This window comes from Thermostichus sp. MS-CIW-37, assembly GCF_054060065.1.
This window is the reverse complement of sequence record NZ_JBSSCV010000026.1, coordinates 1-44,775: the sequence shown is the minus strand read 5'-3', so window position 1 is coordinate 44,775 and position 44,775 is coordinate 1. Positions and strand designations below refer to the sequence as shown.

The window sequence follows — 44,775 nt, the reverse complement described above, 5'->3', positions numbered from 1 at the left end:
AAGATTGGCGGTTATCAAATCGCTTTGCTGCGGGGGCAAACGCCCACCAGCGCTACTCTGTCCAAGACCAAGCAAGGGGACTACTACATCAACATTGCTGTTGAGCTGGACACTCCCCCAACTGGCAAAACTCCAAAGGTAATCGGAGTTGACTTGGGCAGGCGGGATATCGCCACCGCTAGCAACGGACGCTCTTGGAGTGGAGAGCACATCCAGGCCGTCCGTGACCGGTTCAGCCGTGTACGCGCCAAGGTTCAATCCAAACGCACTCGCAGCTCTAGGAGGCTGCTGAGAAGGCTCTCTGGGAGAGAACGGCGCTACCAGACATGGTTGAACCATAACATCAGCAAAACCTTGGTCAGAGATGCCCAGGCTATTGGTGCGGCACTGGCTTTTGAAGACTTGACAGGCATTCGAGAGTGCTTGAATCAGAAGCCTCGGAGCAAAGCCAAGCGGCGCAGGACTAACAACTGGGCGTTCTACCAGCTCGGGATGTTTGTGGCCTACAAGGCTGCCATTGCTGGAGTGCCTGTGGTGCTGGTGCCGCCTGCCTACACCAGTCAGACCTGCCACAAATGCCTGCACATCCACCCTGAGCGGGGTAAGTCCTACCGCAATGGTAAGTCGTTCAAGTGTGGACACTGCGGGTGGGAAGGGGATGCTGACCATAACGCTGCTCAAGTAATCTCTCTCCTTGGGGCGACTGTAAACTCGCCTGAAATTCCGAAACTTAGCTGTCCTCTGGGGCCGCTAGGGATTGGGATAAAGCTCGCACCCTGCGCATAGCGCGGGTGTCGGGTAGTTTACGTTACCAAGGCTGGGATTGGGGTTTCGCTATGACCTGTTTAAGGTTAGGTCAAGCCTAGGTTAAACTTCCCCTGGATCCCAGCCAAATTGTTGCAAGTCCACCTGGCCCTCGGCGTCGAAGTGGATCCCTTCGGCTTGCAGCAGCGCTTTCTGCAGGTCGTCGTAGCCCAGGCGAAAAGGGGAGTAGGAAATGCAGCCCTGGGCGTTGATCACCCGGTGCCAAGGGATGTCGGTGTTTTGGCCTTGCAGGCGAAACAAAGCATAGCCCACCTGGCGAGCATAGCCGGGGTAACCGGCAACCCGCGCCACCTGCCCATAGGTGGCCACTCGGCCCGGCGGGATCCGCCGCACCACTTCGTAAAAGCGCTGGTAGAGGCTAGTAGATGGAGCGCTAGTGGAGCCAGACTGGGTCACAGGGATCCTCGCTCAAACTTGGCAGACAATGAAGTACGGAACTGATTGGCTCTCCGCATCCATGAGCTATTTGATCGCGGTACTGCCGGATCGTATGGCCGCTGAGGCGGCCTACAGCGCCCTGGAGCGAGCGGGCTTCCCGCTAGAGCGATTGCACCTACTGGGGCGAGGCTACAAAACCGCCGATGAGTTTGGGCTGATCGATCCGGCCCGAGCCGCCCGCCGTCAGATGCAGCGTTTGGCCATTTGGTTGGTGCCCTTTGGCTTTTTGGCTGGGGTGGGGTTCAGCGTTTTGAGTGGTTTGGATACCTTTGCCTGGGCGGGACCTATAGGCAACCACCTGATCGGCGGCCTATTGGGCGCGATGGGCGGGGCCATGGGCAGCTTTTTCGTCGGCGGCGGAGTGGGCTTGTCCAGTGGCTCCGGCGATGCTTTGGCTTACCGCAACCGCCTAGACGCAGGCAAGTATGTGCTCATTGTGGAAGAAGAGAGCGAGCCCCGCATCCGCGAAGCCACTCGGATTCTGCGCCAATTTGAGCCGGAGAATCTGCAAGGGTACAGAGAGCGCCCCTAGACTGGGAGATCTGGGCAGCTATTGAGAGAACTCAGGGAGGTCCAAAAGCATGTCTTGGCTGTGGCAGCAAGTCCCATCGCCGCTTGGGCGGTGGCGGAAGGAAGGGATCCCCAGCTTTGCCGCTGCTGGGGGTGCACTGGCAGTTACGGGGTTTTTTTCGCCGGCTTTTGCCCACCACGCCCTGGGAGGGAAACTGCCTGCAACGGCCTGGGAGGGATTTCTCTCTGGGCTAGCTCACCCTGTCATTGGCTTGGATCACCTGGCCTTCGTCGTGGCCATCGGTTTTGTTGCGGCGGGGCAGCCCTGGCGCTACGGGATCCCGCTGGGCTTTGTGCTAGCGGGTCTGGTGGGCACTGGGATCCACCTGGCCGGCTGGGATCCCCTGGGACTGACGGAGCTGGCCATTGCCTCTTCCGTGGTTCTCTTCGGCTTGCTGCTGGTGCAACCGCGGCAGATCCCAAGTTGGCTCTTGCTAATAGGGGGATCCCTGGCGGGGCTATTCCATGGCTATGCCTACGCCGAAACCATTATCGGCGCCCAACCCATGCCTTGGGTGGGATATCTACTGGGGTTGAGCACCGTCCAGTATGGGGTAGCTCTCCTGGCCCTTTGGGCAGCAGAAGGCTGGGGGTTGCGGATCCCTGGCTTAACTCGCTGGGCCGGCTGGGCGATTACAGTGGTGGGGGCTGCCTTCCTGACCTTGGCAGTGGTGGGCGCGTAAAAAGCGCTAATTTTGCTCCCTTGCGCTCGGGATCCCCGATCCGGTACAAGGATAGCGGTGAAGATCTGTAAAACGAGGGGAGATCCCATGGAGCGCACCTTTATTGCCATCAAGCCAGACGGCGTGCAGCGGGGGCTGGTGGGCACCATCATCCAGCGCCTGGAGAGCCGGGGCTACCAATTGGTGGGCCTGAAGCTGGTGCAAGTGAGCCAAGAGCTGGCGGAAGCCCATTACGCCGAACACAAGGAGCGCCCCTTCTTCCACAGTTTGGTGAAGTTCATTACCTCGGGGCCGGTGGTGGCTATGGTCTGGCAGGGCAAAGGGGTGATTGCTGCCGCCCGTAAGCTCATCGGCAAGACCAACCCCCTGGAGGCAGAACCGGGCACCATTCGCGGCGATTTTGGCATCGACATTGGCCGCAACCTCATTCACGGCTCCGATGGAGTTGAAACCGCGCAGCGGGAGATCGCCCTTTGGTTCGATGAGTCGGAATTGGTGAGCTGGACACCGGTTGCCCAAAGCTGGATTTATGAGTAGGTACTTGCTGCAGGCAAGGGGTAGTCGTGTTCGCAGGTTCCAGACCGGAAGTAGTGCAGAGCGCTAGGGCCGTGTTTCGAACTGGCTTCGGCTGGCCGCAAGCGACTCTGTTGGAAGTGCCTTGAACCACCCCTTCTCTGCCAAAACTCGAGCGGCAAGCAGGATCTGTTTGCTACTGAATTGTTGTTTTCTATCTCCCCAGGCGTAGAAGCTTTCCACCAACTCTGCCGTCGTAGAAGGGTGCCCACGAGTCACGATCCAGTGGACAGTAGCCAGCAATTCTAGACCATAGGGCGACTCAAAGCCCTCCACGAGGTCGCTGATCTCCTCGGCAAGGGACTTCAGCCCAGCTTCTATATCCTCGATCCGCGACTTCCCCCGCCAGTGGCGTTTTGTGGGGAAATTGATGATGTAGCGCGGATTGGTCAGGTTTCCGGTCTCGAAAACGAACATTTTGCCCGGTTGGACTTCCCCCCGCCGGCAGGCTGCGGCATAGGCCTTGAAGTTCCCAGGCCATGATTTCTTAAACTGCAGCGCGATGCCCTGGCCCATGATGCCGACACAGTTGACAGAACTTACCAGACATGCTTGGGATGGAATGGAACGGTACCTTGGGGCACAAGGGAACCGCCCCGCGCGTAGCGCTTGGGGGAACGACTGGGGAGATAAGCACCGCTGCTTTTGAGGGGCAACCGGATGAAGTAAGTGCTGTCGCAGAACCAGTAACAAGAATCCCCTGCCTAAAAGCGGGGGGGTATGTCAAAATCCCTTGCAAGTTGTCTACATGGGTAATGTGGTAGATTTTGGGACTTTCTGGAATTGGCGCCATACCTCCGCTCTACGATGCAACTTTGAGAAAGGCAGAGCCAGATGCGCTTCAGTCGGAACGAGAGTCAAGACCAACAGGCTCTCGAGGAGTGGAGCTCTCGCTTGGCTCCGGCAGATAGAGACGTTCTTCCGAGGCGTCGTACTCAAACAGCTCCGCATAGCGTCCCCAGTCAATGGCGGTGGCAAACTGCCGTTCGGCTTCAGCGTGGGGGAAGTGTTCGTCCCAAAGATCCAAGAAGAAGTCCGCTCGCATGGAGCGGCTGCCTTTTTCTTCCAAAGTCTGCAAGATGCTGCGGAACACGGGAACCCGTGCCAATAGCTGTTGTCGGAAGAGATCCTTGCTGCGCAGGATGGTGGTGTTGGCAAAGTCCTGGCCAATTTCGGTCAGTTGCACCACCCCGCTGGCCACCTCGGCAAAGCCCAACAGCACCGCCGCATCCAAAATCGGCAGCAGATCGTCCACGGCCAGTTGCAGCCGCTCGGCCAAATCGGCAATCTCCGCCCGCCCTTGCGGCCACTCCACGATCAACTCCAGCAGACCGCTGATCCCGCCCACCCGCGCATGGGGCAGAGGCAGGGCATAGGGGGAAGTGGCCTTATCACCAGCCAGCGCAGGCAGAGCCACCTCTCCGGTAACAGCAATTTCGGGGTTGGTCATGATCTCGTAGATGTAGTCCACCAAGGACTTAAAGCGGGGATCCGTGCGCTCGTGAGGCCGCGGCAGATCTATTCTCACCTCCCCCCGGATCCGCCCCGGGTTGGATCCCAGAATCACCACCCGATCTGCCAAAAACACCGCCTCTTCGATGTTGTGGGTAACGATAAGGATGCTTTGGGAAGGGAAGGCTTGCGCATTCCACAGCTCATCAATTTCCCCCCGCAGGTTTTCCGCCGTCAGCACGTCCAAAGCGCTAAAAGGCTCATCCATAAACAGCACCTTGGGCTCTAGGACAAAGGCGCGGGCAAAGCCCACCCGCTGCTTCATCCCCCCCGAAAGCTCTTTGGGGTAAGCGCTCTCAAACCCATCCAAGCCCACCAGGTCAATGGCCTTCAGGGCCCTTTGCCGGCGGATCTCGCGGGGGATCCCTCGGGCTTGCAGCCCCAGCTCCACATTTTCTTGCACGGTCAGCCAGGGTAGGAGAGCAAAGCTCTGAAACACCATCGCCACATCGGGGTTAGGCCCACGTAGAGGCTGGCCGTTGCTCAGCACCCGCCCTTGACTGGGGGGGATCAGGCCCGCCATGATGCGCAAAAGGGTGCTTTTGCCGCTGCCGCTACGGCCCAGCAGAGCCAAGACTTCCCCAGCCCGCACCTGCAGGTCAATCTGGCTTAAAACGGTAAACTCCCCCTTGCCCTCTGGCAAAGGAAAGCGCTTGTAGACTTTCTCAACCTCAATTAAAACGGGGGAAGCTGCAGAGCTCATAGAGAGATTGCCTCAGAAACTGAAAAGACTAAAGGTGATATTTTTCTTCTGCCAACCGATACAGCCGTCGCCAGAAGAGGCGGTTAAGGCCCACCACAAACAAGCTCATCATGCCAATGCCCAAGGTAATGCGGGGCCAGTCCCCCACCGAGGTTGCCTCGGCAATGTAGGTGCCCAATCCTGTAGCCTTGAGGGTGGTGGATCCCCAGGCCACAATCTCCGAGACAATGCTGGCGTTCCAAGCGCCGCCGCTGGCCGTGACTCCCCCGGTGACCCAGGCGGAAAAGATCCCTGGAATGATCAGCTTTCGCCAGCGCTGCCATCCTCGTAAGCCCACATCCACAGCCATTTCTCGCAAGTCCGTGGGGATGCTCTGGGCGCCGGCAATGGAGTTGAAAAGGATGTACCACTGTGCCCCCAACGACATGAGCAAAATGCTGCCCCACTCAATGCTGATCTGGGCGCGGATAAAAAACAACGTGGCAAAGGGAAAAAGGAAATTGGCCGGGAAAGCTGCCAGGAATTGCACCACCGGCTGCAGCAGTTTCGCCAGTTTTGGATTAAAGCCAATGGCCACCCCAATGGGAGTCCAGATCACCGTGGCGAACACCAGCAACACGCTAACCCGCAGCAGGGTGAGGATCCCTAGCCCGAAGGTCAGCATCACCTCTCCAAAGCCCACAGTGGTGGCCACAAAATCAACAATCCAAATCCCAATGCCGCCAATAGCTATCCAGGAAAGCTGAGTCAGCAGCCGCTCGCGGCGTCGCTCGACCTCAGGACTAAGGGGATCCACCCAGTGCGGGCGAGTCAGATAGGACAACAGCCGATCCACCAACTCTGCCAAGGGGGACAGCCAACTGCCGATCAGCCGCGGGATCCGCGCCGTGGTCAGCAGATCGTACAGCCAGGATTCGGGGGCAGCAGCCCCGCTGCTCTGTTCCAGGCGAAACTTATCCGACCAAGCCACCAAAGGCCGCCAGAAAAGCTGATCCACCAGCAGGATCACCCCGGCCATGGTCAGGAGCGCCCAGCCCAGCTTGGGCAAATCCTCTGCTTGAATGGCGGCTTCCACATAGGATCCCAGCCCCGGCAGCGTGTATTCCTGGTTGAGCACGCTGATGGCTTCGCTGGCTGCCACAAAGAACCACCCTCCGCCAAAGCTCATCATGGCGTTCCAGATGAGGCCCACCATTGCCGCCGGCACTTCCAACTGGGTAAAGCGCTGCCACCCCGACAGGCGATACAAGGTAGCCGCTTCCACCAACTCTTGAGGCAGCGTGCGCAGGGATTGGTAGAAGGAAAAGGTCATGTTCCAGACTTGGCTGGTGAAGATGGCAAAGATAGAAGCCGCCTCCAGCCCCAGCAAGCTGCCAGGAAACAGAGCAATGAAACCGGTAACCGTAATGGAGAGAAATCCCAACACCGGCACCGATTGCAAGATATCCAACAGGGGGATCAAAATGCGCTCGGCCCAGCGGCTTTTGGCAGCAATGTAGCCATAGACCAAAGTAAAAAGGGTGGAAAAGGCCAAGGCAATGAACATGCGCAAGGTGGAGCGGGCCGCATAGTAGGGCAGGTTGCGCGGATCCAAGTCGATCCGGGGCACCACCGCCGGAGGCTGAAACCGCTCAAAAGCCCCCACTCCCACCTGCGCCACCAAGGCCAGGAGAACCAACGTGCCCAGAATGATGGCCCCATCCGCAGCCCCTGCTGGCAGCCGACGAAGCGCCTCCGGCGAAGGAAAAGTCCTCATCTTCCCTGACCAAGCCCGGCATCCGCGCCCAGTGTACACCGTTTGCGGTTAGCCAGGATCCAGCCGGCTACTCTTCTGGCAACTCAGGGGGAGATTCCTTCCACTGGGGATTGTCCAAGATGGCTTTTTTGGTCTGCTTGAGTTGTTTCCACAGCTCCTTGATTTGCCGGTAGGCTTCTTCCGGGGTAATTTTGCCCCCGGTTTCCAAGCTACAAATCAAGGACACTTTATTGCTAAATTCCTGCAGGTTGGCATCAAAGACCAGGTTCTGCGGCCTCACTTCGCCCCAGTAGGGATAGCGAGGCGAAATGAATTCATCTTTGTTGGGAGGTTTGTTGGGAGGAGTTGGTTCTGCCACGGCCTAACCAGGGTAAAAGAATGGTTCACAACAAGAAGGTCAACATGAAAAGCTCCATTAAAGCAGGATCTACTAGCCCAGTTTATGGGCGTTTTCTCTTAACCGGCTTGGGTACTTTTGTGGGATCTCGCAGAGGATAAAACGGCTCTTGAATAGACGCTTCCCCACGTGTCGAGGGGGTGGAACTCTTCCTGGCTTTGGGTTGGGGGGGGGAACGCTTCAGGCGTGGGCGCGGCGGCGTTTTGAGTACTGGGCCGATGGGAGTGCCCGCCTCCACATAGAGCAGGGATCCGCGGCGGCGCACCTGCAGATCCCAGAAATTGCCTACCCCTTTGCCCGGCAGGGATCCAATCAGGCGCAATTTGAAGGCTTGGGGCTTGGGGGCTGCGGCTCCATCCTTCTGGACTCGCTGAGCGGGGGAGTTGGCGGAAGCTTTTTTGCCCGATTGACGGATCTTGACAATGATGAACCCTTTCTCCTGCGATTGAAAAACGACCTCGCCCCGGATGGAAAACCAATCCGGCACCACTGTTGGACGGGATCCCTCGGGGAGAGTTCGCCCCATTTCTTCTGGGGCCCACACCCCCAGCAACTGCACGTGCAGATCTTCGGTTTTGTCGCGGGTGCGAGGATAAACCACCCACAGATAGTTGCGTTCCGGCCGTAGATGCTTGCGTACCAGGCTCATCACCCGGCCCAGCAATACGGCATTCAGATCCAAGCCATCCGAGGTGCGCAAAATCCCGCGGGTAAAGTGCTCTGGGGAGGGGATGTATCGCCCTTCGATGAGGCCGATGGCTCGGTATTGCATCTTCTCCCCAGGCGGGGGGATGGGTTCCAAACAGACTCGCTCTTTCTTTTCTTCCAAGCTAGCAGTGGTACTGACAACAGGCTGCAAGGACTCCGTCCCGCTGTCGCGAACAGCACCAGGAGCTGCCGCAGGATCCTGAGCTTTCGCTGATGACAGGGATCCCTTGGCCTCACCCGTTGAGCTGGGTCTGGGGGGCCGTACCGGTCGAAAGGGAGGTCTCAGATCGGAGGACATTGTGACGGTTCCGTTGCTGTCAATTCAGAATGCTCGGCGGCAGACATTTACCGTTGCAAAAACAGGCCATAACTTTGCTCTTGACCCAAGACCTGCTCAACACACCATCCACTAGCCTAACAACGCCCAACAGCGTCTTTCCATCCTGCTTCCATTGACAAACTCCCAGCAGGTGCCCTCGTCGGGAACTGGGGAGCCAGCAGTTGTCAACACTGTAGCCGACGTGTAGCCAATACTAGCAACTGTTCCAAGGGAATGGTTCTCAGGCCGCAGAATGTTTATCCCCCAGACAGAACCATTTCATCTTTTTTATGGTCATTTCGATTCGAACTAGGACATTATACTCACACCCAAAACATTGAAGGTGCAGAGCCAGAAGGCTTTTCTCAGTAGCCCAGGCGTCTCACCCTAAGCTGAAACGAATAGAGTACCTGTAGTTTTTTCCGGCAACGCTGACTGGAGGTGTTTCTGCACAGCCGGGATCCGACTGACCGATCCCCAGGGCTCCCGCAAAGGCTGGGGCGCATGATCTTTCCCGAGCCGATGGGATCCATTAGCCATTCCTGGGGTTCACCGTTTAGGCAGGCGTTACCCACACCTGGGGAGTAAAACTGCCGTGTAGGCCATAGGGAATGTGGTGCCGCAATGGGATCCGCGCAACCGGGCCGGCTGTCAGGTCGGCTGCTTCTAGGATCACCACTTGAGAGCGCTGGCTGGCCGCATCAAAAACCACCGTCACGATCCACCCTGCCTCTTCGCCCTGACCTTCTGGATCGGGGATGAACACCGGTTCTCCCACAAAGCCGCGGGGGGCAAAGCTGTACTGCTGCGTGCGGCCTGTGGCGGTATCCAGCTTGAGGATGGCTTGCAGAGGAGCATTGGGGCCAGGAGCATGGGTGGCCCCGATGTAGATGTAGCGGTGGGATCCCCCCATTCGAGCCGGGTGGATGGCCGGAAACTCCACCGAGCGATCCAGCAGCAGTTCCCGCTTCACGCTGCCCCCCTTGGGATCCAGATAGAACCGCCACAGCTTGCCCGCCGGAATCTGGGCAAAGTCAATCTGCAGGTAATCGGCATCCGGCTCCAGGGCAGGGTAGTTCTCATAGAGGACAGCATCCACCACAACCCGATCCCCGACTTCGTAGCCGTTGACAAAATGGAAAACAAACCCCGGCTCCGCTTCCAGTTGCAGCGGCTTATCGCCCTGGGGAAAGAGCCAGATGCGGGTCGGCTCCCCCGGTTTCAAGGTCAGACAGGTGCCCGCCGGTTGCCAGCCCAACACAAACGGCAGGGGGTTGAAAGCCAAGGGATTTTGGAAAAAGATGCGGTAGCGGGGTGTCCAGACAAAATCGTGCAGGAAGGCAAAACCGGGCAGGCGGTAATCCCGCTTTTCCACCAAGCGCCCGCGCGAGTCCAGACGATAAAACAGCAACGTGGAGTTCTGGGCAGCCCGCACCCCAAAGGCGATGAGATCTCCCGTGTGGGGATCCCGCCGGGGATGGGCGGTAAAAGGCTGGTTGGCTGAGATCCCTCCTGCAAACGTTTCGATCCCCTCGGTGGCCAAGGTGGCCGGGTTCAGCCGGTAAGGGGCACTGGCCTCCCACAGGGCCAGCAGCTTATCTCCCTGGTAGATGACGTTGGTGTTGGCGGGATTTTTAAACCGCAAGTCGAGAAAGTTGCTCCACCAGCCGCCCGGCTTTTGGGTGCCAAACACCCCTCGGTAAAGCACCCGACCGGCTTTTTCCTCTGCTTCAAACTCGCGGGTGCGCACAAACCGGTTGCGAAAATGAACTTTCCCCCCCACAAAGGTGATGGCGCAGACCATGCCGTCGCCATCGAACGGGTGTCCGTAGCGCTGGGATCCCGCCTCCAGCTTGCCCGGGCCGTTGCGAAACAGGGTTCCCCGCAACCCTGCCGGGATCCGTCCTTCGATCTCCGTAATCCAATAGTCGTACTCCTGGGATAGGGAGCGATAGCCCAATTGCCAGTCGGTGGTGCTGTAGGGAAGGGAAGCGACGCTGACCATGGAAGATCTGCATGCAACGCCCTCTATTGTTGCTTAAACTTTTGTGAAGTCGCCAGTTTTTCTGGGCCGGGATGGTCTCCTGGGTGGGGATCCCCAAGATGGAGTCCCGCCAACTGGACTATGGTAGAAAATGCCCCCAAAGCGCCTGACAGGATCCACAGTACCCATGTTTGATGCCCTCTCCGAGAAGTTGGAATTGGCCTGGAGAAAGCTGCGCGGCCAGGACAAGATCACCGAAACCAACATTCAAGAAGCTCTGCGGGAGGTGCGGCGAGCCCTGCTGGATGCGGATGTCAACTTGCAGGTGGTGAAGCAGTTTATCGAGGATGTGCGGGAAGCTGCCCTGGGCTCCGAGGTCATCCTGGGGGTGACACCGGATCAGCAGTTCATCAAGATCGTCCACGACGAGCTGGTGAAAGTGATGGGGGAAGCCAACGTGCCCATTGCCCAAGCGGAGCAGCCTCCCACCATTGTCCTCATGGCCGGTTTGCAGGGATCCGGGAAAACCACCACCTGCGCCAAGTTGGCTCTGTATTTGCGCAAGCAGGGCAAGAAGTCCCTGATGGTGGCCGGAGACATCTACCGCCCGGCGGCCATCGACCAGCTCAAGACGCTGGGCCAGCAAATTCAGATCCCCGTTTTCGACCTGGGCAAAGCAGATCCCGTCGAGATTGCCCGGCAGGGGGTGGAGGCGGCCCGGCAGCAGGGCTACGACTACGTGATTTTGGACACTGCCGGTCGTTTGCAGATTGACCTGGAGATGATGGCGGAGCTGGAGCGGATCAAGGCGGCGGTGCAGCCCCACGAGATCCTGCTGGTGGTGGATGCCATGATCGGCCAAGAGGCAGCCAGCCTTACCCGAGCCTTCCACGAGCGCTTGGGCATCACTGGGGCCATTCTCACCAAGCTGGATGGGGACACCCGCGGTGGGGCCGCCCTTTCCATTCGCCAAGTGTCCGGTCAGCCCATCAAGTTCATCGGCGTCGGCGAAAAAGTGGAAGCGCTGGATCCCTTCTACCCGGATCGCATGGCCTCCCGCATTCTGGGTATGGGGGATATCCTCAGCTTGGTGGAAAAAGCTCAAGAGGAAATCGACCTGGGAGATGCCGCCAGCATGGCGGAGAAGATGATGACTGCCCAGTTTGATTTCACCGATTTCCTCAAGCAGATGCGCCTAATTAAACGCATGGGATCCTTGGCAGGGCTGCTGAGACTGATGCCAGGGATGGGCAAAATCAGCGAGGAACAACTGCAAAAGGGACAAGACCAACTGGCCCGCGCCGAAGCCATGATCAACTCCATGACCCCCGAAGAGCGGCGCAACCCGGATCTGTTGGCCCGCAGCGTCAGCCGCAAACGACGGGTGGCCCGCGGATCTGGCCACAAGCTGGAGGATGTCAGCCGACTGGTCAGTGATTTTCAACGCATGCGCGACATGATGCGCAACATGGACATGGGTGGCGGTTTTCCCGGTATGGGTTGGGGGGGTGGGCGTACCTCTCTTCCCGGCGGGGATCCCAGTTGGCGCGGACGTTCAACGGCCTCTCCCTCTCGGCAACAGCCCAGCCGCAAGCCGGGCAAAGGTGGGGGTAAAAAAGGGGGCGGCAACCGCGGATTTGGGGGCAAGTAGGATAGGACTATGCCCTTCCACGTTGTTTTGGTTGCCCCAGAGATCCCGGCCAACACGGGGAATATCGCCCGCACCTGTGCAGCCACCGATACCCCTCTCCATCTGGTGGATCCTCTGGGGTTTCGCCTTTCGGATCGCTACCTAAAGCGGGCGGGGCTGGACTATTGGCAGCACGTCCAACTGTATCGCTACCCCTCTTGGTCTGCTCTGGTGCAGGCCCACCCTGAGGCCCGGTTCTGGTGTTTTAGCGTGCGCGGCAAAGCCCTTTATACGGAAGTAACCTATCAGCCGGGAGACTGGTTGGTGTTCGGTAGCGAAAGCCGGGGGTTGGATCCCATGTTTTTGGAAACCTATCCCAGCGTGCGCATCCCACTGCGGGGGCCGGTGCGCAGCCTGAACCTCAGCAATGCCGTAGCGATTGCCCTTTTTGAGGCGCTACGTCAGCAGGGATCCCTGACCAAAGAATAGGGGGTCGGGTTGACCCTGTTATGATAGGTGTTTCGCCCCGTCAGGAAGATGTGTGCCTTGCAGTATCTGCGCCCCGATTTGCTTCACCTCAAGCCCTACGACGCTGTGCCAGCCCCGGCTGCCGACAAGCTGGATGCCAATGAGTTCCCCCTCGATTGGCCGGTGGGCTTCAAGCAGAAGCTCTCCCTCCTCTGGGAGAAAGGGATCCCTAGCAACCGCTATCCCGATGCCCACCACCGGGGCCTGAAGCAGGCCATCGCCGCCTATGCCGGAGCGGAGCCAGAGCAGATCAGCTTGGGCAATGGGTCGGATGAGCTGATTCGCTCGCTGCTGATTGCCACTTGTTTGGGCGGGCGGGGCGGTATTTTGGTGGCAGAGCCCACCTTCTCCATGTACGCCATCTTGGCCCAGAGCCTGGGGATCCCGGTGGTGCGAGTTCCCCGCGATCCCGAGACGTTTGCTCTGGATCTGGAGCGCTGTCAACAGGCCTTGAGGGAGCATCCCATTCGGGTGGTGTGCCTGGTGGATCCCAACTCGCCGACGGGGAACGGCCTGACGGCTGCAGAGTGGGAGTGGGTGGAAGGGCTGCCCGAAGAGATTCTGGTGATTTTGGATGAGGCCTATTTTGAGTTCAGCCGGCACACAGCCCTGCCCAAGTTGGCAGAGCATCCCAACTGGGTAATCTTGCGCACCTTCTCCAAAGCCTTTCGCCTGGCGGCCCACCGGGTGGGCTATGCTGTGGGTCATCCACAGCTTATGCAAGTGTTGGATGGGATCCGCCTGCCCTACAACCTCACGGCCCTTTCTCAGTGGGCGGTTCAGATGGCTTTGGAGCATGCCGAGGAGCTTTTGGCCGACGTGACGCTAATTTGTCAGGAGCGGGAAGCCCTTTATCAAGCTCTGCAGGAGCTGCCAGGGGTGCGGGTGTGGCCCAGCCAAGCCAACTTCCTCTACTTCCGGGTGGCCGGCTGGGATCCCCAAAAGCTGCAGCGGGCCTGGCAGGAGCTGGGGACTGGTGTGCGCTACACGGGTGGGGGGCTGCGTCTGACGGTGGGCACCCCTGAAGAGAACCGACGGGCCTTGGAGCGCCTGCGCCAAATCCTGCAGTAGATCTCCCGGCTCCGAGTTGCTTTTGGAGCCAGCCTAGGTGGATGGGTCGGCGCGCGAAAAGCGCTGGATCAAGCTGTGCACCTGCTGCAAGTGTCGTTCGTCCAGATGCTCCAGCGCCTGGGCGATTTCCGCTCTGAGTCGGCTCTGGGTGTCGGTTTGGGCCCGCTGCAGCAGCCAACTTTGGACAGGGCTGGGGTGCTCCACAAAGTCAAGCGCCCAGGGATCCCGTTCGTCCAGCTCAGGTTCTGCCTGGGGCAGTTGCTCCCTCCAACGCTCTTGAGCCTGTCGAAACTCCTCCGCCAAACGATCTGTTGGGCGCCCCTCCGCTTGGAGAACCTCTTGATACCTTTGGTGGGTCACCAGCCAGCGCTGCCGAATTTGAGAGCGTTGCTGCCTGGTCAGCCTGCCGGTTCTGCTTTCGGTGAAGCGCTCGTAAAACCTGAGCGTGTCTCGGTAGTGGCCCAATCGCTCACAAGCCAAGCCTACCTCCAGGGGCTGTAGCCACCAGGCCCGCTCCATCTGTGTGCTGGTAACCACTTCCTGCAGAAAATCTCGCAGCCCAGGGGATTTGCGCCTTAAGTCTTCCCAGTTGGTCCGGATATCCCGGGCCATGGCAGCCACCAGCTCGTAGTCATGTCCCCGCTGCCACGCCTGAGGATGGGCCTGCGCCTTTTTCCAGAGCTCCTCCCACTCTCGGCACTGGATCAGAACTCGCAGCATCAGCGGCCAGTCTTTCAAGCGCTCCAGACTGGTGACGACGTCGCCGATGTACTCTGCCCACTCGCCTGTGAGGGGACGTCCTGCCTCTTGCCATCGGTCCAGCACCACCGAGTCTTGGCGGTCTTTGGATAGCCACCTCACCTTGCCGGGAAGGGGTTCCAGGTGGATCTTGGCCCGGTAGTAGGGGGAATGCTCCGTTTGGCCCCCCTGATCCCAAACCTCTACCGCCCGCTCAAATTCCTGCCGATAGAAGTGACAGATACCCCAAATCTTGTAGTACTGATTCGCGAACGGCTGCCGCTGGCCGAGAAAGGCCAGACGTCCCTTCAAAGCCTCAAGGGTCTCTTGCAAAAACCGGCTGCGGGCCTCTTCCTGGGGGCAGAAAGTTCCCAAGTTGTTGAGAACTTGCTCAAGCTCTGCCAAAAATTGCTGTACACACTCTTTCCAGGTGGAATCCGTTCGTGTAAGCGGGACGAAGTCCCTATCTTTGGGGCTGACTTCAACGCTCAGCCAATCTCGCACCCGCACCACCTGTCGGAAGCGCTCCATAGACTTGACAGAGGTTCTTTGGGTCGCCACCATCAAGTCCACCAAGGGGCTGTAGTCTGGGATCCCAGGACATCCAGCAAAGTAGGCGGCGTTACGCTGCAGCTCCAACCAGGCCTTCCCTCTCCAAAAGCACTCCCAGGCTTCTCGTTTAAGATTTTTGTTGGGCAAAGCAGACTGCTCTAGGCTTAGGAACTTTTGCCCTGCGGAAACGTAGTTCTTCTGGAGCTTGAGGATCCAGGCCTGACATTCCTGTTCTAGAGGTGGTTTTTTTGCCTTCCGCGCCAGAGTTTGAACATCCTCCAGAAGTTTAGGGTTGCCCTCCTCGATGCCACGCCTGAGAAGTTCAAGAGCTGCCTCCTGCAGATCTTCCAAGCTTGTATTGGTCCAGTACTGGATATTGATGCCTTTGACAGGGTAACCCAATACCGGTGGGTCGGTCTCCCATTCCGACCGATCCGGTTGCAGAGAAGGATGATCGAGCCAAGAGTTGGATTCTAAGCTTGGATCCCAGAACTCCCGCCAACCGGCAGAGGTGTCCACAATGGCCAGGGCCTCGATGGGGCGGGTAATGCCGACATACAATTGGTTGAGAAAATAATGGAGTTGCAGGGATATCGCCTCCCCAGCTCCTCGGGCGTAATAATTAAGCTGCCGGTTAAAGTTTTGTCGATAGGCGTTTCCAAACTTGTAGAGGATAACTTTTTTGAACTCCATTCCCTTAACAGACGTAGCAGTTTGCAGGAGCGGTGGTTTAAGATTCTGCTTCAATTCCTCGGCAAAGATCTTCTGGAGTTCGGGATCCTGACGCACGTAGTTCAGCTCCTCTCCCACAGGACAGGGTAAGATACAGACTGTTCCTGTGAGATCACTAAGCATTTTTCTAAGCTCATCTTCGATTAAGTTTCTTTCCTGACCATCCAGCACAAACCTTTGAACCGGCATGCCCTGCTCATGGGGACGCCAGGGCTGTTGGGGATAGATTTCTCGACTCTTGCTGAGAACTCGCCGCCACAGGTTGACTACATTGCTAAAACGAGTAACTTGTGGATTGCTGCGATAGTTGTTTCTCAGCTCCTGCGGGCCTGCAATCTCAAAGGGATGGCTCGGCAACAAGTAGGCGCGGATATGCTCGTAGAGATATTTTTTCAGAGCAGCCCAACGAAATCCCGTTGGGTTAATGGTTTGCAAGGGATCCCCGGCAAAGGCATAGGGCAGGCGATCAATAGCCCAATCCAACTTGTATTTTCCCCAAGGAGATAAGCAAAAAATGATATTCAGCTCAAGTTGGGTAAAGTCCTGAACCTCATCGCAAAAAATGACTGGATGAATAGGATTAAGAGTGCCATTCTGCAGCACATCTCTGGCCAAATCTTGGTCATCCCAGTAGCCCTCATGGGTGGTTCGATCCCGGTAACCCGGCCAAATCTCTTCGTAAATCCGCTCGAAGGCTTCTTCATCCACACTGCGGTCGGCCTCAGGCAATTCTCGGTAGCTATCGGGATCCAAATAGTCACTGACCTCATAGCCTTTGATCAGCGTGCGAATGGTGTGCCAAGCCAGCTCTACATCGCGGCGACCACAATACCAGCTCTGAAATCGATAAAAATTGACATACCGATCCGGTTGGTAGCGTTCTTGCCGCTCGGCAGGAAGGCAGTTCAGCAGGTAATCCTGAAAAGTGCTAAAAAAAGTTTGACATTGCTGAATTTCCTCCGTGGAGAAGCTGCACCCCTCCTCCCGATAGCGGTGGCTGATGCGCAAAATTGAACTTACCCTGTTGCGAGCTTGCTGCACCAAGCTTGGGCTGTAGGTCAAAAAGAGAGGGCGGTACTCAAGAGGTCTCTGTTTTGAAGTTTTGAGGTAGTGGCTGCAATAGTCGGCAAAGCGGTAGTACAACATCAGAGATTTGCCACTCCCGGCCCTTCCGTTGATCAGTAGGGGCATGGATGTACTCTGCAGGATTTCTTCCTCCTCCATGGACAAAGCCAAATTTCCCTCTGTGATCTCCTGCATTTCCAACCAAATGGTCTCATCCGCCACCATGTAGTCGGGGTAGGCGCGACGGGCGTACCGCTTCCACACCTCTAAAGGTTGCGGGTGCTGGAGAATGTCTGGCTGCTTGGCTTTCATCCCAAAGAGGCAGGTTTGGCATCCCAGCTCAAACCGTTCCTTTTGCTCTGGGGCGTGGTCGTAAACCCCGATGAGAAATGGAAACAATCTCCCTGGCTGCTCGCACGCTTGTACCAAGCTGACGGCCAGATACAGGGATCCCTCCTGCCAGCATTTGACCTCTGCCTTCAGATAAAACGGCGGGAGCTGCCGGTAGAGCCTGCCTTCAATGTCATCTACCAATACCAAGCGGGATACTGCTTGGTAAGCCTGGCGCCGCTGCTCTGGAGAAAGGGCCCGTACTTGCCGAACCCATTCCCCACTTTCCAACACCAGCCGCTCCTGCGGATTGGGAGCATTCAAGAACTGTGTCCATTCATACAGCTCGTCGGGCAGAGGGGGGAGATGGTTTGGCGGATCCCCTGGTTCGTGCCGCTGCGCCAGCCACGCCTGCAAACGGTCATCGGGCACCCAGCTCCGCACCCGTTCTTGATAATCCGGATCTCGCCGTCGGTCTAAGAACTCCCGGTATTCGTGACTGCCTCTCGGCCAGAGGCCAAACAAAACCAGAACGGGTACCTCGCCTACATAGCGCAGCTCCCCCACCAAGCGAATGTTGTTGCGGAGATTACGCTTCCAGTAAGGGTAACGAACGTCAAACAACTGGCTCAAAAGGGTGCGACCCCCCTCTTCCAGCCGTTCTATCAATGCTTCTAGGTTGCACTGGGTTTTGCTTCCCAGAAATTCCTCCGGGCAATATACATACATGGGATCTCGCTGGGTATACCTGGAAGCCATCCTAGTGCCGGGCTACTGGCGAAAATTGCCGCTGTGCCAAAAGTCTTAATTTTTTTCATAATCCCCACGTAGCCCACAACTACCTATGTAGCCATTTGCAAACTCACAAAACATCTCGATTCAAGCTTTTGTGAAATGCAAGGACTCCGTCCCGCTTACGCGAACGGTAAGCTCAATTCAACTCCGAGCAGGGTTGGTGCTCCCCACCGCTAGCGCGAACAGACTGAGGTGCGCCAATGCCAGATTGGATCCCTTGCCAGACCCGCTCTGGGGTGAGGGGCAGCCGACGCAAGCGAAGGCCGGTGGCTTGAAAGACGGCGTTGGCAATGGCGGGAGCGATGCAGTTGGTGGTGATTTCCCCCACTCCTTTGGCGCCAAAGGGTCCATAGGGATCCGCCTGTTGCACCAAGTGAACTTCGATGGGGGGAACTTCCTTGGCGGTGGGGATGCGGTAGTAGCGGAAGCCAGCGTTGAGGATCTGGCCTTGTTCATCTCGGATCAGTTCTTCGGAGAGGGCGTAGCCGATGCCCATGGCAGTGCCCCCCGCGACTTGCCCATAACAGATGCGCGGGTTGATGGCCGTGCCCAGATCGATGGCTTGCGCGATTTTCAGCAGCTCAATCTGGCCGGTTTCCATATCCACTGCCAATTCCACCCCCGCCACGGCAAAGGAGAGGGAAGATTCGTCGGCGGCATGGTGCAGCTCCACCTCGATGGGATCCGAAGCCCTTTGGGCCAGCTCCGGCAAAGTCAGGGATCCCTGGGGAGCCGAAAAACGTCCCTGCGCAAAACAAACTTGGCCGGGATCCGTCTGCAATCTCAGGGCAGCCGCCTGGATGAGTTTGTCCCGCAGGGCTAGGGCCGCCCGTCGACTGGCCTCGCCGGAAATGTACAAGGTGGCTGAGGCGTAGGATCCGGCGTCGAAGGGGGTTTCTTGGGTATCGGCAGCGATGAGATCGATCTGGTCTATGGGGATCCCCAGCACTTGGGCAACGATCTGGCGCAGGGTGGTATCGGAGCCAGTGCCCACATCCACTGCCCCACTGCGCATGAGAATGCGCCCAGAAGGCAAGAGGCTGAGTTTGACGCCTGCCACGTGGATCTTGGAAAGGCCGCTCCCCTGCATGGAGATGGCAATGCCACGCCCGTAGCGGCGGGATCCCTGGGGTGGGGGAAGGGGGGTGCTGAAGGCCGTTTGAATCTTTTCAAAGCAGTCCTTGAGGCCGTAGCTGCCGATGAGGTTGAAGTGGGCATCCTCTAAATCAGCATTCTGCTGATCTCGGTACCCCAGCGTGAGGGGATCCCCGGGCTGGATGACGTTTTTCAGTCGCAACTGGATAGGATCCAGCCCCAACCTGTGGGCAATTTCGTCCATCTGGCATTCCACAGCGAAGGTTCCCTGGGTGGCCCCGTAGCCGCGGAAGGCTCCCCCTGGCATGGAGTTGGTGTAGACGGCAAAGCCTTCAAACCGCTTGTGGGGGCAGCGGTACAGCCCCAAGGGTATGTAGCCCGCCAGAAATACCACCGCCTGGCTGTGGTTGCCATAGGCGCCGGCATTGGCGTAGGCGGTGATCTCCTGGGCAATCAGGGATCCATCGGCTTTCACGCCAGTTTTGACGCGAATCTGCATGGCGTGACGGCTGTTGGTGGCGGTGAATTCCTCGCTGCGGGTGAGCTCCCACTGCACAGGTCGGCCCGTCTTCAGCGTCGCCAGGGCACAGAGGGGTTCCGTGAGGATTTCTTGCTTGTTGCCGAAGCCACCCCCGATTTTGCCCTTGATCACCCGAATGCGCTCGCGAGGGATCCCCGTGATCTCCGCCAAAACTCGCTGGCAATGGAAGGGCACTTGGGTGCTGGAGCGCACCACCAGGCGGTCAAAGGACTCCGTCCCATTAACAACGGCTTCCAGCCAACTGGTGCTGACGTGGGGCTCCAGATGGGCGTGCTGTACGGCAGGGAGATGGTAGGTGTTCTCCAGAATCAGATCCGCTTCGGCAAAGCCCTGGGCCGGATCCCCACTTTGCAGGCACACGTATCCTGCCAGGTTGCGGCTGGCCAAGCGCTCCGCACCGCCGCTGCGAACGTCAATTTGCCGGGCTTCTGGCTCGTCGTGGATGACCGGGGATCCCGGCTGCATGGCCTCCAGGGGATCCAGCACGTGGGGCAAAACCTCATACTCCACTTGGATGAGCTGGCAGGCCCGCTCGGCAATGGCCACTGACTCGGCCACCACCGCCGCCACTCCATCCCCCACAAAGCGCACCTTCTCATCCAGCACAAAGCGATCCAGAGGATCCGGCACCGGCTCCGCATGGCCGGCAGTGCTGTAAGCCCGACGCGGCACATCCCGATAGGTCAGTACGGCCACCACACCCGGCAGGGCCTGGGCTTGGCTGGTGTCGATACGGCGGATTCGGGCATGGGCATAAGGGGAGCGCAGCAGCCGCAAATGAAGTAGCCCAGCAGGAGCAAAATCGCCCGTGTAGGCAGGCTGGCCGGAGACGATCTGTGGGCCATCTTGCTTGGGAACATTGCGCCCCACACTCTCCAGCTCTGATTCAGGGAAAGTGCTCCCCACCGCTAACGCGAACGAGGCCGGGATCCCTTGAATGCTGTCCAAGATGGCTTGATAGCCTGTACAGCGGCAAAGGTTGCCCCGCAGGTGATCCCGCAGCTCCGCCAAGGACTCCGTCCCGCTTACGCGAGCGGATGGGATCCCTTCCCCACAGAGCTGACGAGCACTCAAGATCATCCCCGGCGTGCAAAAGCCACACTGGAACCCCTGTCCCTCTAAAAAGCGGGCCTGCATCGGATCCCATTCCCCGCCTCTGGCCAACCCCTCGATGGTGGTGATGGCTTGGCCCTGCAAGCGCGCCGCCGGGTACAGGCAACTGTGGACGGGATCCCCCTCCAACAGCACCGTGCAAGCCCCGCAATCCCCCGAGTCGCAGGCACGGCGTACCCCCACCCAGCCCAGCTCCCGCAACAAGCTCAGCAGAGTGATCCCCGGCGGAACCACCTGCCCATAGGGTTGGCCGTTCACCTGAAATCGGATGGGAATGGGAGTGGGATCCATAACGGTCTTCTTTTTTCACTCACATCTACCCCATTCTGTTTTGAGCAAAATGTTTCGAGTGAACCATTGGATTGCCCTGTTTGTTTTCATCCCTCTTCCCCATGAGGTGAGGGGATCCTGCCTATCGCAGATCGGTTTGCCCTCCCTCGCTGGGATGGCTTTCTTGGATGATCAGAGCAGGATTTTGTGAATTCAAATCCCAAGTGCAGGCCAAGCCTTCTTTGCCGAGATCTCTTCGCTTCCCTCAACTCCATTGATGACTTAGCCTATTTACCCTAGGAGACACTATGGCAACTCTTTACTTCAGCCCGCTTTTCGAGGTACAAGCTCTGCAAGCGGAGCCCAACCGGGGACGCTCTCGCTCCTTCCTGCCCACTCCTCTGCAGGTTTGGGAGAGCGGCGAAGCCTACACCGTCCAGTTGTGGGTGCCCGGTGCCAATCGGGAAAGCTTCCACATCGAGGCCACGGCTCAACAGCTCTCCATCAGCGGCGAGATCCAGGTTCACGGCCCTGAAGGTGCTGAATTGCGCTACCAAGAAGTGGAGCCCCAACCTTTTCAACGCATCCTCAAGCTGGCCCGCCGCATCCAGCCGGAGAAAGTCTCGGCCACCTATCGCGACGGCATCCTCACCCTCACTCTGCCCAAAGCCGACGCAGCGCGGGTGATCAAAGTCCAAGTGGGCGCCTCAAACCCCACTACTCCGACGGAAGCCGTGACGGTGGAAAGCCAACCTGCCTAGGATCCCCCTCTTTTCGGGAGAGGGGCTGGGGGTGAGGATCCACTGCACGCGCACCTCATCTCCCACCTTAAAATCCAGCGCCCGGCTGGCATTGCCTCGGTTTTGCACGATCTCCACCCAGCCGGAGCTGCCCACCAGGGCCAGCACTTCCCCAACTTCTCCCTCAGCAAAGGTGGCCACGGAGCGGACGGGGATCCCTTTGATCCAGGCGCTCCAGCTTCGACCTTCCACCCACTGTCCGGGCAGGTTGGTGATGCCGTTGCCGAAGTGGTCGATGGCCTGGACCAGGCCGCGACAGCCGTTGGTCTCCATCTGGGGTGGCGGCCACTCCCAGCGGGTTAGTTCTGCTACGTCTAGGGGATCCCCCAGCTCCGCCAAAGGGATCCCGTTGGCCAGATGAGCGGCAACCGGGGCAAAAATATCCCGCCCATGAAAGGTGCGGCTGGGAGAGGGGGTGCGCCAATAGCGGGGCCGGTTGAGTTCCACAGCAGCCAGCGCCGGAGTTTGGGCCAAAACGCCGCTGAACAGGCCATTGTCAGGGCCAACCAAAAAGCCCGTCTCGGTTTGGATGGCTACCGCCCGGCGGCTACTCCCCACCCCTGGATCCACAACGGCCAGGTGAATGGTGCCCGACGGCAGATAGGGGTAGGCCGTCATCAGGGCAAAGCGAGCCGCCGCCACATCCTGAGGCGGGATCCCATGGCTGAGGTCGATGAGTTGAGCCTGTGGGGAAAGGGTATGAATCACCCCTTTCATAATGCCCACATAGGGATCCTGCAGGCCAAAATCCGTCAACAGGCTAATAAAAGGCATACCCTTTTGAGGCTTGAGGATCCCAGTTTAAGGATCCCAAAAGATAACAGCGCTTATGGATGGGGTGGCTAGCGGGCAGCAAGAGCAGGTTGCGGGCGCTCATACACCTGCCCCAAACGCGCCAACTGCTGCACCAACAAACTCAAGAACAGGCCCACATCGGTCACAATCCCCACCGACTCCAGGGATCCCCGATCGGCCAGCTTGGTCACCACCGCCGGGTTGATGTCCACGCAGATCAGCTTGACCCCGGCAGGCGTCATGTTCCCGGCTCCAATGGAGTGCAACATGCTGGAGAGCATCAACACCATGTCGGCCCCCTGTAGCAGCCGTGCGTAATCCTGCTGGGCCTTGATCAAATCCATCTCCGTATCCGGCAGCGGCCCATCGTCACGGATGGATCCCGCCAGGGAGAAGGGCACCTGAGCGCGAATGCACTCGTAGAACACCCCACCGGTAATCACGCCCGCTTCCACTGCGGCCCGGATGCTGCCGTACTTGCGGATGAGGTTGATGGTTTTGAGGTGATGCTTGTGGCCGCCCTTGACCGGCGTGCCCCGCGACAGATCCACCCCCAGCGAGGTGCCGTAGAGATTCTGCTCCAAATCGTGAACGGCAATGGCATTGCCCCCCAGCAGCGCCTGCACATAGCCTTCGCGGATGAGGGTGGCCAAGTGGGATCCACCGCCCGTGTGGATGACCACCGGCCCTGCCACCACCACCGTTTTGCCGCCCCGCTCCTTGATTTGCCGCAGCTCCCAGGCAATCTGCTCCACCAGGATCTCCACCCGCCGCTCGCTGGAGACCCCCGATCCCATAAAGGTAAACTCCTGGGAAGAGCGCTCTTTGCTGGCCTGGCGCACGGTGCGGATCCCTTCCACCCCACACACCACGGCATCCCCCACCTGCAAATCTCGAATCAGGGTGCAATAGGCTGAAAACTCCGTCTTGCCATTGCAATCGGATCCCTTGACCACGATCACCCCATCCATGCGCTGCCGCTGCACCGGGATCCACTGGCCGGCCACCCGCACCTGCGTGGGATAGATGGTGGTGACATAAAAATCGTCGGGCGCTACCCCTGCTTTCTCTACCCGCTCCAGACGGGCATCTTGCTGGGTTTCCTCCGAGAGACGGGCCCCCTGCTCGATCAAGGCGCTGAGAATGGTATCCAGGGTCTCTTCGGTGGGAGCGGAAACGGCCAGTTCCACCGTGGAAGTGCTCTGCCGTTTTTCCCCAAGCTGAAACTTGAGGATCTGGAAGCTGCCGCCATTGTCCACAATGCAATCGACGGCCCTGGTGAGCAGGTCGCTGTCCACCAAGTGTCCCTGGAGGGTCACCGTCCGGCTGAGCACCGTGGCCACTGGATCGGTTTGGGGAGCCACCGTCTCGTCGAGGCGCAATGTCAAGCACTTGGCCGCCCCACCGGCTTTCAGGAACTCCGTCAGCTCCGTCTGCACCACCGCAAATCCCCGCTCCTGTAGGGCGGCTTCCAGCTCTGGGCTGACCCGATTCACCAAGATCGTGCCGTTCACATCCACGGCATTGCAGGCAAAGTGAATGGCATCCGCCTCCTGAACCGGGATCCGCTTTTCAGGGGGCACCCGCATCTCGATCAGGCGGTTGGAATAAGCATCAAAAGCCGGCGGGTAATAGAGCAAATAGCCTTCGGAGAGGGGGCAGAAGCAGGTGTCCAGGTGGTAGAACCGCTCGTCCACCAGCCGCAAAGACAACACCTCGATCCCCAGCCACTTGGCCAAGTAGGGGTGAGACTCCAGCATGGAGCGAAAGCCGTAGCCCGCCCACAGCCAGCGCCCTGCCCGATCCAACAGAGCATCTCCTGCCCCCTCAAAAGCCAGGGCCGGCGGCAGCTCATAGACGGTGTAGCCCTGTTCCTCAAACCAAGCCTTGAAATGGGGCTGTTCCCCCTGCCGCTCCGGATGATAGAAGCGGCTCAGCACCACCGTGGATCCCAGAATGAGCCCGGCATTTGCCGTAAACACCATATCCGGCCATCCCGGCACCGGCTGGATCAGCTTCACCTCCGCCCGTTGCGAGAGATGCGAATAGAGAGCCTGCCACTGCTGCAACGCCCGTTCTCGGGAAGAGCGGTGGACATTCCCCACCATCCAGGGGTTGATCACATAGTCCACCTCGTAGTAATCGGGTGGGCACATCAAATACCGAATGGCACCAGACATAGATCTCAGAGCGCAATCTGCAGCAGGGCACCCCCTAGATTAGCAGCTATGTGAGCGGCATCCTCGAGAATCATGAAAGAATCATTATTTGTGGGAATCTTTCGCCAGCTCTGGCTGCGGTGGGACGGGATCGGCGATGTTGGGCAATTCCAGACAGTAGCCCGCCCCGTAGATGGTCTTGATATACTGGGGGTGGCGCGGATCCGGCTCCAGCTTGGTGCGCAGGTGGCGGATGTGGACGCGGATGGTCTCGATGTCGTCGTCGGGCTCGTAGCCCCACACCTCCTGCAGGATTTCGCTTGGAGAAACAGTCTGCCCGTGTCGCTGCATCAGGCAGTGGAGCAGGTCAAACTCCAGGTGGGTGAGCTTGATGGTTTTGCCGAACCACAGCGCCTCGAAGCGTTCCGGCACCAGCGTGAGGGGGCCATAGGTGAGGATCTCGCCGTGTTTGGCCGCCTGTGGGATCCGGTCTGAGCGCCGCAACAGAGCCCGCACCCGCACCAGCAGCTCCTGCACTTCAAAAGGCTTGGTCAGGTAGTCGTCGGCACCGGCATTGAAACCCTCGATCTTATCCTGAGTTTGGCCCAGGGCGGTGAGCATCAAAATCGGGATCTCACTGGTGCGCTCCTCCCGCCGCAAGCGCTGACATACGGTTAGGCCATCCACCTGGGGCAGCATCAGGTCGAGGATGATGAGATCGGGGAGAACCTGCAGAGCCAACGCTTGTCCGCGTACCCCATCGGTGGCCTTTACGACCTCGTAGCCCGCCAACTCCAGATTGATGCGCAGAATATCCAGAATCGAAGGGTCGTCCTCAATGATGAGTATGCGAGCCATAGCCAGTTGCAGCCCAAACTGCGGATAAAACGTTTTGTTAAATCTGCTAACAAAGAGTCGAAGCTTTACGACTCGAAGTTTACTTAATTCTAGCCTCATTGCAAATCTTGCCGCGCAGCTAACCCGCAGGGTCGTCCAGCCCAGAACCGGAGGCATGGGAAACTGTTCAACCCGTTTGGGACAAATGGGTGCGTTTTTAAGGCCTACGGCCCGCTATCGCGAACGGATCTCCCTTGGGGAAAGTGGTTCGGCACCGCTGGCGCGAACGCGGCGATGAGGCGGCGGGTGTAGTCTTGCTGCGGCTGCCGGTAGATCTGGGAAGCAGGGCCAATCTCTTCGATGCGGCCTCGGTTCATGACCATCATGCGGTCGCTCATGAACTTGACCACGCTCAGGTCGTGGGAGATGAATAGGTAGGTCAGCCCCAGTTCCTCCTGCAGATCCTTGAGCAAGTTCAGCACCTGGGCCTGCACAGAGACATCCAGAGAAGACACCGCCTCATCGCAGACAATCAGGCGCGGCTCCGAGGCCAGGGCGCGGGCAATACAGATCCGCTGCCGTTGTCCTCCTGAAAACTGGTGGGGCAGGCGATCCAGCGCTTCCGGATCCAGCCCTACCCGTTCAAACAGACGCTGGGCCCGTGCTCGCCGCTCGGCAGCGTTGCTCCCAATCCCGTGCAGGGCCATCGGCTCCATGACGCTGGCTCCCACACTCATGCGCGGATCCAACGAGGCCGCCGGATCCTGAAAGATGAGCTGAATCTCGCGGCGGAGACGACGTAAGCGTTGGGGCGGCAAGCGGAGCAGCTCCTCGCCGTCGTAGATCACCTGGCCAGAGCTGGCACGGACCAGGCGCAACAGGGTTCGCCCCAGGGTGGTTTTGCCGCAGCCGGACTCTCCCACCAGCCCCAAGGTCTCTCCGGGGTAGAGGTCAAAGGTGATCCCATCCACGGCCCGGATCTCGCCCACCTGGCGGCCAAATGGCCCTCGACGGACGGCGTAGTGGGTTCGCAGATCCCGCACCTGCAACAGGGGGGGCTGACTGTACAGCCGGCGCAGCCGTTCTTCCTCTTCGGCGGCTGGGATCTCCACTTGCTGCCACTGCTCCTCCAGGGATCCCCCTTTTTCCAGAAAATCCTGGACGGTGGGCAACCGCCGCAACCGCCGCTCCAACACCGGGCGACAGGCCAACAGACCGCGGGTGTAGGGGTGCTGGGGATCCCGAAAGATCTGCTCCACCGAGCCTTGTTCGACGGCTTGGCCCCGGCGCATCACCACCACCTGATCCGCCAATTCGGCCACCAAGTTGAGATCGTGGGTGATGAAGAGGATGGCCATCTGCCGGTGCTGCTGCAGATCCCGGAGCAGGCGCAGGATTTCCGCTTGCACCGTGACATCCAGAGCGGTGGTCGGCTCATCGGCAATCAACAGTTTGGGGTTGGAGGCGATGGCACAGGCAATGGCCGCCCGCTGGATTTGGCCGCCGGAGAGCTGATGGGGATAGCGCTCCAGCATCTGGGGAGAAAGCTGCACCTCCTCGAACAGGCGAATGGCCTGGGCGCGGATCTCCGCCGGCGTTAGAGAGGTGTTGGCCCTCAGGGTTTCCTGCAACTGCTGGCCACAAGTGTAGAGGGGGTTGAGGGCGGTGCTCGGCTCCTGGAAGATCATGGCAATTTGGGATCCGCGATAGCGCCGCCGTTGTCGGGGATCCAACTGCAGCCAGTCCACCGTTCCGTCAGGGCCCTTGAAGAGGATTTTGCCCTCCACCCGAGCCGAGCTGGGCAGCAGATCAATCAGCGTCAGGGCGGTCATGGTTTTGCCGGATCCCGACTCCCCCACCAGGCCCAAGGTCTGGCCGATCCCGATCTGGAAAGACAGCCCATCCACCACCGGGGATCCCGAAGGCTCCCTCCTGCTGACGCCAACTGTGCGGCTGGGCAAGAAAACTCGCAGCCCTTGTACGGTCAGCAAGGCAGAATCGGCAGCAGGAACAGCCTCGATCATGGCGACGAAAGCGCTCCGCACCGCTGGCGCGAACGCAATGGGAGGATTGGCAGGATTATAGACCACCGTCCCCGTCTTGGCCCCCAAAGTGCTCCGCACCGCTGACGTGAATGACACTTGCTTTCTGAGCCACTAACCTTGTAGAGAAACAAGTGCGGAAGGGCGGCTTTGATGCGGCGACGCCTTCTACAGCTTTGCATCCTCGGCTGGACGATGCTCCTCGTCCTGGCAGTGGGGGGCAGGGGATCCCTGCTGGTTCCCCACTTTTTTGGCATTGAAGCCCTGCAAGCCCAGGCTCAACCTCCAGCCGGAGAACTGCCGCAGCCGATGCGGCTCAAACTTCCCCCCGGCCTGGATCGCTACGCCTACGACAAGGCGGTGGGAGACTACTTTGAGGAAATCGAGCCGCTTTTGCCAGGTGGAGCCTATGCCCAGTGGGCTTTCTACCCGATCCCGGTCTACATCCAGGGGGATCACGCCCAATGGAAAACCTTTGTGGAGCAGGCGGTCAAGGATTGGTCTGCCTACATCCCGATGCGGGTGGTGGCCAAAGAGGAGGAGGCTTTCTACGGGATGAGCATTTACCGCGTTCCCCCCATCGGCGGCGGGGTGGCAGGGGCGGCCCGGCCTGAGTTTTTCTTCGCCTCGGATGGCTCTTTACAACAGCGGGTGCGCATCATCATCACAGAGGGACAGGGGTTGGCCGAGGTGACGGCGGTGGCCCGGCACGAGATCGGGCATGGGTTGGGGCTGTGGGGCCATAGCCCGAACCTGCGGGATCTGATGTATGGCGGACACCATGCGGCGGCTACCGGCAATCGGCGGGTGTTGCGGGTGCCCAACATTACCAAGCGGGATCTCAACACCCTCAAGCGCGTCTACGAGCAGCCCACTTTGATCGGGCAAGTCTTTCCCGAAAGCGAACGCAAGCTGTTCTAAGTTCTCAGGATCTTTTGCGCTCCCCGCCATCCCATGGCCAGCAGGAAGAACAGCAACTGGGTGGCGACAATGCTGGGGCCGGAGGGCAGGTTGAAGGTTGCCGAGGCGATCATCCCCAGCACCGCGCTCAGTCCCCCAATACCTATGGCCAGCAGCACATAGGTTGTAAAGCGGGATCCCAAAAGCCTTGCCGTCGAGGCCGGGATGACCACAAAAGCGCTCACCAGCAACACCCCCACCGAGCGAATCGCCAGGGCCACCACCAAAGCCAGCAACACCACAAAGGCCAGCCGCTGCCAGCCCACCTGAACCCCTCGTGCCCGCGCCAGCGGCTCATCCAAGGTAAGCAACATCTGGGCGGGCAAAGTCAATCCCACATAGGCCAAGCCGATGAGCAAGAGGATCCCGCTCGTCCACAGGGCCGCTGGGCTGATCCCCAAAATGTCCCCGAACAGCAACTGGTTGAGGTTACCCCGATAGCCGGGCAGCAAGCTGAGGGTGATAACGGCCAGCGCCAAAGAGGAAGAGTAGATGATGTTCAGCACCGCATCCGCCGACAGTTGGGTGCGCTCCAGGACAAAGGTGACGCCCAAAGCAAACCCCATCCCAAACACCATCAGCACCACGGTGGGATTCAGCCCCAGCAGCACTCCCAAAACAATCCCCAGCAGAGCCGAATGCCCCAGGGCATCGCTAAAGAACGACAGTTGCCGCAAGATGACAAAGCTGCCCAGCAGCCCGCCCGTCATGCCGGTGAGGATCCCGCCCAGCATGGCCCGCTGCATAAAGGGCAACTGCAACAGCTCCACCACCTGCGCCCAGCCTTCCGACATCTCTTTGTCTCTCAGTGACGGTGGATGTAGCGGGCAAAATAGTGCTCCGCACCGCTGTCGCGAACAGGCCCATAAACGCGGCTCAACACTTCTGGTGCCAAAGCCACCTGGGGGGATCCCTGGCAGATGAGGGATTGGTTGAGGCACAGCACGCGGTCGCAATGGCGGGACACCATCTCCAAATCATGGGAGATCTGCAAAATAGCCCAGCCCAGGGATTGGCGCAGCTCTTCCAGGAGCCGGTAAAACTCCCCCTCGCTGAGCGTATCTAAGCCTGCCGGTGCCTCGTCGAGGATAAGCAACCGCCGCGGCCAAGCCAAGCAATAGGCCAACAGCACCCGTTTCAGCTCCCCGCCGCTGAGCTGGCCCAAAGCCTTAGAGGACAGGTGGGATGCGCCGACCCGTTCCAACGCCTCTTTCACCGCCTGCCGCCGAGCAGAGCGCTGCTGCCAGGGCCAGCGGGGTTGCAACGCCCCCCAACCCAAAGCCACAAACTCCTCCACCACCATGGGAAGCCCAGGATTGAACTGAAAACGCTGGGGCACGTAAGCCACCTGCTGCCGCACTGACGGGGGCAAATAGCCGGACAGGCGCACCGGCTCTCCCAGAATCCAAACCGAGCCGCACTGCCGCGGCAGGATCCCCAAGATGGCCTGTACCAAGGTACTTTTGCCGGCTCCATTGGGGCCAACAACCGCCGTATGGGATCCCGCCCTCAGCTCAAATGACACATTCTGTACTGCCAAGCGGGATCCCCGATAGACCGTCAGCCCCTCCACGCGAAGGACAACCTCGCCGGTCACCGCCCCCTCGCCAGTAGTTGTTCCAGCGAACCTTGCCCAAGCCAGGGCAGCTCCAGCGGCACAAAGGCCGTCTCCTTCTCAAAGGCCGAGATCAGATTATCCACGTTCTGCCGCATGATGGTCAGGTAATATTCCGGCTCGATCCCCTCAGGGCCGGCAGTCTCGATGGGATCGAAAACCCGCACTTCCACCCCCAAATCCCTGGCCAAGATCTGGAAGGGGTTGTTGTCTCCCACCTGAGGTTCAACCAAGATGGTCTTCAGGCCCGACTCCCGCACCGTCTCCATCACCCGTCGCACATCTTCTGGAGAAGGATTGGCCTCTGGGATCTCCACCAAGAACTCGGCTTTGAGGTTGTAGCGCTCGGCAAAATAGGGGGCAAAGTCGTGGAAGACCACAAAGCTTCTTCCGGCAAAGGGAGCTAGCCGAGCGGCAATCTCCTCATCCAAAGCCTTGAGCTTCTCGATAAAAGCAGCCGCATTGGCCCGGTAGATCTCCGCCCCTGCCGGATCCGCAGCGATTAAGCCGTCGCGGATGTTTTCCACCTGCTGAATGGCCCGCCTGGGATCCAGCCAAATGTGGGGGTTAAACTCGCCGTGGCTGTGCCCATGAGAGTGGCCATGGCCATGCCCGTGAGAATGGCCGTGACTGTGTCCATGAGAGTGTCCATGGCCGTGACCGTGGGAGTGCCCATGCTCTGGCTCCTCAGCCCGCAAAGTTGGGATCCCTTCGCTGCTGTCGATGGTCAGCAATTGGGGATTTGCGGCATTGGCGATCAACCCCTCCAGGAAAGTTTCCATTCCCAGCCCATTGATTACCAACACATCCGCCTGAGCCAGCAAACGAACCTCCTCAGGTCGAGCCTGAAAATCGTGCGGCCCCATCTGAGGGGGAAGGAGTGGCGTGACTTCTGCCCGATCCCCGGCCACAGCACGGGTAAATTGCGTTATCGGCAAAATCGTGGTCACCACCTTTGGGGGGCTGGATCCCTGCTGGGCTTGGGACTCTTCTTGGCGCATCTGCAGGCTTCCCAGGATCCCGACCGAGAGGGCGGCCAGCAGCGAGACCAGCGATCGCACCGGTCGAGCCGAACGGATAGAGTTAGCTTGATCAGTCATGAGCCTGAATACCTCACAAGACAACAGAGACAGCAGAGCTGGAAGCAACTGACTTCCCAAAAGCCAAGGCCCTCTGCCGCAGCATCGAAAACATGCTCACCAGACCGTTGCTCCTGGAAGGGCTAAGGCTGAAATTGAGGCCCATCTCCCGCACAAACTCTGGGGAAACCCCCAAAATCTCTTCCGGCGCTAGGCCACTTAGCCCCTCCACCACAATGGCCACCAAACCCTTGACCAACTGAGCATCGGCATCCCCTTGGATGTAGACCTTGCCCTCCCTAAACTCGGTGGCCAGCCACACCCGCGAAGCGCAACCTCTGACTAGGTTCTCCTCCTTCCTCTCCGCTTCGGGAAAGGGTGGCAGGCGCTTGGCATAGGCTAGGAGAAGCTCATACTTTTGCCGCGAGGTCTTGGCCTTCTGGAAGCGATTGACAATTTGCTGCAGAGCTGCGGGCATCCCTCAGCTTGTCTAGAGTGAGAATGATAATCAAACTCATCATAACACCCCCACTCAGCGAGGGCGCAGGGGCACCTGCAAACTTTTGGGACTGTCGTTACCGAAGCGAGCGATAGCCGCCACTTACTCCCCGTGGTGAGAGGACCAGTTGCCAAAGTTGGCTGGCCCGGGCCTTGAAGCTACCGGCACTCATCAGGAGATAGAGCCGCCACATGCGGCGAAAGCGCTCATCGTAGCGGTCGGCTAATTTTGGCCATGCCTGCTCGAAATTGGCGTGCCAGGCTTTTAAGGTGGCCACGTAATTGATCCCAAAATTGTGCCAGTCTTCCAGCACAAATAAGCCCTCAAAGGCTGCAGTAATCAGATGAGGCGAGGGCAGCATCGAGTTGGGGAAAATGTAGCGCTCAATCCAGGGATCCCGCCCCTGGTAGGCCACGTTGCTGCCGATGGTGTGCAGGAGAAACAAACCATCGTCGGTTAACAAGCGTCGGGCTACCTGCATAAACGTTCGGTAGTTTCGGTAGCCAACATGTTCAAACATGCCGACAGAAAGGATGCGATCAAACTTTCCCTGGGTCTGGCGATAGTCTTCTAACCGAATCTCGACCGGCAGGCCGCGGCAGCGTTCGCTGGCCAGTTTGGCTTGCTCTTTGGAAACAGTAATCCCCACAACCTGCACTCCATAGCGTTCGGCCAGGTACTGCGCTGTGCCTCCCCAGCCACAGCCGATGTCGAGCACCCGCATGCCGGGTTGGAGTTCCAGCTTGCGGGCAATGAGGTCAAGTTTGGCCTCCTGGGCTTCATCCAGAGTTTGCGCACCCCCATCCCAATAGGCACAGCTATAGATCATGCGGCGATCCAGCATGGCCTCATAGAGATCGTTGCCAATGTCGTAGTGGCGCTGGCCAATGACGAATGCCCCCTTGCCCCGCTGGCGGTTGATGAGGCGACTGTCCAGCCCAAGTAGGGGCTGAATTAGCCAACCCACCCGCTGCGGCGCCTGGGTGGTCAGGAGACGACAAACTAACTCATCAATGGCCTCGCAATCCCACCAGCCCTCCATGTAGGCCTCGCCAAAGCCCAGGGATCCATAGAGCAGGCAGCGCAGGTAGAGCCGCTCGTCGTGAACTTGAATATCCCAGGGCTGTGAGCCATTGAGGGTTATACCGGCAGCATCCAGAACTCGAAGCGCATACTGACGCGCCAGCCAGCGCAAGCTGTTGAGTCCTTTCCCCATCCTCAGGAATCCCTCACCACAGGGAAACTGACTCAACAAATACACCCCAAGGTGGCAAGGGATCCAACAAGTTTCCAATTTCTAGGGATCCCCCCGAAGGGGGAACTGCCTACCAAATCCCCGGCTCCAAGACAATTACTGAGAAGGTTTCCAATTTCTAGGGATCCCCCCGAAGGGGGAACTCCATTTTCGTTTACGCCAACCTCGAAGAGTATTTAGTTTCCAATTTCTAGGGATCCCCCCGAAGGGGGAACACCTTGGAGGGTAACATGTCTATTCCTAAGATCCAGCGTTTCCAATTTCTAGGGATCCCCCCGAAGGGGGAACTGGCATTCAATGCCGGTACTTTGCAACGGTGTTCTACTGTTTCCAATTTCTAGGGATCCCCCCGAAGGGGGAACGAGGAATGGGGTAGCTACCCAAGTACTCTGGAAACGTTCCAGGTTTCCAATTTCTAGGGATCCCCCCGAAGGGGGAACCTCCCAGCTAAAGCTTTGCCAACATATTCTTCTACAAGCTGTTTCCAATTTCTAGGGATCCCCCCGAAGGGGGAACCCTTTATTGAGTTTAGATGAGCTGAACCTGGCGGAGTGTTTCCAATTTCTAGGGATCCCCCCGAAGGGGGAACTTCCGTTATTTTTCCGAGCTAGCTCCAGGTTGGCCTAAATTTGGTTTCCAATTTCTAGGGATCCCCCCGAAGGGGGAACCATTTACGAGCGGGTGGTCTACTTCAGACCAATCGAGTTTCCAATTTCTAGGGATCCCCCCGAAGGGGGAACAATCCCATTTAATCTACCTAACCAACCATTATTTTTCTTGTTTCCAATTTCTAGGGATCCCCCCGAAGGGGGAACATCTGGAACAAAGACAGGAATGGCTACACTGTCAAGTTTCCAATTTCTAGGGATCCCCCCGAAGGGGGAACTTTATAACAGTTCCTAGTAAAGAATTGTTATATCAATTAGCTAAAGATATTGTTTCCAATTTCTAGGGATCCCCCCGAAGGGGGAACGGAAAGTAAAAGGAAGTACTATCATACTCCCAAGGAAATGTTTCCAATTTCTAGGGATCCCCCCGAAGGGGGAACAGAGGTATTGAATTACGATGTCTGCGTAACCCTCCTCGAGTTTCCAATTTCTAGGGATCCCCCCGAAGGGGGAACACATGAAGCGTCAAGCTGAAAGCCTCATCAAGGCCAAGTTTCCAATTTCTAGGGATCCCCCCGAAGGGGGAACTAGATATTCACTTTTTGCCTCGTGTGGCCAGAATTGTTTCCAATTTCTAGGGATCCCCCCGAAGGGGGAACAGTGTAATCTCCACCCGAAACTTTTCTATGGACGAGTTTCCAATTTCTAGGGATCCCCCCGAAGGGGGAACACGGGGGGCAGGGAAGGGCGGAGCTCTGCTGAAAGCCTAAGAAGTTTCCAATTTCTAGGGATCCCCCCGAAGGGGGAACTTGGTCATACAAACCTCCTAAGGCAGGGAATACTGAAGTTTCCAATTTCTAGGGATCCCCCCGAAGGGGGAACTTCAGTTTAACTTTTCGGATTTCCAGGAGTATATTACGTTTCCAATTTCTAGGGATCCCCCCGAAGGGGGAACTCCACCCCTATTAAACCCAAGCAGGGCAAGGAATGCAAGGCCCATTTGCGAGGGATCCGGAAAAAAGTCGGCAAAAAGAGTTTTGGCGAGGGGGTTTTGGGGCCGGAAAGCCTTGTGGCGCAAGGCGTCGAGGGATCGAACGAAAGAATCGGCCTTTGCGGCTTTTGGCGGATCGCTCGCGGAGGCGTTGATACCGTTTTGGTGTTCTTTTGGAAACATCGAGATCCAGACAAGGGCAGTAGGGCCCTGAGTCCACTGATGAGCCAACCTCAGCCAATCTAGCCGCGCAGGCGACCGGAGCGCAGGATGCTGATGACAAGCCACAGCCCCAACAGGCTGGCCGCGCCGAAGAGGAGTTCGCTCAGCCAAAAGACCTGGAAGCGCTGCGTCTGAGCCGAGATGATGGCGGCCCCGACGATTAGAGAGCCGACCACAATGCTGTAGGAAAGGCGGTTGGCCGACTGATCCAGGCTGCTGCGGATCCCGTCCAGCTCTTGGATGGTCAAGTTCCAGCGCTGGGTTTCCGAGGTGATGCGGCTGAGCAGCAGCTCCATCTGGCGCGGCGATTGCAGAGAGAGATTTTTCAAATCCAAAGCCGTGCGCAGCAGCGAAGGCAGAGGGGCTTCCCCCAGCAATTGCGCCCGAAACACATCCGCCATCAGGGGGCGAAGCTGCTCCGGCAGGTTGTAGTCGGGGGTGAGCTGGCGGGCGATCCCTTCCAAATTGGCCAGCGCCTTGGCACAGAGGCCCAAATTGCCGGGAATGCGGATCTGGTTGCGCCGGGCCGCCTGCAGGATCTCAGAAAAGAGCTGGCTGAAGTTGAGCTCCGCAATGCTCAGGGCGTAGTACTGGCGCAGCAGACGCTCGTAGTCGCTTTGGAGCTGGGCCAAGCTGACAGTCTGATCCCGCGAGCGGGCCGCGGATCTTTCCGGCAGGGCCAACTCCAGGGTCAATTCGGCACAGCGCTGGGCATCGAGGCTGACAATGGCCAGCATCAGCTCCAGCAGAATCTGCTGCGTGCGCGGATCCAGCCGCCCAATCATGCCGCAATCCAGCAGGGCTACGCGACCGGATCCCAAGTAAAAGAGGTTGCCGGGGTGGGGATCGGCGTGGAAATAGCCATCAATGCAGATCTGCTGGAAAAAAGCGCGGGTCAAGAGGCGGGCGATGTTTTCTGGATCCGCGTCGCTGCGATCCGCCTCCAACAGGGGCCGGCCCTCGATCCACTCCAGCGTCAACACCTTTGGCGTAGTGAGAGGCCAATGGATGCGCGGCACCACCAGTTGGGCCGGATCAAACCAACGCCCCCTTTGCAACTGTTGGCGGAGCTGCTCGGTGTGGCGGGCCTCTTGGGTAAAGTCCAGCTCTGCTTGAATGGCCCGGCAGAACTCATCCGCCAAGGCCACCACATCTGCCAACCTGCCGAACTCCGTTTGCGCCACCAGCTCGGCAATGCCCCGGATTAGCCGCGTATCCCGCTCCACCACCGCCTCCAGCCCGGGCCGCTGGATCTTGAGGGCCACCCACTCGCCGCTGACCAGACAAGCCCGATGGACCTGGGCAATGGATCCCGCCGCAACCGACTCTGTGTCCAGGCTGCTGAACACCTGCTCCAACGGCTGCCGCAACTGCTGCCGCAGCAGGATCTCCACCGCATTCCAGGGAACAGGAGGTACGTCGGCCTGCAGAGTGCTGAGGGCCTCGATGTACTCTCGCGGCAACAGGTCCGGACGGGTGCTCAGCAGTTGGCCCAGCTTGACATAGACCGGCCCCAGATCCACCAAAATGTTGCGCAGCACCATTGGGGGGGGCAGTTGGGGTTCCCCAGCCTTGCCAAAAGAGAGCAAGCGGCGCATGTAGTCCCAACCGTGGCGCAAAACCACCTCCAGGATCTCGGCCTGACGCGCCCCACTCTGGGCCAGACGGGCAAACATCGCAGTCTCTCTCCCTGGAAGTCCAATGGCAGAGAAGCCCGATCCCTAGAAAAAGGGGATAGGGGCCACCCTACGGGTTCCATCCCAGCCGGTTTGCAGCCCCTCCCGCAACACCCGCAGCACCTCATCGGTATCGGCATTGGGCTGGGCAAAGGAGAAAACATGCTTGAAGCGCAGTTTGCCCTCCCGATCCACAACGAACTGGGCCGGCAGGGGTGCTCCCAAAGCTTGGCCAACCCCATAGAGGCGGAAGGTTTTGCACTCGGGATCCACCAGCAGCGGGTAAGGCAGCTGCAGGTCTGCTTGAATCTGCTGGCTTTGAACCGGATCAGTGCTGGTGACCATCAGCAGCTCCGCCCCCAGAGCTTGGATCTCCCTGTAGCGGGCTTTCAGCTCTTGGATGTGGGGGTAGCAAAAAGGGCAAAAAAGCTTTTCGGTGAAGATACGAGTAAAAGCCAGAACCACCGGCTTTTGGCCGCGGTAGTCCGATAGCCGCACGGGATCCCCTTGCACGCGCGGCAGCTCAAAATCGGGGGCAATCTGGCCGATTTCCAGAGAAGTGTTGGCTGGTTGGGGGATGAAGTTGTCGGCAAAGCGACGGTTAAACAGTCCGCTGTTGCTGGTCATTGCAGTTTTTTACGTTTCTTTACTACTTGCCACCAGCCTAACCCAAAGCCTCGGCCACCGCCTTCAGCCGTCGGAGCTGGGCCCGCATATCCTGCTGGGTCGGCCCTGCTGCCAACAGGTAAAACCCTGCCGCCACCCAGGGACTGGGGATGCGGAAGTTGAAGCAATTGACTAGAAGGGTACCCCCCGGCTGGGGATGGCATTCCCAGCGGTCGGTTCCTTCAAAAAATCCCTTAAACTGCCACTGCACCAAGCCTTCTGCCCGCTCTGTAATCACGCAATCCAAGCTGGGGGATACAAACGGCAGGCGAAGGAAAAAGCGGTAGCGGCTGCCCAATTCCGCCAGAGGGGATCCCACCGCCTCACAGCCCAACAGCGGGTTGAGCCAGCGCTTCATCAACTCCAGGTCGGTGAGGCAGCGATCCACCTGGGCCACGCTGGCCGCAATCTGAATCGACTGGGTATAGATGGGCATCCTCAGGGGAAAGTTGGGGGAGCGAGCTTGGCCGCAGAGAGGTCTTCTGCTGGGGCAGAGGGGGATACGGTGCTCAGCAAAATCAAGATATCGCGATATTCCACCTGATCCGGCCCGCGACGGGGGGATCCCACTTGCACCACCGCCTGTTGGAGAGGCTTTTTGGGGTGGGGGGGAGACTCGAACACCAAGGTGCGGATCCCATTGGCCTGCTCGATGTCCGAGAGGATGTCCCAGCCCCGGCCCCACAGGGTGCGGCGATAGTAGGCGGCAATCGCCTCCAGAGGCTGAGAGGTCTGCAAGATCAGGGAAGCAAGGCCCCCCTCTCGATCCCGAATCTGTCCCGAAGAGATGATGGAAGCGTTGGGCAACTGCAAGTGAGGGGGAAACTGAGGGGGAAGGGCGCGGGCATCTCCTAGGGAAGCCTCAAAGTGCGTGCCATCTTTGCCGATGTGACGCCGCACGGGATCCTGATCCACTTCTTGAGCAACCGGATCAGGCATCTTGCGGCAGGCCACGAGGGATCCCGCCAACAGCCCCAGGGTTAGCCGAGTAAGAATAGGCAAAGAACTTGGCCCCACTGACGTGAACCGCTCAAGACGGGGATTTTTTCTCATCCGTTGGCCAGGGATCCCTGACTGGTTATAGCGGATCCCGCCTTTGGATACAACCAATCTCCCTTTCTGGGCCAAGTTCCAGAGCAGCCATCATTCGTCGAGCCAGGGCTGACAACTGCACACCAGGTGGCGATCCCCGTAGGCGTTGTCGATGCGGCTGACGCTGGGCCAGAACTTGTGGGCCTTGACCCAAGGGAGCGGGTAGGCGGCCAGCGAGCGAGGATAGGGGCGATCCCAGTGGTCGGCAGCCACCACCTCGGCGGTGTGGGGGGCCAGCTTGAGGGGATTGCGCACCGGATCCATCTCGCCTCGCTCAATGGCGGCAATCTCCTGGCGGATGGCAATCATCGCCTCGCAGAAGCGATCCAGCTCCTCCAGAGATTCGCTCTCGGTGGGCTCCACCATCATTGTCCCCGGCACCGGCCAGGAGATGGTGGGGGCGTGGAAGCCATAGTCCATCAGGCGCTTGGCCACATCTTCCACCTCGATGCCAGCGCTTTTTTTCAGGGGGCGCAAATCCAAAATGCACTCGTGGGCTACCCATCCCCCCGGCCCCTTGTAGAGCACTGGGTAGTAGGGATCCAGCCGCTTGGCGATGTAGTTGGCGTTGAGAATGGCCACTTGGCTGGCCAGGGTGAGGCCGGCGGATCCCATAAGGCGAATGTAGGCCCAGGAGATGGGCAAAATGCTGGCACTGCCCCACGGGGCAGCGCTGACGGGGCCGTTACAGCCGGGCAAAACAGGATGGCCAGGCAAATAGGGCACAAGGTGAGGGGCCACGGCAATGGGCCCTACCCCCGGCCCACCCCCCCCGTGGGGAATGCAGAAGGTCTTGTGCAGGTTGAGATGACATACATCCGCCCCCAGCTCGGCAGGACGGCAGAGGCCCACCTGGGCGTTGAGGTTGGCCCCATCCATGTACACCTGTCCCCCCGCCTCGTGGACGATCTGGCAGATCTGGCGGATCCCTTCCTCAAACACACCGTGGGTAGAAGGGTAGGTGATCATCAAGGCGGCCAGCCGCTCCCCGTGCTGCTCCACCTTGGCCTGCAAATCCTCAATGTCGATATTGCCGGCTTCATCACAAGCTACGCTCACCACCTGCATCCCCGCCATCACGGCGCTGGCCGGGTTGGTTCCGTGGGCCGAGGTGGGGATCAAGCACACCTGCCGCCGGCTTTCCCCTCTGGCTTGGTGGTAGCGGCGGATAGCCAACAGGCCGGCATATTCCCCCTGAGATCCGGCATTGGGCTGCAGAGAAACTCCGGCAAAGCCGGTGATCTCCGCCAGCATCTTTTCCAACTGGGCAAAAAGGGCTTGATAGCCACGGGCCTGCTCCAGGGGCACAAAAGGATGGAGCTGGGCAAACTCCGGCCAGGTGACCGGCATCATCTCCACCGTGGCGTTCAGCTTCATGGTGCAAGAGCCCAAGGGGATCATGGAATGGGTGAGAGCCAGATCCCGGCTTTGCAGGCGGTGGATATAGCGCAGCAGCTCAGTTTCCGAGTGGTAACGGTTAAAGACCGGATGGGTGAGGTAGGGGGTGGTGCGCAGGAGCTGGGGCGGCAGGCTCTGGCCCAAGTCCAGCTCTGGGCTGTCGGGATCCCAAGCTGGCGGTAAGGACTCCGTTCCGCTGCGGGGAAGGGTTCCGGCGAAGATCTCCCACAGATCCCGCAGATCCTGAGTGGTGGTGGCCTCATCCAAGCTGATCCCCAGCGTCTGGTCATCGATCTGGCGTAGGTTGATCTGTCGCTGGGCAGCGCCGGCCTGGATCGCCTGCACCTGCTCTGGAGAAGCTACCTTGACCCAGAAGGTATCGAAGAAATGCTCGGGCCCCACCTCATAACCCAACTGGCAGATCCCAGTGGCCAAGTGATGGGCCTGGCGGTGGATGCGCTCGGCTATGTGTCGCAAGCCGCGGGGGCCGTGGTAGACGGCATACATAGAAGCCATCACCGCCAAAAGCACCTGGGCAGTGCAGATGTTGCTGGTGGCCTTGTCCCGCCGGATGTGCTGCTCGCGGGTCTGCAACGCCAAGCGCAGGGCTGGCTTGCCTTGAGCATCCTGAGAAATCCCCACCAGCCGTCCTGGCAGCAGCCGCTTGTGGGCCTCGCGGGTGGCGAAGTAAGCCGCATGGGGGCCGCCATAGCCCAAAGGCACGCCGAAGCGCTGGGTGGATCCCACCACGATGTCCGCTCCCCACTCTCCTGGGGGTTGCAATAGGGTTAAGCTGAGCAGGTCGGCAGCCACCGTCACCACCATCCCCTTCTGGTGAGCCTGCTCCACCAACTGCCGGTAATCCCGGATTTCCCCATAGGTGCTGGGATACTGCAGGAGTAATCCAAAGCCCTTTTCCAGGGAGAGTTCTGTTGGATCGGCTATGCGCACCTGGATCCCCAAGGGCTCTGCCCGCGTCTGTACCACGGCAATCGTCTGGGGATGACAGCCCCGATCCACCCAGAAAACTGGGGATCCCCTGCCTGCCAAGGTGTAGGCAAGAGCCATGGCTTCTGCGGCTGCCGTGGCTTCGTCCAGCAGGGAAGCATTGGCGATCTCCATCCCCGTCAGGTCGATCACCATCGTCTGGAAGTTGAGCAGGGCTTCCAACCGTCCCTGGGCAATCTCAGCTTGGTAGGGGGTGTAGGGGGTGTACCAGGCAGGGTTTTCCAGGATGTTGCGCTGAATCACCGGTGGCGTCAGGGTGTTGGAATAGCCCATGCCCAAAAAGGAGCGCCACACCTGGTTCTGGGCCGCCATTGCCTGCAGTTCCGCCAACACCTGCTGCTCAGGGCAAGGGGATCCCAATTGCAAAGGCTGGCTGCTGCGAATGGCCGGCGGCACCGCCTTCTCCACCAGCTCCTGCAGCGAACTCAGCTCCAACACTTGCAACATCTGCCCAATTTGCCGGGCATCCGGCCCAATGTGCCGCCTGAGAAAGAGTTCGGTCTGCCCCAGCAACTCCAGCTCCGGAGAAGGCGTGGGTTGTGGGATCCCTGGAGATGGATCCCGGCTTGGGGGGTCAAGTCGAGTCGAGTGGAGAAGGGCCAAGTCGGACATGGTGCGATAGCCGAGAAAGGGAGAGCAAGAAAGACTGTCTCCTGATCATAGTTGTTAAAAATTGTTTCTGTCGGGATCCAAATCCTGTCTTGGCCTTCGATTCGGGGTAGAGGGGATGAGACACTAGATGGTCGGAGAATGTTAGCAACCTATACAGATGAGCCTTTTGGATTCTGCTTGGAGAAGTGATGCTATGCGCTGGCTGCTGTCCATCTTGGTTCGTGTGGTGTTAGTGCTCTGTCTGTGCTTCGCTCCTTTGGGGATCCCTGTTGTGGCCAGGGCTGCAGAGCTTCCCCCGGTAAAGCACTTGGACACTCCGATTGACGTGAACAACACCATCTTGCGCAACTACCGCCAACTGCCCGGCTTCTATCCCACCCTAGCTCGCATCCTGGTGAAAAATGCCCCCTACAAGAGCCTGGAAGATATGTTGCAGATCTCCGGTTTGACGGAGCAGCAAAAGGCCTTGATCAAAGCCAACGCCGAGAACTTCGTGTTTGGCGAGTATCAGGAAGGGGCTAACCAACTGGAAAACCGCATCAACCAAGGGTACTACGGCTGATCTCGGCAGAGAGACCCTCGGGAGAAGGGGCTGGTCGTTTTGCCTCTCTGCGGCTTTTTGGGAAAGGGATCCTGTGGCCTACGATAACGTCTGCAAGTACTTGGTGGAATGGTTCCCCGAGTCTTTTGTCCGGTGGCTACTGGGATCCCCTGTTTCCTTGGCTCAGCTCCAGCCAACGGAGCTGTCCACCGAGCCCATCCGAGCGGACTCTCTTATCCTGCTGCGGGCCCAAAACTTAATTTTGCATCTGGAGTTTCAAACCGACCCGGATCCCGACATTCCCTTGCGCATGGCCGACTACTGCCTGCGCCTGTTCCGTCGCTATCCCGACCAGGAGGTGCGGCAGATTGTCATCTACCTGAGAAAAACCCAGTCAGAACGGGCGTACCAAACCTCTTTTCAACGGGGATCCCTTTCTCATCGCTTTGAGGTCTTGCGCCTGTGGGAACAAGATCCGGAGGTGCTATCTCAATATCCAGGACTCCTGCCTTTAGCCGTGTTGGCAGATCCGGAAAACCCGGAGCCGCGACTCCGCCAAGTGGCCAGAGCAATAGCAGAGATAGAGGATCCAAAGCTACGGCAAGAGGTGAAAGCGGCCACTGCTGTTTTGGCAGGATTAACATGGACGTCAGAGGAAATCAGCAGGGTTCTGGGAGGTCTGGCTGTGCGGGAATCGACCATCTATCAGATGTGGCGAGCAGAAGCCCTCAAAGAAGGGCGAGAGGAGGGCCTGAAACAAGGTCTAGAGCAAGGTCTGCAACAGGGTCTGCAGCAAGGTCTGCAACAGGGTCTGCAGCAAGGTCTGCAGCAAGAAGCAGCTCGACTGACTCTGAGTCAACTGCGGCGCAAGCTGGGATCTTTGCCGGAAGACCTGTCTGAAACCATCCGCCTCTTACCTACCGAGCAACTGGAGGCTTTGGCGGAAGCGCTGTTGGACTTCCAAACCCTGGCCGATTTGATCCAATGGCTCAGGGAGTCATCATCCAACTAGGGTTTGCCGTCGCGGCCTTTTCCAACCTCACAGGACTCTGTGGGTGAGTTAGGATCCCTGTTACTCAGATGGACTCGATGAAACGGCCACAGGTTTTGATCTGTGGCTACTACGGCTACGGCAATGCCGGCGATGAGGCGTTGTTGCTGGCTCTCTTACGAGAGCTAGAGCAGTTGCCCAGCCCCGTACAGCCGGTGGTGCTCTCCCGTCGCCCTGCCGAAACGGCTGCCACCTATGGGGTGCTGGCCTATCCGCGCTTCAACAGTTTGGCTTTACGGCGCTGTCTCCAGGAGGCCCAGGCTTTCATCTGGGGTGGAGGTGGCCTGCTGCAGGATCGCACCAGTTGGCGCAGCCCTCTCTACTACCTGGGGGTAATGGGCCTAGCCCAGCGATGGGGGCTAAGAACCGTTGCCTGGGCCCAAGGGATCGGGCCGCTGCAGCGAGGGTGGATTCGTGCACTGGCCCGCCGGTCTCTGGCAGGTTGCACGGCCATTAGTGTGCGGGATGGAGTTGCCTCCCAATGGCTGCAAGAGTGGGGGATCCCTCACCAGGTAGCTTCGGATCCCGTCTGGGATTTACCGTCCAAAACCTTGCCGGAATGGGAAATGTGGCCTCAGCCCCGTATTGCTGTGGTCTTGCGTCCCCATCCGCAACTGACCGGAGCCTGTCTAGAAGCTTTGAGCCAGGGTTTACAGCGTCTCCAGGCTTCCACGGGAGCACATCTTCTCTTCGTGCCCTTCCAGCTAGCCCCTCCCGGATCCCCTGACCTTGGGCCAGACTACCGCTTGGCTCAGCAGCTTCAGCAGCGCCTGCCCCACCACAGCCAAGTGCTGGAAATTCGGGATCCCTGTTTGTTGAAAGGAGTCTTTCGGGGCGTCAGGCTGGCGATCACCATGCGCTACCACGGTTTGGTGATGGCGGCGGCAGAGGGCTGCGCCTGTTTTGGTCTCAGCTACGATCCCAAAGTGAAAACACTGCTTCGGGAATTGGGCATGCCCGGCTGGGATGTGCAGGAGATACCCACCGATCCTGAAGCCCTGCACCGAGCCTGGTTGGCTTGCTACTCAGAGGGTTCGGCTCTCAGTCCTGATCAAGTTGCGGTTTGGGTGGAGCAATCGACTCAGCACGGCCAGTTGCTAAAACAGCACCTGAGGTGGGATTGATGAGGTTCCGTGAAGATCGCAGCAGAAGCTGCTGCCCCTGTAGCTCTGTTTCCGAATGCCAGTGCGGATTTCGGTAGCCGTTGTTTTCGAGATCCGCTCTACCCTAAAAAATAGGGTTAAAGTACAGGGATCCCCCTCCATGACTTCCCAGACCCAGCCCTGCACGCGCGAACAGATCTTAAACGGGATGGGCATCACCACCCTGTTTTCGGCTCTCATTGTGGGTCTCTGGATCGGGCTGGGATCCTCCTTTCCCGTGCCGTTTCGCTGGGATCCCCTGGCCTTGGCGTGGGGAACGGGGCTGGGGCTAGGGGTGGCTCTGCTCAGCGGCGGGGTTTACCGGTTCTGGCCGGCTTATCGTCGGGCAGCCACTGCCTATTTACACTGGGTGGCGGATCCCTTGCGGTGGGGAGATATCCTTTGGGTGGGCCTGCTGCCGGGCTGGAGCGAGGAATGGCTGTTTCGCGGTGTGCTGCTGTCAGCTCTGGTGGCCAGCCCCTTGGGGTGGACAGGCGGGATCCTGCTGAGCGGCCTCTTGTTTGGCGCCTTGCATTGGCTGGGATGGCAGGGCTGGCCCTATGCCGTCTGGGCCGGTGGGGTCGGCATCCTCATGGGGATTGGCTTGTGGCTGTCGGGAAACCTGTTGGTCACCATTGTCGCCCACACCCTTGTCAACTGGATTGGGGTTTGTGCCTGGAAATGCTTTTTCTCTCAAGCGGAGCCGTAAACTACCCGACCCTGACTGCTTCGCAGTACAGGGCGGGCTTAAGGCCTCCGGCCCGCTGGCGCGAACGGTAGCCCTGCAGTTGGCAAGCCA

36 protein-coding genes and 1 CRISPR repeat array are annotated in these 44,775 nt (G+C 59.0%); of the genes, 13 read left to right on the top strand and 23 right to left on the bottom strand.

The annotated features are described in order from the left end of the window. Nucleotides 1-786 (top strand): RNA-guided endonuclease InsQ/TnpB family protein (locus ACVWYZ_RS11430; RefSeq protein WP_457467130.1); only part of this gene is annotated, 786 nt, incomplete at its 5' end. Between the two features lie 81 nt (nucleotides 787-867). Here ACVWYZ_RS11430 and ACVWYZ_RS11425 read toward each other — a convergent pair. Continuing rightward, complete coding sequence (locus ACVWYZ_RS11425; RefSeq protein ID WP_414329999.1) at nucleotides 868-1,221, bottom strand: MGMT family protein; 354 nt, start codon at nucleotides 1,219-1,221, stop codon at nucleotides 868-870. Between the two features lie 61 nt (nucleotides 1,222-1,282). Here ACVWYZ_RS11425 and ACVWYZ_RS11420 point away from each other — a divergent pair, with 61 nt between their 5' ends. The 3 genes from ACVWYZ_RS11420 to ndk all read left to right on the top strand — a co-directional run bounded on the left by ACVWYZ_RS11420 (nucleotide 1,283) and on the right by ndk (nucleotide 3,053). Beyond that, entirely contained in the window at nucleotides 1,283-1,795 is a 513-nt protein-coding gene (locus tag ACVWYZ_RS11420) for a hypothetical protein (RefSeq protein WP_414522914.1), read from the top strand. A 49-nt stretch (nucleotides 1,796-1,844) separates the two neighbouring features. Then, on the top strand, nucleotides 1,845-2,516 hold the full coding sequence (locus ACVWYZ_RS11415) for a HupE/UreJ family protein (protein ID WP_457467129.1): 672 nt from the start codon (nucleotides 1,845-1,847) through the stop codon (nucleotides 2,514-2,516). Nucleotides 2,517-2,603: 87 nt separating this feature from the next. Next, on the top strand, nucleotides 2,604-3,053 hold the full coding sequence (ndk, locus tag ACVWYZ_RS11410) for a nucleoside-diphosphate kinase (RefSeq protein ID WP_011431937.1): 450 nt from the start codon (nucleotides 2,604-2,606) through the stop codon (nucleotides 3,051-3,053). 63 nt (nucleotides 3,054-3,116) lie between these two features. Here ndk and ACVWYZ_RS11405 read toward each other — a convergent pair whose 3' ends face one another. The 6 genes from ACVWYZ_RS11405 to ACVWYZ_RS11380 form a co-directional block, all read right to left on the bottom strand. Further along, nucleotides 3,117-3,605, bottom strand: a complete 489-nt coding sequence (locus ACVWYZ_RS11405) for a macro domain-containing protein (RefSeq protein ID WP_457467128.1) — start codon at nucleotides 3,603-3,605, stop codon at nucleotides 3,117-3,119. 325 nt (nucleotides 3,606-3,930) lie between these two features. Continuing rightward, the gene (locus tag ACVWYZ_RS11400; RefSeq protein WP_457467127.1) at nucleotides 3,931-5,304 is read right to left on the bottom strand and encodes an ABC transporter ATP-binding protein; all 1,374 of its coding nucleotides are present in this window, start codon (nucleotides 5,302-5,304) and stop codon (nucleotides 3,931-3,933) included. 28 nt (nucleotides 5,305-5,332) lie between these two features. Then, entirely contained in the window at nucleotides 5,333-7,060 is a 1,728-nt protein-coding gene (locus tag ACVWYZ_RS11395) for an ABC transporter permease (protein WP_457467126.1), read from the bottom strand. A gap of 67 nt (nucleotides 7,061-7,127) precedes the next feature. Further along, the gene (locus tag ACVWYZ_RS11390; RefSeq protein WP_457467125.1) at nucleotides 7,128-7,418 is read right to left on the bottom strand and encodes a DUF7219 family protein; all 291 of its coding nucleotides are present in this window, start codon (nucleotides 7,416-7,418) and stop codon (nucleotides 7,128-7,130) included. Nucleotides 7,419-7,500: 82 nt separating this feature from the next. Next, nucleotides 7,501-8,229 (bottom strand): hypothetical protein, encoded by a 729-nt coding sequence (locus ACVWYZ_RS11385; protein WP_457467124.1) that lies wholly within the window; start codon nucleotides 8,227-8,229, stop codon nucleotides 7,501-7,503. Between the two features lie 811 nt (nucleotides 8,230-9,040). Then, nucleotides 9,041-10,489 carry a carotenoid oxygenase family protein gene (locus ACVWYZ_RS11380; protein ID WP_457467123.1) on the bottom strand — a complete coding sequence of 483 codons (1,449 nt, stop codon included), beginning with the start codon at nucleotides 10,487-10,489 and terminating at the stop codon, nucleotides 9,041-9,043. A gap of 166 nt (nucleotides 10,490-10,655) precedes the next feature. On the opposite strand from ACVWYZ_RS11380, the gene ffh reads away from it, so the two are divergent. The 3 genes from ffh to ACVWYZ_RS11365 are packed head-to-tail and all read left to right on the top strand — an operon-like array spanning nucleotide 10,656 to nucleotide 13,697. Beyond that, nucleotides 10,656-12,119 (top strand): signal recognition particle protein, encoded by a 1,464-nt coding sequence (gene ffh, locus ACVWYZ_RS11375; protein ID WP_457467122.1) that lies wholly within the window; start codon nucleotides 10,656-10,658, stop codon nucleotides 12,117-12,119. A gap of 9 nt (nucleotides 12,120-12,128) precedes the next feature. Next, a complete protein-coding gene (locus tag ACVWYZ_RS11370; RefSeq protein WP_414342486.1) occupies nucleotides 12,129-12,587 on the top strand; it encodes a tRNA (cytidine(34)-2'-O)-methyltransferase in 459 nt (152 codons plus the stop codon). A 48-nt stretch (nucleotides 12,588-12,635) separates the two neighbouring features. Next, nucleotides 12,636-13,697, top strand: a complete 1,062-nt coding sequence (locus ACVWYZ_RS11365) for a histidinol-phosphate transaminase (protein ID WP_457467121.1) — start codon at nucleotides 12,636-12,638, stop codon at nucleotides 13,695-13,697. A 33-nt stretch (nucleotides 13,698-13,730) separates the two neighbouring features. Here the strand turns inward: ACVWYZ_RS11365 and ACVWYZ_RS11360 are convergent, their stop codons facing one another. Together ACVWYZ_RS11360 and ACVWYZ_RS11355 are read right to left on the bottom strand one after the other, a co-directional pair. Beyond that, nucleotides 13,731-17,843, bottom strand: a complete 4,113-nt coding sequence (locus tag ACVWYZ_RS11360; protein WP_457467120.1) for a hypothetical protein — start codon at nucleotides 17,841-17,843, stop codon at nucleotides 13,731-13,733. A 202-nt stretch (nucleotides 17,844-18,045) separates the two neighbouring features. Next, a complete protein-coding gene (locus tag ACVWYZ_RS11355) occupies nucleotides 18,046-20,949 on the bottom strand; it encodes a molybdopterin-dependent oxidoreductase (RefSeq protein ID WP_414355383.1) in 2,904 nt (967 codons plus the stop codon). Between the two features lie 287 nt (nucleotides 20,950-21,236). Between ACVWYZ_RS11355 and ACVWYZ_RS11350 the strand changes: the two genes are divergently transcribed. Further along, nucleotides 21,237-21,689 (top strand): Hsp20/alpha crystallin family protein, encoded by a 453-nt coding sequence (locus tag ACVWYZ_RS11350; RefSeq protein WP_457467119.1) that lies wholly within the window; start codon nucleotides 21,237-21,239, stop codon nucleotides 21,687-21,689. Here ACVWYZ_RS11350 and ACVWYZ_RS11345 read toward each other — a convergent pair. From ACVWYZ_RS11345 to ACVWYZ_RS11330, 4 genes are all read right to left on the bottom strand, one after another. Next, nucleotides 21,636-22,502, bottom strand: coding sequence for an SAM hydrolase/SAM-dependent halogenase family protein (locus tag ACVWYZ_RS11345; RefSeq protein WP_414351982.1), 867 nt, complete (start codon nucleotides 22,500-22,502; stop codon nucleotides 21,636-21,638). The two genes, ACVWYZ_RS11350 and ACVWYZ_RS11345, sit on opposite strands and share 54 nt — an antisense overlap. 68 nt (nucleotides 22,503-22,570) lie before the next feature. Beyond that, nucleotides 22,571-24,703, bottom strand: a complete 2,133-nt coding sequence (gene argZ / locus ACVWYZ_RS11340) for a bifunctional arginine dihydrolase/ornithine cyclodeaminase (protein WP_457467118.1) — start codon at nucleotides 24,701-24,703, stop codon at nucleotides 22,571-22,573. An 84-nt stretch (nucleotides 24,704-24,787) separates the two neighbouring features. Beyond that, entirely contained in the window at nucleotides 24,788-25,540 is a 753-nt protein-coding gene (locus tag ACVWYZ_RS11335) for a response regulator transcription factor (RefSeq protein ID WP_414408603.1), read from the bottom strand. Between the two features lie 203 nt (nucleotides 25,541-25,743). Further along, nucleotides 25,744-27,543, bottom strand: coding sequence for an ABC transporter ATP-binding protein (locus ACVWYZ_RS11330; RefSeq protein WP_457467131.1), 1,800 nt, complete (start codon nucleotides 27,541-27,543; stop codon nucleotides 25,744-25,746). Between the two features lie 171 nt (nucleotides 27,544-27,714). On the opposite strand from ACVWYZ_RS11330, the gene ACVWYZ_RS11325 reads away from it, so the two are divergent. Beyond that, nucleotides 27,715-28,482 carry a hypothetical protein gene (locus ACVWYZ_RS11325; RefSeq protein WP_457467117.1) on the top strand — a complete coding sequence of 256 codons (768 nt, stop codon included), beginning with the start codon at nucleotides 27,715-27,717 and terminating at the stop codon, nucleotides 28,480-28,482. Here ACVWYZ_RS11325 and ACVWYZ_RS11320 read toward each other — a convergent pair. From ACVWYZ_RS11320 to gcvP, 10 genes are all read right to left on the bottom strand, one after another. After that, nucleotides 28,479-29,315 carry a metal ABC transporter permease gene (locus ACVWYZ_RS11320; RefSeq protein WP_457467116.1) on the bottom strand — a complete coding sequence of 279 codons (837 nt, stop codon included), beginning with the start codon at nucleotides 29,313-29,315 and terminating at the stop codon, nucleotides 28,479-28,481. The genes ACVWYZ_RS11325 and ACVWYZ_RS11320 overlap by 4 nt on opposite strands. A gap of 11 nt (nucleotides 29,316-29,326) precedes the next feature. Continuing rightward, the gene (locus ACVWYZ_RS11315) at nucleotides 29,327-30,118 is read right to left on the bottom strand and encodes a metal ABC transporter ATP-binding protein (RefSeq protein ID WP_457467115.1); all 792 of its coding nucleotides are present in this window, start codon (nucleotides 30,116-30,118) and stop codon (nucleotides 29,327-29,329) included. Next, entirely contained in the window at nucleotides 30,115-31,236 is a 1,122-nt protein-coding gene (locus ACVWYZ_RS11310; protein WP_457467114.1) for a metal ABC transporter solute-binding protein, Zn/Mn family, read from the bottom strand. The genes ACVWYZ_RS11315 and ACVWYZ_RS11310 overlap by 4 nt, the downstream gene beginning before the upstream one ends. A gap of 13 nt (nucleotides 31,237-31,249) precedes the next feature. After that, complete coding sequence (locus ACVWYZ_RS11305; RefSeq protein ID WP_414329195.1) at nucleotides 31,250-31,693, bottom strand: SufE family protein; 444 nt, start codon at nucleotides 31,691-31,693, stop codon at nucleotides 31,250-31,252. A gap of 97 nt (nucleotides 31,694-31,790) precedes the next feature. Beyond that, entirely contained in the window at nucleotides 31,791-32,930 is a 1,140-nt protein-coding gene (gene cfa, locus ACVWYZ_RS11300) for a cyclopropane fatty acyl phospholipid synthase (RefSeq protein WP_457467113.1), read from the bottom strand. 70 nt (nucleotides 32,931-33,000) lie between these two features. Next, nucleotides 33,001-34,532: direct repeats of the CRISPR family, unit length 36 nt; unit sequence GTTTCCAATTTCTAGGGATCCCCCCGAAGGGGGAAC. Between the two features lie 278 nt (nucleotides 34,533-34,810). Beyond that, nucleotides 34,811-36,466, bottom strand: coding sequence for an ABC1 kinase family protein (locus ACVWYZ_RS11295; RefSeq protein WP_011431813.1), 1,656 nt, complete (start codon nucleotides 36,464-36,466; stop codon nucleotides 34,811-34,813). Nucleotides 36,467-36,511: 45 nt separating this feature from the next. Next, complete coding sequence (locus ACVWYZ_RS11290; protein ID WP_414332206.1) at nucleotides 36,512-37,093, bottom strand: peroxiredoxin family protein; 582 nt, start codon at nucleotides 37,091-37,093, stop codon at nucleotides 36,512-36,514. A gap of 37 nt (nucleotides 37,094-37,130) precedes the next feature. Beyond that, a complete protein-coding gene (locus tag ACVWYZ_RS11285) occupies nucleotides 37,131-37,568 on the bottom strand; it encodes an SRPBCC family protein (RefSeq protein ID WP_414381621.1) in 438 nt (145 codons plus the stop codon). Nucleotides 37,569-37,570: 2 nt separating this feature from the next. After that, the gene (locus tag ACVWYZ_RS11280) at nucleotides 37,571-38,134 is read right to left on the bottom strand and encodes a hypothetical protein (protein WP_457467112.1); all 564 of its coding nucleotides are present in this window, start codon (nucleotides 38,132-38,134) and stop codon (nucleotides 37,571-37,573) included. Nucleotides 38,135-38,275: 141 nt separating this feature from the next. Further along, complete coding sequence (gene gcvP / locus ACVWYZ_RS11275) at nucleotides 38,276-41,242, bottom strand: aminomethyl-transferring glycine dehydrogenase (protein ID WP_457467111.1); 2,967 nt, start codon at nucleotides 41,240-41,242, stop codon at nucleotides 38,276-38,278. A gap of 193 nt (nucleotides 41,243-41,435) precedes the next feature. Between gcvP and psbU the strand changes: the two genes are divergently transcribed. The 4 genes from psbU to ACVWYZ_RS11255 all read left to right on the top strand — a co-directional run bounded on the left by psbU (nucleotide 41,436) and on the right by ACVWYZ_RS11255 (nucleotide 44,685). Beyond that, on the top strand, nucleotides 41,436-41,804 hold the full coding sequence (psbU, locus tag ACVWYZ_RS11270) for a photosystem II complex extrinsic protein PsbU (protein WP_041436072.1): 369 nt from the start codon (nucleotides 41,436-41,438) through the stop codon (nucleotides 41,802-41,804). A gap of 73 nt (nucleotides 41,805-41,877) precedes the next feature. Then, nucleotides 41,878-42,795, top strand: coding sequence for an Rpn family recombination-promoting nuclease/putative transposase (locus ACVWYZ_RS11265; protein ID WP_457467110.1), 918 nt, complete (start codon nucleotides 41,878-41,880; stop codon nucleotides 42,793-42,795). A gap of 77 nt (nucleotides 42,796-42,872) precedes the next feature. Further along, the gene (csaB, locus tag ACVWYZ_RS11260; protein WP_457467109.1) at nucleotides 42,873-43,958 is read left to right on the top strand and encodes a polysaccharide pyruvyl transferase CsaB; all 1,086 of its coding nucleotides are present in this window, start codon (nucleotides 42,873-42,875) and stop codon (nucleotides 43,956-43,958) included. Nucleotides 43,959-44,097: 139 nt separating this feature from the next. After that, nucleotides 44,098-44,685, top strand: a complete 588-nt coding sequence (locus ACVWYZ_RS11255) for a CPBP family intramembrane glutamic endopeptidase (protein WP_457467108.1) — start codon at nucleotides 44,098-44,100, stop codon at nucleotides 44,683-44,685. The last annotated feature ends 90 nt before the right edge of the window (nucleotides 44,686-44,775 follow it).

Excerpts from the sequence above, each read along its gene's own strand:
- cfa (WP_457467113.1), bottom strand. The coding sequence starts at position 32,930 with ATGGGGAAAGGACTCAACAGCTTGCGCTGGCTGGCGCGTCAGTATGCG.
- ACVWYZ_RS11395 (WP_457467126.1), bottom strand. The coding sequence starts at position 7,060 with ATGAGGACTTTTCCTTCGCCGGAGGCGCTTCGTCGGCTGCCAGCAGGG.
- psbU (WP_041436072.1), top strand. The coding sequence starts at position 41,436 with ATGCGCTGGCTGCTGTCCATCTTGGTTCGTGTGGTGTTAGTGCTCTGT.
- ACVWYZ_RS11355 (WP_414355383.1), bottom strand. The coding sequence starts at position 20,949 with ATGGATCCCACTCCCATTCCCATCCGATTTCAGGTGAACGGCCAACCC.
- ndk (WP_011431937.1), top strand. The coding sequence starts at position 2,604 with ATGGAGCGCACCTTTATTGCCATCAAGCCAGACGGCGTGCAGCGGGGG.
- ACVWYZ_RS11255 (WP_457467108.1), top strand. The coding sequence starts at position 44,098 with ATGACTTCCCAGACCCAGCCCTGCACGCGCGAACAGATCTTAAACGGG.
- ACVWYZ_RS11360 (WP_457467120.1), bottom strand. The coding sequence starts at position 17,843 with ATGTATGTATATTGCCCGGAGGAATTTCTGGGAAGCAAAACCCAGTGC.
- argZ (WP_457467118.1), bottom strand. The coding sequence starts at position 24,703 with ATGTCTGGTGCCATTCGGTATTTGATGTGCCCACCCGATTACTACGAG.
- ACVWYZ_RS11295 (WP_011431813.1), bottom strand. The coding sequence starts at position 36,466 with ATGTTTGCCCGTCTGGCCCAGAGTGGGGCGCGTCAGGCCGAGATCCTG.
- ACVWYZ_RS11415 (WP_457467129.1), top strand. The coding sequence starts at position 1,845 with ATGTCTTGGCTGTGGCAGCAAGTCCCATCGCCGCTTGGGCGGTGGCGG.
- csaB (WP_457467109.1), top strand. The coding sequence starts at position 42,873 with ATGAAACGGCCACAGGTTTTGATCTGTGGCTACTACGGCTACGGCAAT.
- ACVWYZ_RS11320 (WP_457467116.1), bottom strand. The coding sequence starts at position 29,315 with ATGTCGGAAGGCTGGGCGCAGGTGGTGGAGCTGTTGCAGTTGCCCTTT.
- ACVWYZ_RS11330 (WP_457467131.1), bottom strand. The coding sequence starts at position 27,543 with ATGATCGAGGCTGTTCCTGCTGCCGATTCTGCCTTGCTGACCGTACAA.
- ACVWYZ_RS11290 (WP_414332206.1), bottom strand. The coding sequence starts at position 37,093 with ATGACCAGCAACAGCGGACTGTTTAACCGTCGCTTTGCCGACAACTTC.
- gcvP (WP_457467111.1), bottom strand. The coding sequence starts at position 41,242 with ATGTCCGACTTGGCCCTTCTCCACTCGACTCGACTTGACCCCCCAAGC.
- ACVWYZ_RS11365 (WP_457467121.1), top strand. The coding sequence starts at position 12,636 with ATGTGTGCCTTGCAGTATCTGCGCCCCGATTTGCTTCACCTCAAGCCC.
- ffh (WP_457467122.1), top strand. The coding sequence starts at position 10,656 with ATGTTTGATGCCCTCTCCGAGAAGTTGGAATTGGCCTGGAGAAAGCTG.
- ACVWYZ_RS11285 (WP_414381621.1), bottom strand. The coding sequence starts at position 37,568 with ATGCCCATCTATACCCAGTCGATTCAGATTGCGGCCAGCGTGGCCCAG.
- ACVWYZ_RS11420 (WP_414522914.1), top strand. The coding sequence starts at position 1,283 with ATGAGCTATTTGATCGCGGTACTGCCGGATCGTATGGCCGCTGAGGCG.
- ACVWYZ_RS11335 (WP_414408603.1), bottom strand. The coding sequence starts at position 25,540 with ATGGCTCGCATACTCATCATTGAGGACGACCCTTCGATTCTGGATATT.
- ACVWYZ_RS11325 (WP_457467117.1), top strand. The coding sequence starts at position 27,715 with ATGCGGCGACGCCTTCTACAGCTTTGCATCCTCGGCTGGACGATGCTC.
- ACVWYZ_RS11380 (WP_457467123.1), bottom strand. The coding sequence starts at position 10,489 with ATGGTCAGCGTCGCTTCCCTTCCCTACAGCACCACCGACTGGCAATTG.
- ACVWYZ_RS11310 (WP_457467114.1), bottom strand. The coding sequence starts at position 31,236 with ATGACTGATCAAGCTAACTCTATCCGTTCGGCTCGACCGGTGCGATCG.
- ACVWYZ_RS11350 (WP_457467119.1), top strand. The coding sequence starts at position 21,237 with ATGGCAACTCTTTACTTCAGCCCGCTTTTCGAGGTACAAGCTCTGCAA.
- ACVWYZ_RS11305 (WP_414329195.1), bottom strand. The coding sequence starts at position 31,693 with ATGCCCGCAGCTCTGCAGCAAATTGTCAATCGCTTCCAGAAGGCCAAG.
- ACVWYZ_RS11370 (WP_414342486.1), top strand. The coding sequence starts at position 12,129 with ATGCCCTTCCACGTTGTTTTGGTTGCCCCAGAGATCCCGGCCAACACG.
- ACVWYZ_RS11385 (WP_457467124.1), bottom strand. The coding sequence starts at position 8,229 with ATGCAATACCGAGCCATCGGCCTCATCGAAGGGCGATACATCCCCTCC.
- ACVWYZ_RS11405 (WP_457467128.1), bottom strand. The coding sequence starts at position 3,605 with ATGGGCCAGGGCATCGCGCTGCAGTTTAAGAAATCATGGCCTGGGAAC.
- ACVWYZ_RS11400 (WP_457467127.1), bottom strand. The coding sequence starts at position 5,304 with ATGAGCTCTGCAGCTTCCCCCGTTTTAATTGAGGTTGAGAAAGTCTAC.
- ACVWYZ_RS11345 (WP_414351982.1), bottom strand. The coding sequence starts at position 22,502 with ATGCCTTTTATTAGCCTGTTGACGGATTTTGGCCTGCAGGATCCCTAT.